We start from the raw sequence: 57,671 nt of genomic DNA, 5'->3' as shown, positions 1-57,671 counted from the left end.
CTTCCTGGCAGGGATACGTGACGATCTTGCGCCGCCCGCACAGGCGGCTGTCGGGCACGGCGAGGATATTGACCAGCTCGCCCGTCTGGAACCGATAGGTATAGCCGTGATACCAGCAGGTGATGGTGTCCTTGGTATAGCAATCGGGCTTGCGCGAGAGCGGCACGCCGCGGTGCAGGCAACGGTCGCGCATGGCGTAGACTTTGCCGTCGATACGCTTGAGGAGCAGCTTCTCGCCCAGGAGCTGGACGACCTGCAACGCACCTTCGTTCAGCTCGCTGGAAAAACGGATCGGGTACCAATGGTTGCGAAAGCCCAGTTTTGCCTCGACATAGCCGCGCCAGTCTCCAACCATTTCAACCACTTCGGGGTTGACGAGCGGCTCTTCACTCACGCGCTAATCTCCTTATCGGGAACAGAAAATCGGGTTTCGACGGCGCCGATGCCGGAAATCTCGGCGCGCACGACGTCGCCGGGCGCGACCGGGACCATCGGCCCCAGCGCGCCCGTCAGGATCACTTCGCCGGCCTCGAGCGGGGTGCCGTTGGCGCAGGCCGCGCGCGCCAGCCAGGCGGCGGCGTTGAGCGGACTGCCCAGACAATCCGCGCCGCGCCCTTGCGAGACGACTTCCTCGCCCTTCCACATGGTCATCGTACACCCCACGAGGTCGAGCCCGTCGAGGCGACGCGCGGGGCCACCCAGCGCGACGAGCCCGGAGGAGGCGTTGTCCGCCACGGTGTCGAGGATCGAGATGCGCCAGTCGGCGATCCGGCTCGAGACGATCTCGAGCGCGGGCAGGACCCAGCCGGTCGCGGCGATCACGTCGGCCACGGTGGCGTCGGGATGCGGGATCGGCTTTTCGAGAATCAGCGCGATCTCGGCCTCGGCCTTGGGCTGCTGGAGCCGGGTGTAGTCGAGTTCAGTGGCATCGCCAAAGACCATGTCGGCCATCAGGTGTCCAAAGTCGGGGCTGTCGACGCCAAGCTGGCGCTGAACGGCCGGTGACGTCAGTCCGATCTTGCGACCGACCACGCGGCGCCCGGCCGCCTGCCACATCCGCACCTGCTCGAGCTGGACCGCATAGGCCGCCGCGATCGAGCCCTCTTCCAGCTCGGCCGCGATCGGAGAGATCAGCGGACCATGATAGGCACCGTTCAGCCGATGCGCGAGAATTTCGGTTGAAGTCATAGCCTCATATTATATGATTGTATGACAAAGACAACCGCATTTCTGGTGAGGCATCCGATGTTCAAGGCACGACTGGAATTTGCCGACGAAGCCGCGTTCGAGCTGCTTGTCGAAGAGGGAGAGACGCTGGCGCAAGCCGCCCTGCGCCAGGACGCACCGCTGCGCAGCGACTGCCTCTCGGGCGAATGCGGGGCCTGTCTTGCGCGTTGTGCTCAAGGCGATTCCCTGACCGGGGCTCGGGCCCCGATCGTCAGCACCGAGGAAGCGGCCGAAGGTCTCGTCGCCACGTGCTGCACGCGCCTGCGCGGGGATGCCACGCTCCAGCTGGAATACCCCCTAGCCCCGCGCCCGAGCGAACCGGCCAAGCTGCGCGCCACGCTCGAACGCCTCGAGCCCCTGTGCACAAGCGTTACCCGCCTTGTCCTGCGCCTCGAGGATGGCTGCGAATTCGCCTTCCAGCCGGGCCAGTACATCCGCCTGCGCCCCCCGGGCCTGCGCGCCGCAAGGGCCTATTCAATCGCCAGCACGCCTGCGGACATGCCCTTCGTCACGCTGCTCATCCGCCATGTCGAAGGCGGCGAAGTCACCCGCTGGATGACCGAGCGGGCGGAGCCTGGAGACCGCCTCGTCGTGCAGGCCCCGCTGGGAGGCTTTGCCGTCGACACCCGAGCCGCGCGGCAAGTCTTCCTCGCGGGCGGCACCGGGCTTGCCCCGATCCTTGCGATGATCGCCGCACAAGAGGGTGACACCTCGCCAAAGTTGCTGTGCTTTGGCTGCGCCGCGCCCGAACACCTGTTCCTGCACGACCACCTTCGCGAACTGGAATCCCGGGTGCCGGGACTGGAGGTGCGCATCGCCCTGATCGAAGGTGCCAATGGCCCGATTCGTCCGGGCCATGCGCTCGCCCTGCTCGCGTCCGAGGATCTCTCCCCCGACACCGCCTTTCACCTTTGCGGACCGCCTGCGATGATCGAGGCAGCACGCACGGCCTTGCGCGGCGCCGGCATCCCTCCTGAAAAAATCCGCGCCGAACGCTTTCTTGCCTCGGCGTGATCTTGCTATTACGTTCATATCGTATGACAAAAGTCACAACCTGATCGCGCAAGACCCTCCGCCCGAACAGCCCGCTCCTCTTCCCAGTCGACAACGAGGTCCTCGCATGAGTCCTGCCGCTCTTAGGCGCCGCTTCCCATCCCGCCGCCGCGCCTTGCGCCTGACCCTGACGGCGCTGGCCTTGAGCGCGCAGGGCACCGGCGCCGCGATCGCGCGCGACACCGTGATCCACGCCGGACACATGTTCGATGCGAAGACCGGCACGATCACCGGCCCCACGACCATCACCGTGCGCGACGCGCGCATCGTCGCGGTCAAGACCGGTTATGCATCGCCCATCCCGGCGGACGCCGAGGTCATCGACCTGGAAGACATGACCGTGCTGCCCGGGATCATCGATGCGCACACGCACATCACCTCGCTTCCCCGCACGGGCAATTCGATCGCCAAGACGATGACCAATTCGCCGCTCGACGTGGCGCTGGCCTCCACCGTCAACGCCCGCAAGGTCCTGCTTTCGGGCGTGACCACGGTGCGCGATCTCGGCGCGCTCTACGGGGTCGATACGGCGCTGCGAAAGGCCATCGAGAACGGCACCGTCGTGGGGCCGCGCATGTGGAATTCGGGCGAGGACATCGGCCCCACAGGAGGCCACAACGACTGGAGCAGCGGACTTGCCGAGGATGTCAGCCGTCCCGAATTCGGAGCCGGCATCGCCAATGGCGCGGACGCGGTGCTGGCGCTTGGCCGAAAGGAGCACAAGCTGGGCGCAAAGGTCATCAAGATCATGCCCTCGGGCGGGGTCGTCAGCCAGAACGATGACCCCAAGGCCAAGCTGATGACCGACGCCGAGATCGGCGCGGCAGTCGAGGCGGCGCACATGATGGGCCTCAAGATCGCCGCGCACGCCCATGGCAAGGCCGCGATCGACGCCGCGGTGCGCCTGGGCGTCGATTCGATCGAGCATGGCACTTATGCCGACGAGGAAAGCTTCCAGCTCATGCGCGCGCACGGGACCTGGTTCGTGCCCACTCTCCTCACCACGTACAAGCTCTATGAAACCGCGACGAAGGACCCCGAGGCGCTCAGCCCCTCGACCCGTGCCAAGGTGCTGGCAATGGGCACGGGCTTCGACAAGCTGACCCGCGCCTACAAGGACGGCGTCAAGATCGCCTTCGGCAGCGACACCGGATCGGGCGAAAACACCAAGGAAGCCGAGATCATGGTCAAGGCCGGGATGGCGCCGCGCGAAGTGCTCCAGGCGGCAACGATCCGAAATTCCGAGCTGATCGGCTCGGACGAGATCGGCCTCATTGCCCCCGGACGCTACGCCGACATCATTGCCGTCGCGGGCGATCCGACGAAGGACATCACGCTTGTCGAGCATGTCGCCTTCGTGATGAAGAACGGCACTGTCTACAAGCAAGGCGGCCAGGAAATCCCCGTCGCGCTTTCCATCCCCTGACACGCCATCGGTCCCCCAACCCGCCCCTGCCCATTTCCTCGTTCCAGCGGAGTTCGATCTTGCCACGCTTCCTTCCCTTCCCGTTCAAGGTGCGATCCCTGGCGCTGCTGCTCCTGTCGCTGCTGGCGCTTGGCGCCGCGCGCCCGGCGCTGGCCCAGACTCCCGCCACGCCCGCCAAGGCGGCGCTCGACGCCTCGCTTTCCGCCACGATGGACTGCGCCGCCCTGGGCAAGGCCGACCTCTCGCGCGCCAAGGACTTTCCCGCCACGATCCTGTCGAGCAAGCTCGTCGAGGCCTCGGGCGACACCCACGCCTATTGCGCAGTAACCGGCTACATCGAGCCCCAGATCCAGTTCGAGGTGCGCCTGCCCACGACCACGTGGAACGGACGCTATTTCCAGATCGGCTGTGGGGGCTTTTGCGGCTTCGTCAACGCGCGCGGCTGCGGGGACATGCTGGCGCGCGATTTCGTCGTCGCGGCCAACAACCTGGGCCACGTCGGCGCGGTCCTGAGCGATCCCCTGTGGGGCGCCGACCCCCAGTTGCGCCGCGACTATGCCGGGCGCGCCACGCACGCCACCGCCGTCGTCGCCAAGCGGCTTATCGCGCTCTTCTACAAGGCCAAGCCCGCTTACAGCTATTTTCGCGGCTGCTCGACCGGCGGGCGCGAAGGGCTTTACCTCGCCCAGCACCAGCCGGACGACTTCGACGGCATCATCGCGGGCGATCCGGCCTTCGCGGGACGCCTTGGTGCGATTGCCAACACCTGGGCCGCGCAGCACCTGTTCGACCGAGACAACGTGCCGGTCTTCGACACGGCGGCACTTGCGCTCCTGCACGCCGCCACGATCAAGGCCTGCGATGGCATCGACGGCCTGAAGGACGGGATCATCATGGACCCGCGCGCCTGCCACTTCGATCCGGCTGTCCTGCTGTGCAAGCCGGGCCAGAGCTCCGGCTGCCTTTCGGCCAAGCAGATTGCCGCAGCCAAGGCGAATTACGATGGCCCGCGCAACAGCAAGGGCGAGCGGCTTGTCCCGGGCGGGATGATGCCCGGCAGCGAAGGCGCCTGGGGCGGAGACGACACCTGGACCCTGCCCGAAGGCTCGCTGCGCTACCTGATGTTCGACCAGCCACGCCGCGACTTCGACTATCATGATTTCAACTGGGACACCGACATGGCCAAAGTCCGTGCGCAAGTGGCCCAGTACGATCCGGTAACCCCGGGAGAAGCGCCCGACCTGGCCGCCTTCCACGCACGCGGCGGCCGTCTCATCCTCTACCATGGCTGGGCCGACCAGGGCGTGACCCCGCTCGGCTCGCTCGACTACTATTCGCAGGTCGCCGCCCGGCTTGGCGGCATGGCCGAACTGCGCGACTGGTTCCGCGTCTTCATGGTGCCCGGCATGTTCCATTGCCGAGGCGGCGATGCGCCCAACACCTTCGACTTCATTCCCGCGATCATGGCCTGGGTCGAACAGGGCCGCGCGCCCGACGGCGTGGTCGCCACGCAGCGCGAGGGTGATGTCGTCAAGCGCACCCGCCCGCTCTATGCCTATCCCGCCTATGCCAAGTACAATGGCAAAGGCTCGCCCGACCTCGCTGCGAACTGGCACCGGGTCATGCCGGCCCGGATGCCCGACGACCGCATCGACTGGATCTGGGGGCCTGGGCACGATTGAGCTGCCATGCTCTGGTTTCCAGGCGATCGGTCACATCGCCCGGAAACCAGAGCGTCAAAGCCGGATGGGCAAATTCGAACGGGCGGGCTGGACGGGCGGGGCATCCTGTCACCTTCCCGCCCCGGATCCATTCGCATATTGTATGACAGCATACATGAAGGCTATAGGCACGAATCCGACACACGTTGTGTCGTACGCCCTAGCCGAAGAGGGACAGAACCTTTGGACGTTAAAGATCTGCGCATCGACGCAAATCCCACTCTCGTACGCGAACATGCACTGGCCAAGCTGCGCGCGGCCATCGCCAGCGGCCTTTATCCACCGGGCAAGCGCCTCGTCGAACGCGAACTGTGCGAGGCCCTGGGGGTCAGCCGCACTTCGGTACGCGAAGCGCTGCGCCAGCTCCAGGCGGAAGGCCTGATCGAGGCCGGCCCGCGCCGAAACATATCGGTTGCCCACGTAAGCGCACAGGACGCGCGCGATATTTATGACCTTCGCGCCCTGATCGAGACCGACGCCGTACGCCGCCTCGTCGAGAACGACGATTGCGAGGTCATCAAATCGCTTCAAGGCATGGCCAAGACCATTCGCAAGATCGTGCGCAAGGGGGACATCCCCGCGCTCGCCGAGCAGGCCGCCGCGCTCTACGAGACCATCCTCGAAGGCTCGGGCAGCCGCATCATCGCCGAAACGGGAAAGCAGCTACTCAAGCGCGTGTCCTATCTGCGCCTCGCCTCGATGTCGGCGCCGCAGCGTCTCGATGACGGCATGGCGGAGTGGGACGCGATCATCGATGCCATCGTCGCGCGCGATGCCAAGGCCGCGATGAGCGCCGTGCGCTCGCATATCGTGAACTCGCGCGACACGATCCTTGCCACCTTCGAGGCACCGACGAAGGCCGAATAGGCAAGAGCCACCCTACCAGACATGAAAAAGGGGGCCGGACATTGGCGATGTCCGGCCCCCTTTTAATTGGCGAATGGCGGACCGATCAGGCGTAGGCGCGATCGGCCACGATGAAGGCAGGCCCCTTGTCGAGAAAGTGGCGAACGACCTTGAACATCGCCTCGGCCTGGTCGACCTGGACGCCGTGGCCGGCATCGTAGACGTAGGTCATCTTGCAGTTGGGCAAGGCCCCTGCGAGGTAGCGCGCCGCTTGCACAGGGGTCACCGCATCGCACGTTCCCTGGATCACCAGCACGGGCATGGTCACCGCGTCCAGCTTGGCCAGGAGCCCCTCGTCGACCAGCGCCGGACCGCCATAGGCGCGAAACGCCGCCGAATTGGTCGCGGCGATCTCGGGCGAGGGCATGAGGCCTTCGGCCTTTTCGGGATGGGCGAAGAGCACCGGCTTTCCGGGCGGCGGCGGCGCGGCGCCCACGGCCACGCCCGAAGGCGCCTCGAGCACGAGATCGCGCACGAGCCCCGGATGATCGGCCGCCAGATGCAGCGCCACCTGCCCCCCGAACGATCCCCCGAAGACATCGAGCGCCTCCCCGCCCAGAACCGCCGCCTTGAATTGCGCGACCCAGCCCGCAAGGGCAGCCGGATCGGCAAGCCCCTCGACAAGGTCCGATCCCCCGAAGCCCGGCAGGATCGGCATGACCACTCGGCGGGTGGCGGCCAGCATTTCCAGCAGAGGCGTCCACAAGGGGCCGCCCGAGGTGTGCAGCACGAGCAGCGGCTCCCCCTCTCCGGCAGCAAGGTAGCCGAACTCTCGCGCACCCAGCGCGACGGTGTGGGTCTGGTAAGCCATTCCGGTTTCCTTCAGGCCCGGTTCGAGTGTGGTCTGGGTCATCTCAAAGCGCCTTCACCTGGGGGAGAACTTCCTCGCGGAACAGATCCATGCCGCGGCGGACCGTCTCCACCGGCAGGTTGCCGATCTGCATGCTCAGGTTGATCGCGCCGCAGCCCAGCTTTTCCTTGAAGCGGGTAATCTGGCTGACCACGCTCTTGGGGCTGCCGCAGAAGATCGAGCCCGCCTCGATCATCTCGTCGATGGTCTTCTTCGAGGCGACCTTGTCGAGGCGGTTGTCGTAGCTCGAACCGGCCTCCTGCTTGTTGAAGAAGCCTGCGCGCGCGACGAGCTTGAGCGCATCGTAGGTCGGCTTCATCAAGGTATCGTGGAAATAGTCGAGTGCCTTGGCGAAGACCTCGCGGGCCTCTGCGTCGGTTTCGCAAATGCAGGTGCTTGCCCCCATCAGGATATGCTCGGGCGTGGGCGCCCAGCCGCTCTCCTCCGCCACGCGATAGTACGTATCGACATTGGCGCGCGCGACGTCGAGGTTGTGGATCAGGCCCATGCCCATGATCGCGCGGCTTTCAGCGGCGATCGCGGCCGATTCGACGTTGCTCGCCGACATCAGGATCGGCGGCGGTGACTGGATCGGCCTTGGCCAGATCGAGATCGAGCGGAACTGGTAGAACTCGCCTTCCCAGCCGAAGGGCTCGGGCTCGGACCAGCAGCGCTGGACCAGTTCGGCGGCCTCCTTCTGGCGCCGGCGCGATTCGCTGGGCGGCGAATTGTAGGCGATGTATTCGTGCGGCACCCCGCGCATGAAGCCCGCGATCAGGCGCCCACCGCTGATGACGTCGATCATCGCGTATTCCTCGGCCACGCGCACCGGGTTGGAGAGCGGCAGCAGGTTGCCGACCATCGCAAGCCCAATGGTCTTCGTCTCGCGCGCGAGGATCGAGCCGATCAGGTTGCAGTTGGCCATCGTGCCGTAGGGACTGAAATGGTGCTCGTTGCAGGCCACCCAGTCGAACCCGCAAGTCTCGGCATGGACCAGCAGGTCGATGTAACCATTGTAGAGTTCACGCCCGACGAGCGGATCGTAATCGCGGTTGGGCGTCGGGTAAACCTTGGGCGGCTCGGGATAGTGTGGCCAGGGCATGAGATTGAAGAAGCCGAATTTCACTGATCTTGCTCCTTGGGACAGAGAGTTCAGAAGGTGTCGGACGAGACCCGACGCAGCATGGAGCGCCCGCGCAGCAGCAGCCCGCAGCCGAGCGCCGCGCCGCAGCCCCCGACAATCGCCATCGACCGCCCCAGGAAGATCGGTCCGCCAAAGACGCGGTCGGTCAGGAACGCGGTGACCAGCGCGATGATCGCCTGGCCCAGGATGTTCTGGACGAAAAAGAAACTGGCGATGTAGAGACCGCGCAGGCGGTTGGGGGCGACGTTCGCGGCGACCACGGCGTGATGGCCCACCGATGCGCAGACAAGAAAGACGAGCACGGCCAGAAGGATAAAGGCCAGTGTCGCGCTGCCCACCAGCGGCATGGCAATCGCCACGGGGACGAGAAGCGCCGAGGCCAGCGCACCCGTCACGAACGGCGCATCGCGCTGCCCCTGCCCTTGCAATCGATCGGTCAAGGCCGCGCCCAGCCATTGCCCGGCCAGTGTCGGCACGAGGAAGATCAGAGCCAAAGGAAAGCTCAACTGCGCCGGACCCAGGCCGTGGCTGCGCTGGAACAACGCCGGGCCCCAGAGCATGAAGCCGGCAAAGGGCAGGTTGATGAAGCTGTAGCCCAGGATGTAGGTTGCCGAGACGCCCTTGTGCTGGCGCACGAAGGCCACGAACGCCCCGAAGCCGGCCTTTTCGGTTCCGGCCTCAGATGCACGCGCGCGACCGCACGCGGCATCGCGCCGCGCAGGCTCGCGCAAGGTCAAAGTCAGGAGCGCCAGGAGAAGGCCCGGAATCCCCAGCACCGCGAAGACGAACCGCCAGGGCGAAAGCGCCCCGAGAAGCGGAAGGTGGAGCGAATCCGCGCGCGAGGCAAACCCGATCAACTGCCCGCCGACAAGATAGGCGATACAGGCCCCGATCGAGACACCCAGCGTGTAGATGGCCACGGCCCGGCCGCGCCGATCGGGCGGGAAATAGTCCGCGATCAGCGAATAGGCCGCGGGTGCCAGGGCCGCCTCGCCGATGCCCACACCCACGCGGCTCAGAAACAGCCAGCCAAAGCTTTGCGCCAGTGCGGTGGAGAGCGTCGAAAGGCTCCAGACCGCAACCCCTACAAAGACAATCAGGCGCCGCGAATAGCGGTCCACCAGCCATCCGATCGGCAATCCCGCGGTTACATAGAACAAGGAGAATGCGACCCCGCCGACAAGCGCAAACTGCATGTCGGATAGATCCATTTCCGCCGTCACGGGCCGAATCAGGATCGCCAGTATGGTGCGGTCGATGAAGGCTACGACATAGGCCAGGAACAGCACGCCGAGCGCCCAGTTGGCAGTGCGCGGCGCCGGCCATTGCCCGGCGTCCTCGCGGCTTTCCCCGGCCACGTAGGGGATCGGTACTGCCTCTAATTGCGTCATACAATCAGACAATATTATATTTTGACACTTGGCAAGCCCCAAGTCGCGATCGAAGCCAAGAAATTTTGCATTGCGGCAGATCAATTTTTGCCCTTGCGAAGGCAAATTTTTTGTATGACAATCACATCGTAAGACGGTCAAATGCCGGATACGTGACGAACACGTTCCGGCAAGAAGAACCCGCGATCGCGCAGATACGCGACGCCCAAGAATCACAGGTAGATTGAAGAAAAATAATCCTGATCTTCAAGGGGAAAAACATGAGCCGCTCCGTTCGTTCGAATGCCCATGCTGCTGCTCGCCGCGCCTTGCTCGCGACGATTTCCGTGACCGCAGTCGGGCTTTGCATCCCGGCCCACGCCGCTGACGCGGCAACGGATACTGCCGAAAGCGCCGCCACTCCCAACTCGGCGGGTGGCACGATCGTGGTCAGCGCGACGCGCCGCAGCGACGCCACGATCAAGGACACGGCTCTCGCCGTAACCGCCTTTTCGGGCGAGCAACTCGAACGCCTGAACGTCACCGACATCAGCGACCTCGCCGCACTCGATCCCTCGGTCAACATCCAGAGCTATGGTGCGGCGCAAAACAAGATCATCCTGCGCGGCATCCAGTCGAACGTGGGGGCAACCTCGGCGCTCTACCTCGATGAATCGGCCGTGCTGGGCGGCCAGGGCGGCAACATCCTGGGCGATGGCAAGCCGGGCCTGCGCCTTCACGACATCGAGCGCGTCGAAGTGCTCAAGGGGCCGCAAGGCACCCTTTTCGGGACCAGCTCGATGAGCGGCACGATCCGCGTCATCACCAATAAGCCCGACCTCGACACCTGGGGTGGCCATGTCGGCGCGGACCTCTCCACGATCGAGGACGGCAACCCGCTGGGCAAAGTCGACGCCACTGTCAACGCGCCCATCGTCCCGGGCGTCCTGGCCGTGCGCGTGACCGGCTGGGCCGAGACCGGCGGCGGCTTCGTCGACCAGCTGGTGAATGACCAGGACTACTACAAGAACGGCAACGACCGTTACGTGCGCGGCGTGCGCGGGCAGGCCAAGCTGCAGCTCAGCGAGGACTTCTCGCTGCTCGCCTCGGTCACTCACCAGCGTATCGACGTCGATGGCTCGCAGGCCTTTCAGGAAACCAACAGCCCCTACCTCAACACCTCGCCGACGATCGAGATCTACAAGGACAAGTACACGCTCGCCTCGCTGACGGCGGACTACAAGCTGGGCTTCGGCGCGATCGTCGCGAGCGCGAACTACACCAAGCAGAACGTCCTGGCGACCAAGGATTCCACCCCCACCAACCACCTCTATGGCCTAAGCGCCGACCTCAGTTTCGTGCCGCGCGTGTGGTTCAAGGATTTCAACACCGAGATCCGCTTCCTGTCGGATTTCCAGGGCCCGCTGCAACTGGTGACCGGAGCCTACTACGAGCACACCAGCAGCCTCTACCAGACCAACGCGATCCAGGCGCCTGATGGCGTGCCCACCTGCTTCAGCTACGCCGAATGTCGCGCGGACACGAGTGTCTATGAATTCGGCACCAATACCGACCGCACGATCGACCAGTACGCGCTCTATGGCCAGGCCGACCTCAAGCCGTTCGACGGCTTTACCGCGACGGCGGGCATCCGCTACTTCCAGGCCGACATCCACGATGTCGTCACCAACCTGCAGACGGTCTATCCCGATTTCGTCTTCGGGATCGTCACCGAGCCTAGCGTCACCGGCGACAGCAAGGGCACCAACAAGTACACCACCTACAACTTCGCCCTGCTGTGGGAAGCCACCCCGGACGTCAGCCTTTATGCCCGCGCGGCCTCGGGCTTTCGCATCGGCGGCGTCAACACGGCAACGTCCTTGGCCCAAGCTGCCGGCGTCGAGTTTCCGGGCACGTACGATCCCGATAGCTTGTGGAGCTACGAAGCGGGCGTAAAGGGCTACCTGTTCGACCAGGCGCTCTATTTCGACCTTACCGCGTACCACGTCGACTGGTCCGACCAGCAGCTCTCCGCAAGCGCAGCGGGTTCGTTCGCCTATACCATCAACGCGGGCAAGACGACGTCGGACGGCGCCGAACTCAATCTCACGCTCAAGCCCACGAGCGGCCTGACGCTGAGCGGCAGTGCCACTTACGTGGTTTCCAAGCTCGCCGAGGACCTTCCCGCAGACGTGCTGTCGGCCGGTACGATCGGCTACAAGGGCGATCGCATTCCGCTTTCGCCCAAGTGGTCGGCCTCGGCCAACGCCGACTACGAGTTTCCCGTCAGCGAAACGCTGGCCGGTTTCGTAGGGGGCAATGTCAGCTACCACGGCAGCAGCTATTCCAGCTTCAACGACGAGAACGACTACAACACCTACCTGCCCTCCTACACCCTGCTCGGCGCCCGCCTGGGCCTGCGCGGCGAGGGTTGGGAGGCCAGCATCTACGGGGAGAACCTGGGCAACGAGGTGGCCATTGTCGGCGTCGTGCCATCGGTCGATGGAACGCGCATGTTCCCGGTCCAGCCGCGCTCGTTCGGCCTGCGTTTTTCCGGCAACTTTTGATTTACTCCCGGCGGCTCGAAGGAAAAAATCTACTGAATGCGGATTGGGCGGGAGGGGTTTTCGAGCCCTCCCCCTTCTTGCAAACCTGTGTCAGTATACGAATGAGCCGACAAGCGACCAACTTGGGCGCGCACCGGACCAGTTGCACACGCCCATTGCAGACGTCTCTTGAGGCACTATTCTACTGACATGGGCAACGGCTACAAAGGTCTCGAACCACGCAACCGAAACGGATGCCTGATCGCTGCGATAGCAGGGCTATTTGCCTTCATCTTCCTCGATCTTGGGCGCATTTTTGGCGATCCGGCTCCGGGAACGGAGGATGCGTGGTGGCGGCAAGTGCCGTTTTTGGTGCCGACCTTGATTGCTGTGACGATAACGTTCTTATGCGTTCGGTTCATCAGCGGCCGCAAAGATTCGGATGACAGCTAGCCACCCATCATCATCGCCGACCGCTCAGGTCGGCGCGGGAGACCGGACCGGCAGGTTTCTCGAGCGTCAATCAGCCCTCGAACGACCAACAAGGGCGCGTGGCCGAATTTCAACACGCGCCCCTTTGCGGACGACGCGCAGAGCGATCGGGCTGCCCGCTTGCGGACATTCATAATGCCACTACGCTTGCCTTATGACCAACCTTTCACATTTGATCCCGGAACTCACCGAATGGAACAATGGGCAAGGCATCGCGCCTTCTGATTGGATATGGATCGAGGGCCGAGCCGACCATGCTCTAGGCCTCTCCTCGTTATTCTGGCCAGAACTCGTGTTGTTCGAAGGCTATGTACTACGCGGACCGCTCGACGCAGCGCGATTGCGAGGGTGGGAAAGCCAAGGCCATACTTGCAAACAGATCGAAACCGCGATGAACGCCTTCCTGTTAGAAGGGATATTCCCGAACGATCCAACCGAAAGCCAGTTAAGGGAAACGCAAGTCGATCAATTAGCAAAGACGATGGTTGCAATGCTCCAAGCGAAACTCGCCTTTGATTTCCCAGAACGTCGGTTCTCGGCTTTCACGCTGGCAGGCGAGGACGTCGGGATTTCGTTTCACCAGATTTGATGGCTGCTTTCCACCCATCACGGCTGCTGCCTGCTCGGATCGACAAGCCTAACCGGACAGACGGCTTCCTGGCGCGCCAGATCGGCCCTTGAGCGACCGACAAGGGCGCATTGCCGAAACGGGGCTTAGCCTGGAGGCACAGGTCCAAGCGCCTCTATAATGCGGCAATCGGCAACGACGCCGCCGTCGCAAGAATCGATAACCGCCTTCAACTCGTTGCGAAGCGCCGCAAGGTCCGCGAGCTTGCGATCCACTTCCAGCAGGTGCTCTTTGGCGATCTTATCGATGCCGGCGCAATCGCAACGGCGATCGCCCGAGATGCTCAGCAACGCCCGGACCTGATCGAGCGAAAACCCAAGGTCGCGGGCACGGCGGATGAAGGACAGCCGCCCAAGTTCTGCCTGCCCATAGTCCCGGTAATTGCTCGTCGTCCGCGCTGGCTTGGGCAGCAGGCCGATCTTTTCATAATAACGGATCGTCTCGATCTTGGTGCCGGTCGCCTTGCCCATGTCGCCGATCGTGAATGCCATGCCCTTGACCCTGTAGTTGCTACAGGCCCTATGTAGCCTGTCATCACCGAAACAGGAGATGCATATGGCCGGCGGATGCTGTGGCGGATCACAGGACAATATCGAAAAGCTGAACGACGCGGCATGGCGGCGCGTGTTGTGGATTGCGCTGGTGATCAACGCTGCCATGTTCGGCGTGGAGATGGTCGCCGGGGTCACTGCCGGGTCTGCATCGCTCAAGGCCGATGCACTCGACTTCCTGGGCGATGCGGCCAACTACGCGATAGGCCTCGGCGTCGCGGGCATGGCTCTGGCGTGGAGAGCACGGGCGGCTATGGCCAAGGGCGTCTCGATCCTACTGTTCGGACTGTGGGTCCTGGGCAACACCATCTGGATGGCGGCGCAGGGAACTGTGCCTGCCGCAGAGACCATGGGTTTCGTGGGCGTGATCGCGCTTGTCGCCAACCTTGCCTGCGCCGCGATGCTGTGGCGCCACCGCGAGGGTGACGCCAACCGACGCTCGGTCTGGATCTGCTCGCGCAACGATGCGATCGGCAATATCGCCGTGGTCGCCGCAGCGCTGGGCGTGTTCGGCACCGGCACGGGTTGGCCGGACATCGTAGTCGCAGCAATCATGGCTGCGCTCGCACTATCCGGCGGATGGCAGATCATGCGCCAGGCGCGCCGTGAACTGAGTAGCGGACCTATTCGCCGCCGAAGCGAATCCGCACCCCTCCGTTAAGGACGAACCCATCTGTCGGCGCCCATGCATCGACCGTCCATGCACCCGTCGGTGCCCGACGCGGCAGGAGCAGCGGGTCATATTTCGTCTGCCGCACATCGAGCAGGTTCTCGGCATTGAGGAACAGGCTGACCTTGCCCAGTATCACTTCGCCCATCGCGCCGAGCTGGACATAAGGCTTGCTGCGCGTCCGATAGGGATTGTCGTCCAGCGACTGTCGTCCGGTATAGTATGCCTCGATCCCGAAGCGGCCGCGCCCTTCCTTCTCCCACATGCCGACAAGGCCCGCGCTGTCTTTGGGCGTCAGCGGTACGATCCGCCGACCGGAGCCATCGGGGTCGGGTTCACTCGCGGCGACATGGACGTAGCTGCCGGTCAGAGAAAGAGCCTGCCAGCGATAGCGCAGCAGCACTTCGGCGCCGCGCGTCCGCGTTACGCCATCAGCATTGATCAGCGTGACATGATCCGCGTCCACCATCTGCAACTGCTGGGCATGGTCGATGTTGGAAGCGAACAGGCTGAGGTTCGCCTCGAACGGCCCGCTGGCGTAGCCAAAGTCGATCGACCCGCTGTCTGCGATCTCCGCTTTGAGCTTTCCGTAAGGCACGAGTCGCGCGAGGCCGTTGGACTCTGTCTCCTCGACAAACGGTGTTGGCGCGTAGAAGCCGCGCCCCAGCGACGCACGAATCGTCCAGGGACCGGGCCGATAGAGCGCGGAAAGACGCGGGCTGACATGCGATCCATAGTCGCTATGGGCGTCCCAGCGCAGGCTTCCCGCCAGCGTCAGCCTGTCGGCCAGTTCCTGCTCGCCCTGCACGAAAAACGCGGGCACGGCGTAACCGTAATCGAAGGCGGAATAGGCTTTGGACCGATAGTCGTCCAACTGGATCGCAGCGCCTGCCAGCCATGTTGTCGCGCTTTCCTTGCCGCCGAGCGAAGCCTCGGCAAATGCCGTGCGGTGGCGGTCATTCTCAACCGTGTCGCCGAAGACATGGCGATGCGACTGGGTGACGCCCGAGGCGCGCAGATGCAACGTGCCGATGCCTTCCAGCGGAGTTTCGGCCGTAAGGCCCAGATCGTAGCGCCGGCTGCGCAGCGTCTGCGCGAACGGCGATCCGTCCGGCGCATTCGCCCCTGGCATCGTCCCACCGTCGCGTTGCTCGGCCATCGCGCCGAAGGTGAGTAAGGCCTTGGTGCCATCGGCAGCATCGACAAACAGCCGGGGCCGGACTGTGAAGCGTTCGTAGCCGGGCATGTCTGCCCAGCCATCATCGTTCAGGTCCTGACGGCTTTGCCGGTCGTAGCCGGCCGTGAGCGAAGCGCTGAACAGGCTGCTCAGCGGCGCGGCGACATACCCCGTCACATCCTGCCCGTTGCGACTGGTGGCATTGAACAGGAGTTCGCCTTGCGGTTCGCTCTTCGGTCGCCGCGAGACCAGATTGATGACACCGCCGAGCGCCGAGGGGCCATAGAGCGCCGAAGCCGCGCCCTTGATGATCTCCACTTGGCCAAGGTCGGTTGGCGGGATTTGCAGCAAACCGATGGAGGGCGTCTGCCCGCCGTAGAGCGGCAATCCGTCAGCTAGGATCTGCGTGTAGCGGCCTTTGAGGCCCTGGATACGGACGTTTGCTGCGCCCAGAGCGGGCGATGTGGTTTGAACCCGGACACCCGGCGTTTCGCTGACAAGCATGGCGATGTTGCCAGGACGCATGAGGAGCTTTTCTTCAATCTCCTCGCGATTGATGACATCGACGCGGATCGGTTCGTCCTGAACCCGACGTCCGGTGCGCGTCGCCTGGACGACGATCTCGGTTTCGGCCTCCTCGGCATGATCAGCCTCGGCCTGAGCATAAGCTGGGCCAGCCATCATGGTCGCGATTATCAGCACGCTGCTTCCAGCGTACACCGTACCGCCACAAAATATCGAAATCACTTCGCCCCCGTTTCCGCCTGACATAGTCGCCGGGCACGGAAGCTCCATAAGGCCTGTAGTAACTACAGGGTCAAGAGCCGCTTTCAGCATCGACAGTCTCCGACCTAAACGGCCGGAATGGGCGCCTGGCGGCCACTCCCCCGCCGGCGAATAGAGGCTCTTCTGCCCCCGACCCTTTGACGACGTTCAGTCGCTAATTTTGCGTTCTCAAGTGCGGACCGGCAGCTATTTTCCGGTTGTCGCCCAAAAGAGGCTGACGTGTCTCCGAGCTTCGCTCCAGCGCTGCTTCGGCAAGGCCAGCACCGGGGCCCGAGCCCGCGTACCCACAGCGCGTCTGCGGCACGTCATCTGCGTGCGATCAAACCTTCCTCGCGATAAAGCCGCTGCGTCTTCTTGCGGTAGATCATCACACCTTCACGCCGCAGCAGGATGTGAAAGCACCGATAGCCGAACCGGCGACGCCGGTTCACGCAAACGCTCCCGTAGAGCACCGTCATCTCGTCCGTCCTTCTCTCAGGCCAGACTCTAATCGCTCGTGGATGAAATCTAAGGGGTCACGTCAGGCGCTACCCAATCCGATAACGCGCCTTTGCTTCCAAGATAGACATTGATCTGCGAGGCCTGCAGCTTTCCATCATAATACTGAAGCACCTGCATGACTTCGCCGGTTGCCGGCATCGGCTTGACGATCGGGGCCTTGTGTTCGCCCATGTGGCGCTTGATCCAGTCGTCCTGCATCTTGGCCGGCTCGGCCATGTCAACGGGAATGAACGCCGAGATCATGCGGCCATGCCAAGGATAGGGGTAAACCATGCCGCGGATCACCGCCGCATCGACCACGATCCCCAGTTCATCGTCGATAACGATGGTGCGAGCCTGCTTGTCCGTTGGTCGGAAGGGCGGGAACATGCAGCCAAGCGGTTCCTCGGCATTTGGCCGGGGGGGCTGGTCGTCCAGTCCGGGGTCGATCACTTTCCACCCCAGCTCGGTGAACTGGCAGTCCTTGGCGACATCGACCTTCAGGGGATCGGACGCGTCGAACGCGGCGTTCGAAAGCGCCACCAATTGCGCATGGGTGGCCTTCTTGCGGCCCGCAGGAGGATGCATCACGAAGCGATAATTTTCGGGCAATTGCTCAGGTGAGAACGAAAAGCCATGATCGGCGCGGGACCGGTTCAGGAAGATCTCAAGCTGCGATATCTTGCGATCGATGACCTTGATCCGCCCCCACAGGATCGATGTGTTCCCCCCCTCGCTGACGTTCAGGGCGAAATAGGCCTGACCGGCGTGGGTGTCGATCGCCAGCAGCGAGGGCTTTTGCGCTTGGGTGATCGTGCGCCAGGCCTGCATCATTCCCAGGGCCGCCGGACGCGAGTTTTCCGTCGCCTCGTACATCGCGGTAAGGGGAAGATGATCGGGATCATGTGCGACCATCGATTGCAGGAGCGTGTCGACGATCCCGCTCATACAGGCCCGATCGCACGTCGAAACCTGTGGCGCGGCTGGCGTCTGCGCGTGCGTGGCCGGGACGGAGGCGACCAGGGCCACGACGCTGCTGGCGATGAGCATTGGTTTGAAAGGCATGGAGGCAATCCTCTGATGATCTTGGGGGCAATTTGGGTCTGGGTGACTCTGCATTCAAAAAGAACGCAACTTAGGTGTCCTGCGATAAGGCGGTCAGCATTCGCCGCGCGGTGGCGGCGCGGCGCCAGGTGTGTAAAGGCTCGACAAGGCGGCCTTCTCCTCGGGTAAATCGATCTTTCCGTCCTTGTTTCGATCGACCCAGTGCGGTGGGTTGCTCGCCTGCAATTCGTCGAGCGTGAGGTAACCTTGATGGTCGGTGTCGAGGTCTTCGAACAAGGTCCCGGTAGATCCGAAGGCCTGGCTCCATTGCGCTTTCGTGATGCGGCCGGTGTGTCCGGTGTCGAGTGCCGCGAACAGCGCAGATTGGTCGAGCCGGGGCAGGTCACGGCAGGCCGCGGCAACGGGAGGCGGGCCTGATGGCGGGGGCTGCGTTTGCGCCATGGCGCAAGAGGGCGTCACTACGGCTGTGACAATGGTCGCGAATCCACGAAAGAGCCTCATTCTGCAATCCTCGTAAACTTGCTTTTTTTCTGGTCGGTCAGAGCGGTGATCCGGGCCGGGTCGGCCCGCTTGGCAGGGTCATGGTTTTGCGCAGGTCGGGGGCGGCAGCCAGCGCGGGGCGCCCCCGGTGTGAAGCTGGACGGGCCCCTGCAATCCGGCCGGGCGTGGCGCAGGCTTGTGGGGACCTGCGCCAATTCCCCCCGGATCGTTTCGCGTGGCGTTGAGCGGCGAATTGGCGACGTCGACCTGCAACATGTTCGAGCCGGGGTGGACGAGGCCGGAAAAGCTGACCGTGTAAGGGGCGTAAGGGGCGATGATCGTGCAGCCGTTGACCGTGACGCGCGCGGCGTCGCCAACCTCACCCAGGTCCAGGACGAGATCGGCAGGCTGCGCCGGTGCGGATAGGGTGAAATGGGCCGAATAGTGGGCGTTCCCGCTGACGGCCTTCCCGCCCGCCCATGCGCTCCAGTCGGCAAGGGGAGCGCCGGTCGCTTCGTGGCGCACGGTGCGGCCATCTTCGTCGATGCCGTCCAGTCGCACGTCCCACGCACGCAGAATCGCCAGCGTCGTCGGGGCGCGCTCTTCGGCCTGCGCCGAACGTCGCGCCCGGCCACTCGAAATCGCCTGGGCAGGAGGTACCAGCGCCAGAAGCCGGGACTGTCCGGCTTCGAGCCTGAGATGGTAGAACTGGCGCTCGCCCTCTACGTGCGTTTCGGCCGGGCGGATCGATCCGCTCCACGCGTCCCACCGTTCCACGCTCTGTCCCCTCGGAACAAGGATGCGCGCCTCGCGCGGTGTGTCGTGCGGGTTGGTGACAAACAGCAGTCGCCCCTTTTCGGGAAGGGCCTTGACGAGAAATGGCAAGGGGTCGCTCCCCGCGAAGTCGACCTGCGGTGCAATGCCTCTCTTCAGGAGCGCTGCCGGCAATTTCTCTGGTCCCGTAAGCCACTGCGCGCCGGCGCGCGCCAGGTCGTCGGGCGAGGCCGCCTTTTCGCTGTCGGAAATCAAAAGAACCGGAAGGCCGCCCCGAAGCGCGCGCTTCAACGCGGCCATGTCGGCTTCGGTCAACTTCGAGGGATAAGGGACGACGAGCACGCGGTAGCGGCCCGTCCCGGGCGTGCGGATTGCCCCATCCGTGATATCGCTGCGGTCCAACGCGGTGGTGTCGATGTGATCCCAGTCATAGCCGGCATGGCGCAGGGTACTGTTGGCTTCGGGTTCCGGCGTATCGGCAGGGCCGCCGCTGGGCCGTGCATCAGGATAGGGTCCGCTCTCCCGAAATACAGCGACAGGGGCGATCGTCGCGGTGTTCTGAAACACCGCCTGAAGCCGCGAGACATAGCGGTTGACCGGTGCAAAATAGGGCAGCAGCGGATTGCGCGTGCCCAGCATCGAACTGAATACGCCGCCCCAGGGATACCAGCCATAGGGGCGCACTTTGGTGTGGTAGGGATAGGGCGCGCCGTGGGCGATCAGGGCGTTCGCACCGTTGACCAGCAGCGCATCGGCGCGCTCCTTCATGAGCCTGGGCGTCGTGCCGTAGCCATCGGTCCCGGGAATGATGAAAGCCTCTGCAGCGGTGATCGGCTTGCCGTAGATATGGGCCGCCGAACTGGCCATTTTCAGGAAGCTGGGCGAGACACCCTCGAAGAGGTCCTCGGTCTCGGGAATATCGGCTTGCCCATAAAGCGTGAGCAGGTCACCCGGAGCTCCATGCGCCTGCAGGCGCGTCTCCAGACCGTGGGCGTGAACGGCCTCCTCGAAGGGTTCGAAGAAGCGTTCGCGGATAAGGTCCTTCACGGTCTGGCGATAGTCCGCACGCACCTTTTCGGCGATGCCGGAATCCTCGTAGTTGACCGTGTTGTCGAAGGGGGACGGCCAGCCCACCTGTTCGATAAAGGGCAGGTAGAGGCGCAGGTCGTAGCCGTGGCGCTTTTGGAACTGGGTTAGGAAATCCTCGCTCCACCAATTGGCGACACGCACTTCGAGACTGTCCACGAAGACCGCGCGCAGCCCATCGGCCGCGCCTGGCAGGGCTTCGGGCAGGATCTGGCTGGCATAGGCGTCGAAGGCGGCACGGTCGAAATGGTCGAGAACGAGCTGCGCGCCACCACCCACCCCGCCCGTTACCCGCTGGAGCGTGGGCAGCTGACGGTAGACGAAGATCTGCCATTCGCCCTTCGGGGCCGTCCAGTCGAGCGTGCCGTCGGCGCGCAGGCGGTCGGTCAGATCGACGGGTTCGCCCGCAAGGACACCGGGAGCGGTCGTCGTGGTGATAGGCTGGCCGAAGCTGCCCTTGCTGTGTTCGATATGCGGCGCGCTGCCCGGCCAGGCGATCACCGCCACGACCTTTTCGCGCGCGGCGATCCGTTCGGCCCAGCCTTCGGGAAGCGAGGGGCCTTCGCGCGCGGGTCCGGCGCCGTAGAAGCCACCGCGTGCCGGAATGTCGAGCGTGATGCTGCTGGCGGGGCCAGTGACGCTCTTGACTGTGCTGCGCAGTTCGAGGGAGGCGTGTTCCGGCGTCACGAAGGCTCCGCCAGAGGGCCATCCCGAACCGAACGTATAGTCAAGAAAGCTGCCGTGGTCGCGCGCCGCCTGCGCCGCAACCGCAATATGGGCGAAGAATCCCGGCGTCGCGAAGTCGTTGATCCGTTTCGTCTCCGCGGCGGTGGGCGGGCTCATGCCCTCGTCGAACGGTTGCACCTCGACACCGCCGAAACCCGCGGCGTCGAACGCAGCGATCTCGGAGCGGATGACCGAATCCTCGACGTCGCCCCCCGGCCACCACCATCGGATCATCGGCCGCGCGGACTTGGGCGGCGATGCGAAAAGCGCTTCGAGATCCTCTTCGGAGAGGTCCCGCGCGCGGAGGTGCACACTGGAGAGAGCCCCGAGGACCGAAGCCGCGAGCAATGCGGCCCGCGCCGCCTTCCGAGCGATCATGGCTGGCTCCTCATCCTTGGGCCTTCAGAGGGACATGGACCTCGAACACGAGTTCGACAGGACCGATGAGACCATAATCCTGCACTTCGCGTGGCCGGCCGGGGGCCACGGCGCCCTTTGCCATGGCGGGAGGTTGTTCGGCCGGCTCGTCGGGTACGAAGTCCAGCTTGGGCGGCGGCGGGGGCGCGGCGGGTTCTGCCGGAGTTTCGCCCGGAGGCCGCGCGGCGAACATGTCGTTCTCGATGCCCTCGGCTTTCAGGCGGTTGTTGAGCGGTGTGGCGACGATCACTTCGATGCGGTTCGTGCCGGGCGTGAGATGCCCGGACAGATCGACCTCGTTGACGAAAGGATTTACCGCAATCGGCGCCCCCCCGTTCACCGCAACGCGGGCCGCGCCGCCAATCTTGCCCAGATGCAGGCGGGCTCCAAGCTTGCCGGAGGCCCTCGCAGGTATCTGCAGGTGGGTCGTGTAGTGACCTATTCCGGACACGGCTTCGAGTTCGGCGCGCGCCCGCCAGGGGCCGGGTGCCGTGGTGCCGACCTCGATCCGTCGCTTTGCCATGTCGGTGGGAGCTGCTCCCTTTTCCCAGCTCTCGATGGAGAGGTTCCAGCCTGTGAGCGCCAGGGGCGGGGGAACGGCATCGACGATGGCCCTTGCCACCCTTCCGTCGGAAAGCCGCACTTCATGCGATCCGGTCTCGCGTGCAACGAGCATGAGCGTGTCGTCAATATACGCAGCTTCGATGGCGGGATCGCTGGCGTGCAACGCGGGCGCACGGATACCGGCCACCAGCTCGTCCGTGAAAAGGAGCGTGATCGCCCCGTCGACGGGAAAGTCGAGATCGATCTCGGTCCGCCCCTCGATCTGGCGATAGTTCGCGCAAGGGCGCGTCTCCCCGGTCCAGGCATCGAGTTGGTAGGCGCGCGCCGTACTGGCGATCGAGATCTTCTGGCGCAGCGGCACCGTGCCGTCGTTGAGGAGGTAGACAAAGAGCGTGCCTCCTTTGCGGCGCGTCAGTCCGACCATGCCATCGGGCTTCGAAAATCCGAGGCTCGGTGTGATCCCGAGAGCCGAAAGTGCGGCGGACAGAGCCGCTTCATCGGGTACGCGGGTCGTCGTCGGGAATTGCAAAAGGGCGGTCATGCCCTTCTGGATCGCGGCGTCGTTGGGGGCGGGCAGGCCGATCGCGCGCTCGGGAGGCGTTCCCACTACGAGGATCGGGAAGCCCCCCTTGGCAAGGCCGAGGAGGCGCTGCACCACGGCTGGTGAAAGGGCCGCTTCGTGGTTGATCACGAGCGCCTTGTAGGCAGGGCCATCGGGAAACAGCGCCCCGTCCCGGACGCTGGCATCGGCGCGTTCGAGCAGCGAGGCGGTCGGGAACTGGTAGGTATAGCCCGCATTGGCCAGACCGGGATCGGCGAAATGGGCGTGCGTGCCCAGCGACTGGTTGAGGATTGCCACGTCGCAGACCGTCGGCGCGGTTTGGAGGAAGCGCTGCAACCGCGCGAGATATCCGCTTGCGTCCGGGGCCATCGTCCACAAGGGACTGCGCGGCCCCCAGTCGTTGCCAATGGCGCGACCGAAGGCGGAAAAGCCGGGCCAGGTCACGCCCGGCGCATCGGCATAGCTGTAGCCGTGGAGCACGGCCTGGTTGACGCCGCCCGCAAAGTCGCGCTGGACCATCATCAGCAGCGTGCGCCAGTCTGCCACATTGGCATTGCCGCCAACGAATGTCGCGGCTTCGTCGGAGAGGATCGGGCGCCCGCCGATCGAGGCTCCGGCGGCCAGGACACGGAAGCCATCGAGATCGCAGCTGTTGTCGCCTTCGGGAATGTCGGCGATCGCGGCCGCCGATCCGGAATCGACGATGCCGCCAATGGCCTGGACGCGAAACTTCATACCGTATTGGTGCGCCCATTCGCCGATCGGCACGACACGGTTGGCAACATACATCTCGCCCAGTGTCGCGTTGAAATCGCGGAGAAGTCGCGCGCGAGAGACTTCCGGGAATTCGTAGACCGCAGGTTGCGGCAGGAACGCCGGGCGGGCCGGATCGAAGGCGGGCTTCACCGCGAGCGGGAGGAAGTCCAGCAGATCATAGCCGCGCCGGGTCGAAAATTCGTGCAGGAGGTCGGGCGACCAGTGCTGGCAGGCCTTGAGTTCGAGCGAATCCTCGAAGAAGGAACCACCGATGCGGCTTGCCAGTGCCTTCATGCGTGGAGGCAGGAGGTGATCGTCCCAGTAGCGCGTGCAGGCGCGTGTTCCGGCGCTGCCGAAGATGTCGATGACGTAGGGGACCGGCGATGCCAGCATGCTCGCTTCGCGGTTGCGGTCGAACATGTTCTGGAGCTGGCCGGTACCGCGCGCCCAGAAGGCGATCAGCTGCCAGGTTCCCCCCGAAGGAGCGGTCCATTCAAGCTGACCATCGCGAACCTTGCCCGTCAGGTCAATCCGGCTGCCCGGATCCAGCCGGACGACGCCGCCCGCCCCCTCGCCCAGCATGCGGTAGGCCTGTAGCGCGATCAGCCGCGGGGTAATCGTGGGCGACGAGATCTTGAGCCCCGGCTGAAGTCCGGCGGGCGGCCCTTGGGGCGCAGGAGGTGGCCCGACGAAGCGCTCCCCGGCAGCCAGCCTCGCGGCCCCATGGACGAGTTCCTGCGATGCAGCCGGACTGTCGGGGGTGACGCCCGGCATGCCGGTCGGCCAGTGCGCGCCGATGGTGATGTCGGCCTTGAGGCCCTGCTTGTCGGCTTCGTCGAAAGCCGCCTCCACGCCCGCGATCCAGCGCTCGGAGCCCCAGCCGAAGATCGCCGGATCGAGCGGGACGGTCACGCTGTCGCGCACGTCGGCAATCTCGAAACCGCCAAAACCCGCGCGGGCCATGTCGGCGACTTCGCGGCGAACTTCGGCGGGGTCGATGGCCCCGCCCGGCCACCACCAGCGCAGGCGTGGCCGCTGCGCGGCGGGCACCGTGATGCCGGGAACGGGACCCAACGCTGCGACCGCGCGCAGCGGGGTGGGGATCATCCCCGCCCCTGCCAGCAGCGAGGCGCTGCCTGCCAGCAGCAAATGGCGTCGTGAGACAGGCAGCCTGTGCGCAGCATTCGAAGCGTCGGATCCCTCGTGCATCAGAACTTCATCTCTCCGCTGACCCCGAACGTACGCGGCGCGGTGATGTAGCGGCGGTACAGAGGGAAGACATAAGTGGTCTGGGCATCGCCTTCGATGTTCTTGATAAAGGCGCTGATCGACCAGCGATCCGATGGCGGCGCGTAGCGGATGTTGGCATCCGAACGCGTATATGACGACTGGCGCGCGCCGGGCATGTACTGCTCGTGCGTGACATAGTAGGAATCCGACCAGCGCACGTTACCGCCCACCGACAAGGTGCCACCCGCAAAGTCGAAGTTGTGCGTGTAGCCCCCGGTGAAGACCCAGGTCGGCGAGTTCGCCATCTGGCGTCCCTTGAGCTCGTAGTCGCCCTGGTTCACGAAGGGATTGTTGGGCAGGACGACCTCGCCGTAGCGAGCGTGGAGATAATTGCCCGAGAAGGTGACGCGGTTGAAGCGGTTGGGCTCGTAGATCGACTGGAGCTCGACGCCGTAGATGTTGGTGTTGCCCGTGTTGACGACGTTGGGGGCGGTAAAAGTTGAGTCCGTCGAGCCGAGCTGAGAGGACGACAGGTAGCTGAGCTGGTAGTGCTTGTAGTCGTAATAGAATGCCGAGGCATTCACCGTCAGCGTGTTGCCGAAGAACTGGTTCTTCACGCCGACTTCGTAGGCGTACAGGTTCTCCGGCTTGAACGGTACGGCCGGTACCGAAGGCGAAAGACCACCCTGTTTGAAGCCGGTCGAAAGATGCGCGTAGAGCAGCGAGCGCGCGGCGATGTCGTATTCGAACCCGGCCTTGAAGGTCATCGAGGCCTTCTTGTTGGTGAAGGCAATGACGCCGGAATCGTAGCCGCCGCCGTCATTCGAGGTGATCTGGAAGGAGGATCCTTGCGTGTCCTCGCTCCAGCGCAGGCCGCCGGTGAGACGCAAGTGGTCGGTGACAGGGTAGGTAACCTGACCGAAGAGGGCCTTGGTCGTGCTCGGCTCGAAGTCCTGCGAAAGGTTGAACGTGTCGACGGTCTGGTCGGCGAAGGTCGGGGCACCGGCGCTATGCAGGTAATAGGCCCCGAGCATCCAGTCGAAGCCCATGCCCGGGTTCGAGGTCAGGCGGGCTTCGATCGACTTGTAAGTCGCGTTGCCGTAGCCCTCGCCATAGGGACCGGTCAGTGTGCCGAAGAACAGCGAACTGAGGAGGTAATTCTTGTTCTTCGAATAGGCCGGCAGCAGCGTCAGGTTGGCAAAGCCGAGATCGGCGTCGATCTGCGCCATGAAGGTCGTGCCTTCGCGGCGGATGCGGCCCGGGGGATGCTGGGCATCATTCGACCAGGGATCGTTCGCATCGGCGGTTTCCCAGCCATTGGGAAAGCGCTGGATCGGGACGCCGCCGGTGAACGGCGGACCATCGGTGATAGTGGGATCGAAGTTGGTGAAGAAGATCGGCGGCGGAAACGTCAGGTTCCCGGCCGAACCGGGAACCGGAACGGTAATCGGGCCATAGGCGTCCTCAAGATAGTATTCGCCCTTGAGCGAAATTCGCAGCCAGGAGGTCGGCTCCATATAGATCTTACCGCGCACGCCGCGCGCGTTGGCGTCCATGCCGCCGGTGTCGACGTAGCTCTTGTGGCGATCGCGAAAGCCCGCCACGCGCACCGCCACGCTGTCTCCGATCGGCAGGTTGACCACGCCTTCGACGCGGTAGGCGTCGTAGTTGCCGTACTGGCCGCGGAAGATGAGCTCGCGCTTGCCCAGTTCGGGGTTCTTGGTGATGACATTGACCGCGCCGCCTGAGGCGTTGCGCCCATAGAGCGTGCCTTGCGGGCCGCGCAGAACTTCGATGCGCTCGATGTCGTAACCCGCACCGGCAACAGCTTCAGTGCGGCCATTGTAGACGCCATCGACCATGAGCGCGACCGAAGGGTCGGCAAAGGAGGGGTCAATGCCCGAACCGACGCCGCGGATGTAGATCTGCGCGCCCTGCGCAATACCCTGGATCTCGACGCCGGGCACGTCCTTGAGGGCGTCCTCGATGGTGTTCTTGGCCTGCGAGCGCAAGTCGTCGCCGGTGATCGCCGAGATCGACATCGGCGTGCTCTGCAAGGTCTGCGCGCGCTTCTGTGCAGTCACGATGATTTCGGTGGCGGAAAACGCGGGCGGAGGCGCGCCTTGCGGTCGCTCGCGCGGAGGACGGGGCACGGTGTCGTCGGGGGCTTGTGCCTCTTCTTCGGCATGGGTCTGCGCATAGGCCGGCATCGACAGGGCCATAAGCCCGGAGGAGATCAGCAAGAGTGTCTTTTTCATTCTTTTTCCCTCTTTCCCAAACGTGACCGCAGCTCATTGTTTTTCCGTGCGGATTTCTTCGGTTGCTCCCTGAACCAGTGGGCCTGGTTCGATTAAGGAGTGACGACGCTCACCATGCGGTTGCCCCCGCATCAATGCGAAAGTCGGCGCCGGTGACGTACCGGCTTTCCCGGCTCGCCAACCACGTCGCGCACCAGGCGATATCTTCGGGCTCGCCCAGGAACTTCAGCATGTTCTTGGACAGTACTTGCGCCTCGAAGTCGGGATCCGCGGCGAGGTGGCGCGCCGTGGCCGCGGTCTTGATGAAGCCCGGTGCGATGGTGTTGGCACGAAGGCCGAAGGGCGCGCCTTCCATCGCCAGTTGGCGGGTCATGGCAAGGACCCCGCCTTTCCCGGCGCAATGGGCCAGAGCGGGCGATCCTTCGAGCGCATGGCGCGCGTTGGCCGAGGCGAAGTTGATGACGCTGGCCGAACCGCTCGCCTTGAGCCAAGGCCAGGCCGCGCGCGTCGGCAGGAAGACGATGTCCAGTTCCCCCGCCAGCGTGGCCTTCCACTGCGCATAGGTCATCTCCTCGATCCAGGCGAAGACCGCGAAAGCCGCCGCGTTGACCAGCACGTCGATCCGGCCATGTCCGGCCCCGATCTTCGCGAAGAGCGCGTTGGTTTCCGCTTCGTCGGTCAAGTCCGCCGAATGGTCCGCGCCTTGGCGATCGACGGTGATGACCGTGGCACCTTGGCTTCGGAACATCCCTGCGATGCCTTCGCCTATGCCGTTGGCCGCGCCGGTAACGACGGCGATGCGTCCTGTCAGTCGATCAGCCATGTGCGGGCACCTCCGCTTCCGAGGTGGCGTCCGCAGTGGCCCGAGGCGAGCGGCCTGCACCGAGCGCGATGACCACCCCGCCAAGCGCGCCGATCGAGAGGACGAGGAATGCTCCGAGAAGGCCGCCGGCCTTGCTGGCCGCGAAGGTCACCACCACGGGCGAGAGAAACTGGCCGAGCGCGAAGGCGGATTGCCAGAAACCGGTGCCGCGCCCGCGGAACTCGAACTTCAGGATCGACATCGACCAGACCAGCAGGGTGGGCAGAAGAAGGCCTGCGCCGACCTGGTTGACGAAGCAGCCGAAAAGGAAGCCGGTCACCGCGCCCGCCTTGGCCATGAGAGCGAAGCCAGCCGAAAGGAGCGCGAATTCCATCAGCAGGAGGCGTCCTACCGCCCACTTCGAACCGATGCGCGAATAGAAGAAGGTGCCGAGTGGAACGCCGATCGAAGCGATCGAGGTCAGGAAGCCGCGTTCGGCAGGGCTCGTCAGGCCCAGTTCGGCAAGCCCGCTCGGAGCCTGGATCTGGACGGTATAGAAGAAGATCGAACCATAGACGGTGATGACCACGATCATGGCCATCTTCGCCCAGGGAAAGCCCTCCCACGAAAGGTTGTGGGGCGCGTGTTCGGTTTCGTCTTCGCTGTGCGCGTCGTTCTGCGGCTCCCAGGTGAACTTCCAGACGAGCGCGAACATGACAAGCGCCGAAGCATAGGCCCAGAACGGCCCGCGCCAGCCACTCTCGCCCATGATGCCTCCGAGGTTGAAGAAGAGCAGCGCCGACATCGAGGCGAAGGCCGTCTGTGCCGCGAGCCATTTGTCGCGGCTTGCGCCCTTGTAGTAGTCCCCGATCATCGTCGTCGAGAGCACGTAGATCAGCGCTTCGGCCACGCCCACGCAGATGCGCGAAATGAGGATATGAGTAAGGTCGTCCAGATAGACCGGCGCCACCCCGACGATCGCGTAGAGGATGAACGAGAAGAGCAGCAGGCGCCGCCGCCCGAAGTAGTCCCCCAGCATCCCCGCGAAAGGGCACAGCAGAGCCACGCAGAGCGACGGGAAGGTGAGGATCATCGGAACAAGGTATTCGTGGTTCGGAACTTCGGCGAACTGCGCCATCAAATTGGGCATAATCGGCGTCAACAGCACGATGGCCATCGTCGTCAGGGTGATCGGCAGCAGCAGCGATACGCCGGTCATGAACCCGGCTTCGTGATGTCGTGTCATGCTCTGGACCTTGTCTTCACGGGATGTGTCTCACGGACGCAGCCCGGCCCTCCCTTGCGCAAGGGCCGGATCAAGGTGTCAGAACGCGGGCAGCGACTGCTCGCAGTTGCAGTTGTTGTAAGTCTCGCTGTAGGTGTAATAGGGCCGTGGCAAATTGGGCCAGATTACCGCCACGCGCTGCGGGCTGTAGGCCGGATAGCTGTAAAGCGGCTTGCGGAAGCCTGCCGGAAAATCACCACGTTCACCGGCTTCACCGCCGAGCGCCTTGAGCGGGCGGCCAAGCGCAAGGTCGCCAAGCTGCGCGTTGAGCTGCTCGAGCATCGATTCCGGAAGGCCCGGAACGAAGTCGTAGGCCATCTGCAGGTGCCAGATCTTCCAGACGCCGTCTTCCTTCACGAAGTCGCCGCCATACTTCTCCCAGAACATCATCGCCTGAAGATGGATCTTGCCGTCCTCATAGACAGGCATGACACCTGCGCCAGGCGAGTACCAGGCACCCTGTGCAGTCTTGCCATCACCGGCGATCTCGATCACCGGGGTGGTCGAAGTGTGCATGACCCACTCGCCGCCCGCGCCGAAGAACTTGGGGTCGGTGGTTATGCTGGGATCGATCGCGGCGAGGTTGGCCTGGGCCTTTTCTGCGTCGGCATGGCTCTTCTTGCCATAGGCGTTGCGCACGGTCTCAAGGCCGTACATCACCCAGGCTGGACTGCCGAAAGTCGCGGTCGCCGCGAACTTGCCGTTCGCCTTGACCCAGTAGTTGTCGAGCTCCTCGAGGTTGCGGCCTGCGGCGTGCATGAACTCGTGGCGGCTCATCAGGTTCTGGATCGCGATGGTGTCGGCCGCGCGCTGGCCATCGGTGATCATCGTACGGCCCTTGGCAACTGCCGCGTTGCTCTGGAGCGGGGCGAAATCCATGCGGGGGGCGTTCTCGGCCGCGCCAGACAGGCTCGCCGTACAGGCAAGTGCGGTAGCCGTGCAGGCCGTCAGGAAATACAGTCCTCTCATCGGGTATCCTTTCTCTCGCAAATCATGTTTTTCGTTGGTTCCTGGGCGCGCCCGGAGCGGGCGCTGCCGCTATTTCCAGAAGGGGTGTTTCTTGCGTCGCGCCATCTCCCACCAGACCTGCAACCCGGTGAGGGCCAGCGTGAAGAGGCTGAGGCCGCACAGGATGCTGATGATGCGTCCTGCCCAACCGGCGAAGTACCCGGCGTGGAGGTCCTGCAGGACGTAGTGGAAGTCGGCCGGTGGTGGCGGGTCGATGATGCGTTCCCCGGTCACCGCGTCGAATTTCGTCTGCGGCGATCCCGGAGGTCCGCCCGATCCGGCGACGAGCGTAATGCGTGGACCGGCAAGCACGATCTGGAGACTCTGCGGTGCCAGCTCGGAGTTCTTGCGGGCCTCGTCGGCGAGGCGCCCGATCATGGCGGACAACTCCGCGTTGGAGGGTAGCGGCTGGACCTGCGGTGGTGGCGGAGCCCCATGTCCCGGCGGTGTCTGGCCAAGGCGCATCATGTCGAGGTGCAGCAACACGCCGGTCGCCGCGATGAACATGAGGAACAGCCCGGCGGGCAAAGCAATCCACCTGTGCCAGCGGCGTAGTAGCACGTTCGTCTCCCAAGGTTTGCTGCGCCTGAGGTCCGGCCCCGGCGTCGTTCTCTTGCGTGTCAGGCCTGCGCGATCACGAGGCCGGCGGGGGCGGAGGTGGTGCGTCCTTCATCTTCGCGGCCATCTGCTTGTCGAATTCCTTGAATTCCTCGACGGTCACACGGCCATCGCCGTTGAGATCGATGCCGGGAGGAGCGGGATTGTCCTGGTAGTCCTTGAGCGTCACGAACCCGCGCCCCTTCTCAAAGGCATTGAACGAGGATTCCGGCAGGCCCTGCGCCTGCCACTCCGCGGCACTCATCTTGCCGTCACCATCGGTGTCGACCGCCGCAGCGACCGCTGTCATGTCCGGGTTGTCGGCCGCATTTCCCTGCATCGGGGGCGGACCTGCGGGGCCGGTCGGCTCCCCGGCGAGCGCACTGGCCGTTTCCTCCGCGACCGCCTGCGACGCGGTGGCCGATGGCTTCCCCTGACAGCCTGCCAATGCGGCCGCCATTACAGTGAGACCGGTTGCAGTGCGCACCGCACCTAGAGCGAATCTGCCTGTAAGCGCCATGTCCTTCTCCCTCTCCCGTCGTCATCAATTGCTCCGGTTGCTCCGAAGCGAATTCGAGTATTCAAAAAGTGGCCGGGCCCGACCGGAAGTTCGCCTGCCACCAGGGAGATGACCCATCGCAGGCGAATACCCGAAATCGGACCTGACCGTGCGCGATGCAGGGGCGATGCTGGGAATTCTGGAACGACTTTACTGAGGCGAAGGCCGCCCCGCATGCTGCTTCAAACTGTCCTATTGAGTCACTGCAACCGGTCCCAGTCAAGAACGATAAAACTTTGTCGCATGCGGCAAACCTCATCCCAATCATCCTATTTGTCGGTGGTCTTGCATGTCCTAGGCTTCGCGTCGAATTGATATTACCGAACGGCGGCCATCGGCATTTTGGGATCGAATTTGCTTGTCCGATGCCGGTGACGAGTCGAGATAGCAACGAAAGAGCGGCGGGTGCGAGATTTGGCGCAATGAAACCAAGAGTCACGGGCCTGGACGTCGCACGCCTTGCGGGCGTCTCGAAATCGGCTGTTTCCCGGGTGTTTACGCGGGGCGTTGTGTCGGAGGATGTGCGCACGCGTGTGCTTGAGGCGGCCAAGCAGCTCAAGTACCGGCCAAGCAACACCGCACGGTCGCTGACCACGAGTCAGTCGAAGATGATTGGCCTTGCCATCACCCAGCTCGACAATCAGTTCTATCCCGACGTCGTCCAGCGCCTGTCGGATCGGTTTGCCACAGAGGGCTACCGCCTGCTTCTTTTCGTGACGCATGGCGACACGGATCTCGATCCGGTGCTCGACGAACTGCTCGGCTACGGTCTCGACGCCGTCATCCTTGCATCCTCCAGTCTCACCGCCGAGATCGCGACCGAGTGCATGAGTGCCAGCGTTCCGGTACTCATGTTTAACAGCGTCGATCCCGGTGGGGTAGTGCCGGGCATTTCGTGCGACGACAAGGCGGGCGCGGAAATCGTCGCGGATCATCTGCTGGGCCTTGGCCATACCCGTTTCGGGATCGTGACCGGCTTGCGGCAAAGTTCCAGTAGCGTTCAGCGCACACGCGCCTTTCGCAACCGCATCCTCGCCGCAGGCTTTGACGCTCCGCTCGAACGTAGTGGGGCCTACACGTTTGATGGGGCTTTCGAGGCCGTGAGCTCGATGCTCGCCGAGAGCGAACCACCGGACGCGCTTTTTTGCATCAACGATCACATGGCCTTTGCTGCCCTCCAGGCAATTCAGGAGAGTGGTCGGACGCCAGGAGTCGATATTTCCGTCGTGGGTTTCGATAACGTCGGAATTTCGAACTGGCCCGCTTTTTCACTGACCACACTGGAGCAGCCCCTCCAGGAGATGGTCGAGGCGACCGTCGGGGCACTGCTCGATGCGATTTCGGGCCGGAAGGTCAAGCTGAACAGCAGTTCGTTCCAGGGGCGTCTCGTCGTGCGAGGTAGTACACGCCAAGTTTGACAATCCGAATTTTCGCGCATTCCATAAAAGCCGAAGCCTGCTTTTGGGCGTACCGACAAACCGACTAAAATGCGACAAAGGCCGCGCGGCAGCAGCTTTCGCCGTCCGACCCATTCGAGCCGCTCAGACGCCGATCTTCGTGCCCTAAGAGCGGAACGACGGCTATCCTAGGTCGCTTAAGCACGGCTACTCCGACTTCGAAAAAGTGATCGGGCGCAGACGTCCCTGATCCAAAGTTAGATCAGACTGACAGGGCCCAGGCCATTGCCACATCGGCGACCTCTTCCCATCCTTCGTCGAGCAGCGTCCAGTGCGAGCGAGTTGGATATTCCAGATACTCCGTTTTCGATGGGGAGCGGCGCTGCTTTCGATAGATCGCTCTGGTCATCGACGCATCGGCGATCAAATCCCTGCCTCCGCCAATTAGCAGTAGCGGAGCGCGTCGCGGGTTCGCCCAATCGATCTTCATCGGATGGATGATGCCGTCCCAATATACTCGACCTGGTGTCGGTACGATGTAGCGATCATAGAGCGCGTCTGTATCGACGGTGGCCGCTGTTTGCGCGAAGCGACGGCGGAAAAACCGCCGAGACATCGACTTGATTTTGGAACGGCTGAATGGATCGAGGAAAATCGGAAGGGCCGACACCAGGGCATGCAGGTGTATGGGAACTCCAGGCGTCGGCGCAGGATCGATGGCAACCCCCGCCGCACCGAGCCCGCGGTCGAGGAGGTGCTGCACGAAGACAGCGCCCAGAGAATGGCCTATGAGGATCGGAGGTTCCGGCAAGGCCCTGATGATCCGGTCGTAATGATTCACGATTTCTCGTTGACTCAGCTTTGCAAGTTCGGATGCAGGCGACTGGCGCAGTTCTTCCGGTCGGCGATCGTCGAACGGCCAGTCTGGCGCGAGAACGGTGAAGCCACGCGCCTCATAGCGGGCCTTTATCCGTTCCCAGCTCTGCGCATTCAGCCAAGCGCCGTGGATGAGTACGACAGTCCCCTTCGACTTTGGCGTGTTCATGGCATGTCTCCTGACGAAGTGCGGTTAGAGCCCGTAGCGGGCCGCCGGCTCGCGCAGCGACAGATCCGGGCGCAAGGCCCCCCGCGCAGCCAGGTAGGCATCGAGGCCGGCATTGTCCGGCAGCGATGGGATCGTTATCCGTTCACCTAGGTCGAGACCGGCGAGTGCAGCATCGACCATGTCCTCGGCATCCATCACCATACCGGGGTCGAGATGAGACATCTGCTCGTCACTCCAGATGGCCGTACGGGTAATCCCTGGCAAAACCGCTTGAACCTGTACGCCACGAGGTGACAATTCTGCCGCTACCGCCTCCGTAAAGGCAAGCACATAGGCCTTGCTGGCCGGATAGGCTGCAGTGAAGCCGTCCGGCATCAGCGCCGTCACGGACGTAATGTTGATGATGGTCCCCGACCGTTTTGCGGAAAGGCGTGGCGCGATCGCCGCCGTCAGCCGGGTCACGGCAAGTACGTTGAGATTGACTAGCGCGGTAAGTTGAGCCGGATCGGCATCGACCAGCGTGGTCTCACCGGCAATTCCGGCATTGTTGACCAACCCGGTGATGGTCTCATCGTCATGCAGGCGAGCCTCTACGGCGGCTAGTCCTTCGGAATTAGCCAGATCGGCAGCGATGATCGCAATTTCGACATTGGACTCCGCGCTCAGGCGAGTGGCGAGCTCGGCCAACTTGTCCCCTCGACGGGCGACAAGTACGAGATCGTGTCCGCGCCGTGCAAGGCGCTCAGCGTAAACGGCACCAATGCCATCAGAAGCGCCGGTGATCAGGAAAGTACCTTTGGTCATGGCCGTAATCCTTCGTATTGATGCGAGATGGCGGCAGTCCACCAAGGCTGGTCAGTTGCGGATGAATGAAAGCAGATCGGCGTTGAACCGGTCCCGGTGGGTCTGGGCGAGGCCATGATCCGCGCCCTCATAGATCTTGAGGACGGCGCCCGGGACGATCTTGATGGTTTCCAGCGCTGATGCACCGATCGGCACGATCTGGTCATCATCGCCATGCAGGACCAGCGTGGGCCGGTCGAACTTGCCTAGGTCTTCGTGGAAATCGCTTTCGGAGAAGGCCCGGATTGAGTCGAGCTGCCCCTTGAGCCCACCCATCATGCCTTCGCGCCAGAATTCCTGACGCAGCCCTTCGTCGATCTTCGCGCCTTCACGGTTGAAACCATAAAATGGTGTCGTCAGGTCCAGGAAGAACTGGCTGCGGTTGGTATAAGTGCCCTCGCGGATTGCATCGAAGGCTGAGATGGGAAGCCCACCCGGGTTCGTCTCAGTCTTTAACATCAGCGGGGGCACTGCTCCGATCAGGGCGATCTTGGCCACCCGTTGCGTGCCGTGACGACCGATGTAGCGGGTCACTTCGCCGCCGCCGGTCGAATGGCCGACGAGGATGACGTCGTGCAGATCCAACGTCTCGATCAACTGCGCGAGATCGTCGGCGTACTGATCCATCGTGTTGCCGTCCCAGACTTGATCCGAACGGCCATGGCTGCGCCGGTCGTGTGCAATAGTCCGAAAGCCGTTCTGGGCGAAGAAGACCATCTGCGCATCCCAGGCATCGGCCGACAGTGGCCAGCCATGAGAAAAGACGATTGGCTGAACCTCCTTGCTGCCCCAGTCCTTGTAGAAGATGCGGCTTCCATCCTTAGTGGTGATCGCAGTCATTTTGCGTCTCCTTTACTTTTTCTCGCGGCTCTTTGCGCGTCATGACTTCGAAGTTAGATTGACCGCATGCCTCCAGGGATTGGCAGTTGCGACATTAGGGGGGCTGAAACCGACATTGTGGGTGCTGACGGAGGCAAGGCGTATGATGGCGCATGACGTGGCAGCCGAAATCGGCGTCGTTCTCTACGAGCGGTGCCAGGCCGCGATGATACACGGAATGACAGACCTTTTGAGCGTGGCGTCCACGTTTTCCGCCGATCGCGGAGGGCCGGTTGTCCGGGTCAGCCACTGGTCCCGAGCGGTCGACGGAACGTTTTCACGTACCTTCGACACGCACTCCGCCCGGCCCGGGCAACCGTCGGTGCTGGTCGTTCCCGGTCGCCTCGCGGGACCACCAGGGGCGGCCGAAGCAGCGCCCTATGCACGCTGGCTGCTCGACCGGCACGCCCAAGGAGCGACATTGGCCTCGAACTGCGGTGGTGCCTTCCTTCTCGCCGCGACCGGTCTGCTTGCAGGGCGCCGTGCAACGACCCACTGGTTGTTCGCCGACCAGTTGCAGGAGCGCTTTCCAGAGATTCTCGTCGACGCCGACAAGATCGTGATCGAGGACGGGGACATCATCACGGCCGCTGGCCTCATGGCCTGGACGGACCTCGGCCTTCGCCTTGTTGACCGCGTGCTCGGCCCCACGATCATGATGGAAACGGGGAAGTTCTGGCTGATTGATCCGGCCGGTCGCGAGCAGCGACATTTCAGCAGCTTCGCTCCTCGCCTGACACACGGTGATGAGCCAATCCTCAAGGTGCAGCACTGGTTGCAGACACGCGCCGTGCGCCATCTCAGCCTTGGCGACATGGCCACCGAAGCGCAATTGGAAGAGCGCACTTTCCAACGTCGATTCAAGGCGGCCACCGGCCTAAAGCCGATTGAATACGTCCAGCATCTGAGGGTAGGCAAGGCACGTGAGCTGCTCGAGTTCACACGCAGGACGGTCGATCAGATCGCCTGGTCCGTCGGCTACGAGGACCCTGCCGCATTCCGGCGCGTTTTCAATCGCATCCAGGGACTTACGCCAGGTGAGTATCGTACTCGCTTCTTTAGCGGGGCCGAGCTCAGAATCCCGGCCTAGTAAATTTCCGTTCCCAGGCGAGGTCCGTCCGCTAAGCCATTTTGGAAGCGCAAGACGGGCGCGTAGCCGGCAAAACTATGAAAGCAGGAGGGAGGCCGCCTCTCGGCGAACCTCCCAAATTCCTTTGACGATGAGGGGAGGCCATAGCCTGCATTCTCAAAGCCCCGGGGCGGTGATAGCTCGAGGGCAGCCGGATGTCACGGTCGAGCGTATCATGCCAGGGCCGCAAAGGCTTGGCGGTCGAGAGTCTGGTAGACTGTCGGCCGAGAAATTGAAATCAGCTCCGCAAGGTTGCTGATCGAATACCCTCTGGTGTCGAACATGCGGCGCAACTCCTTTGCTGTCACTCGGACAGCTTCGGCTTCTTGCCGCGCCTGGCTGCCACTCCCCCAGCCAGCACGACTAGGGCCTTCTGCCCCCGACCCGTTGCTACCACTCGACGCCGTTTTTTCGTTGCCTGAGAATGGAATGGCAGGTTTCTCATGCTCTGTTGAAAAATTGGCCGCCTAATCCCTCCAATCCTACAGCTTCAGATCGCGCAGGAAGCGCCGGGCCTGATCATCGACGGGAGCGGCAAGGGTTTGCGCGAACAGCGCTCGTGTCTCGTCCATGTGCGCCTGCACTAAGTGGGCCAGATGATCCTCCACACTGCGCCAGCGTTCGAACAGCACAAAGGACTGAGGTTCGTCCCTTACCCCATACAGGTCGTAGGCAAGGCATCCCTCGTCGCCGCGCGATGCGGCCATGGCCTTCGCGAACCCCTCGATGAAAGTGGCGCGATGGTCACTTTGCACAGTGAGGGTGATGGCCATGTTGCGTGAGCGCTGGGGTTCGCTGGCGTGGCCGCACAAGGGCGCCGCGATGCTCTCGATGTCCTCCAGCCAGAACTGCTCGGGATCGCCGTCGACATCCGTGGCGGCGCGGGCATTGACTGCGGCAAGGTGCGCAGACTGCGAATGCCGATCGAGCGCGGACTGCTCGGTCCAGCGCTCAAACACAGTCAGCGATCCGCCACTGCCTTCGGGCAAGAAGATATCGAACTGCTTGCATCCCGGCTCACCCCGGCTTTGTCGGCAGTTGTTGCGCATAACAGGCAGGAACGTGCGTAAGCGATCTCCTCGGACTGGCAGCACAGTCATGGCGGTTACAGCCTGTGTCATCGATCTAATCTCCTGTTCTGCTTTGGCTGCGCTCTAGCGAGCCTCGCGGGCGTCCAGGCTCTTGCGCAGACTGGCAACCTGGTTCGCCGTGACGGGCGCGGCTGCATTGCCATTGGTGTTACGGACATGGGTCAGGGCCGCTGCGACCTCCTCGTCACTCAAGCGCCAGCCGAACGAGGGCATGCCCGCGCCTGTCGGGTTGGCATCGGTTCGTGCAGCCTTCGCGCCCATCAGCACGGCGTGGATGAGGCTGGTCGGGTCCTCGGCACGCACCGCCGCGTTATCGGCCAGATGCGTGGCCATGCCGGCGATGCCCTGCCCCTTGGGTGTATGGCAGGCACTGCACTGGGTGTGATAGGTCAGCGCACCTTGCTGCATGACCGGATCGCTTGCGGCCAGGGCTTTGGGTGCGGCGTTGTCCGAATGGGCCGGCAACGACTTGAGATAGCCCGCGATGGCGCCAAGATCGGCTGCGGGCATCTTCTGCGTCGAATGTTCCACCGCTTCGGCCATGGGGCCTGCCGCGACGGCGTGGTCGTTGGACCCGGTCTGAAGGTAGCTGATGAGGTCCTGCTCGCTCCAACTGGCCAACCCGGTCTGCGCCGAGCCGGTGAGATCGGGCGCATGCCAGCCGGACAGAGTGCCGCCCGCCAGGTAATGGTGGCTCCTGTCTGCGCCCAGGAAATTCTTGCTGGTGTGGCAGGTGCCGCAGTGTGCGAGCGCGTCGGTCAGGTAGCGACCGCGGTTCCAGGCCGCGTCATGGCTGGCGTCGGTTTGAAATGGCGCGTTGTCGAAGAACAGCAGGTTCCAGCCCGAGACGAGGATGCGCAGGTTGAACGGGAAGGGAAGATCGGTGCGCTCAGGCACTGCAGACACCGGTTTCAGCGAACGTATGTAGGCCCACAGGTCGTGCATGTCCTCGTCCGAGATCTGCACGTAGGCCGTGTAGGGCATGGCCGGATAGAGGAAGTGGTCGGGCGACTGGCCGTGCCGGACCGCCTTGAAGAAGTCGTGCTCGGTCCAGTTGCCGATGCCGTTTGCACGATCTGGCGTGATGTTGGACGACATGATCGTGCCGAAAGGTGTCTCGAGCGGATAGCCTCCCGCAAACGCCGCGCCGCCGCCGGGCCTAGTGTGGCAGGCGCTGCAGTCCGCCGCAATGGCGACAGCGCGCCCGCGCGCAACAGAGGCCGGATCGGGCGCCGGCAAAGCCTGCATCGCGGTGGTACCATCGGCGACATCGTCAGCAGAAGCATCGTTGGCGCGCCAGGTCAGCACTCCGGCCAGCACGACCGCCGCGCCGATGACGGGCAACGCGACACGCGCGATCCGCCGCGCCTTGCTCTTGCCCGCGCTCATGCCGCCACCAGACCTTCGCGCTTGTCCAGGTAGCGCTCGATGATCGCGCGCGCCGAATGCAGCGCCAGCGCGCCGACCGTCGCGGTCGGGTTGTACCCGGCGTTGTTGGGAAAGCTCGACGCGCCCAACACGAAGACATTGTGGCAGTCCCAGCTTTGGCTGTAGCGGTTGAGCGCACTGGTCTCGCGGTCGGCACCGATCACCACGCCGCCCGTCGTATGCGTCGAGCGCTGGTCGTAAGGAGTGTTGTGCCCCTCGGCCGAGTTGAAGGCCTGGATCGTTTTCGCCCCGGCCTTGCGACCGATCTCGACGGCCTTGTCCATCGTGAACTTCGCCATGCGCCGGTCATTCTCGTTATAGTCGAAGGTAACGCGCAGCAGCGGCTGTCCGTGCCGGTCCTTGTAGGTTGGATCAAGGTCGGCGAAGACCTTGCGGTGCGCGAAACTGGTGCCCTGGTTGAAGATCGCCGTGCCGTTCTGGTAGCTGTGTTTCAGCGCCCGCTTCCATTCAGATCCCCATGCGGGTGTGCCCTCGGGCACCTGATCCGACAGGCCGATCGGGCGGCCATTGGTTGAGTTCACCAGGATGCCCGCCCCCCCGATGAAGCCCAGGCCGGAGTGATCGAAGTTGTCGCCATTCCACTCGTCGATCTGCAGGCCAAGCGCCCCGCCGCCGATGAACGGATTGAAGCGCTCATTCTCGAAGAACAGGTTCGCGCCAGAGATCGTCTGGTAGGCGTAGTTGCGCCCGATCGTGCCCTTGCCGGTCGCGGGATCGTAGACCTTGCCGATCCCCGACAGCAGCATCAGGCGAATGTTGTCGATCTGGTAGGCGCTGATTACCACGATGTCGGCGGGCTGCTCCCAAAGCTGCCCGTTGGCATCGACAAAGGTGACGCCGGTTGCGGTCTTGCCATCATCGGCAAGATTCACTCGCGCCACCTCCGCCTCGCTCAAGATCTCGAATTTGGAGCGGCGAGTGAGCGCGGGCAGGATACAGGCCTGCGGGCTCGATTTCGACCAGTTGCCGCAACCGAACATCTCGCAATAGCCGCAATAGGTGCAAGGCCCCATGCGCACGCCCAGCGGATTGGTCCACTCGGTCGATATGTTGCCAGCGGGAATCGTGAAGGGGGTGTAGCCCATCGCCTCTGTCGTCTGGCGGAACAGGCCCATCCAGCGCGTATCCTTCAACGGCGGGGTAGGATAGTCAGACTGGCGCGGCCCTTCGAACGGATTGCCGCCGGGCACGGTCTGCCCCTTGAGGTTGCCTGCCTTGCCCGATGTGCCCGCAATCTTCTCGAAGCGATCGTAGAAGGGTTCGAGCTCGTCGTAGCCAATGCCCCAGTCCTGCAACAGAAGCCCGGGGTCCAGCCCGTCCATGCCGTAGCGGCGCTTGACCCGGCTGGCGACTTCGAAGTCCCAGGGGGTGAAGCGCCAGGTCATGCCGGCCCAGTGCGTGCCCGCTCCTCCCACGTTCCAGCCGAACTGGAAGCAGTTCCATTCGCGCACCGGCAGGGCTGTCTGCTCGGGCGTGTTGCGAAAGGTGACGGTCTCGACCGCCTGGGGCTGCATCATGCCGCGCCGGGTTGCCCAGCGCAGTTCGTCCATGTCCACAGCCGGGGGAAAATCGGTCGCGGTATCGCGCCACTTGCCGCGCTCGATGGCCACGACGTTGAGGCCAGCGCGGGTCAGTTCCTCAGCCATGAGCGAGCCGGACCAGCCCAGTCCGACGATCACCGCATCGACCTTGCCGCGGGTCCGGGGCGTTTGCGTGAGAGCCGAGGCCATCAGGCGGCTCCCCCCGCTTGTCCGGGCACACGGGTCCGGCCCATAAGGCTGACCGGCGCAAGGCCAAGATCGGCGCCGGGACGGTCGATTTCTTGGCGATAATCGTAGCGCGCACCAGGAAAGCCGACGAGCGCCCAGCCGGCCATGTCCTTGTTACCGCCGTAGAGCGGATCGGCGAAGTACCCCTCGCGCACGTTCTGCAGCATCAGGGCGAACACGCTCTTGAGCGTGTCGCCATGGTGCCCCGCTTCCATGGCGCGCAGGAAATCGTCCTGCTCGTCGGCGGAAAGATCGCCAAACGCCTTGGCCGTGGCCTTCGAGACGGCCAAGGCCATAGCCTTCAGCCCGGTACGATAGCGCTCTCGCGGCGTAAGCGGAGACTGGTCACCCTGCTCGGGTGTTCCTGGGCGAAACGGCCCGGCCCTGTAGCGTGTGGCGGCATGCCCCCAGTCACCTGCCAACTGGCGCTGGAGAAAGTCGACGCAGCCCGCCTCGACCGCGCCGATCGACAAGTCATCCTGCGGGATCAGGCGATCGAAGACCGCGCCGACGAGCCCCGCCTCGGCATGTGACAGATAGGGCGCACCGGTAAGGTCAGGCGTCGTATCGGGAAGCGCATCGCTGCTGAGCTGCGTCGTGCTCGCGCTTTCGCCATTGATGAGTGCCGCGCTTGCCGCAGTTGCTGCCAGGCCAAGAGTGCCTCCGGCCAGCATCTCGCGGCGGCCGAATTTCGTGAAATTTTGCATGTCGCGTCGCTTAACGCATGCCCGGAAGATCGGCTTCCCGCCTCCTGTTCCAGATACTGTTGCCTTGAAGGAAAGGATCGGAATGCAGGTTTCGTCTATTGATACACCATGCGTATGCTCAATGATGTCACCCGCCGCGCCGCTTTCACCGGCCTGGCCCTCGCCGGCAGTATCGTGCCTGTTGCACGCAGCTTCGCACGCTCGCGCAAGATCAGCCCCCATGATGAAGGCGCATCGCCGGCGGGCTCGCTGACCGTCGCCGCGCGCTCACCCTGGCAAGTGAATGCCGCCGCCGTGACGCCGGGTGGCGTGCTGTTCCTTGGTCTGCCGCGCTTCTCGCGCGAGGCACAGACACCTTCGCTTGTCCGGGTCGAGGATGATGGCTCTCTCACGCCCTTTCCCGGCGGAACATGGGGCGCCTGGAAGCCGGGCGAGGATGGGCGCGACGCGTTCGTCATGGTCAACACCATCCACATCTTTCACGATGGCACCTTGTGGGCAGTCGACCAGGGCACCCCAGACGAAAGCGAGCCCGCGCCGGGTGCTCAGAAACTGGTCCGGCTCGATCCACGCACGGGCAGCCTGCTTGCCGTGCTGCGCTTTGGCCCCGAGATCCTGCCCGCTGGCGCCCGGCTCAATGACCTGCGCATCCATGACAACATGATCTATTTGACCGATTCCGGTCTTGGCGCGATCATCGTGCACGATCTGACGAGCAATCGCACGCTGCGCCGACTGTCGCATTCGCCATCCACGCGCATGCAGACAACGATGCGCGGTTCAGGCGGACGCGAGCTGAAGGACGCGGGGGGCCAGCGTCCGCAGGTCCATTCCGACATGATCGAACTGAGCGCGGATGGACAATGGCTCACCTGGTCAACGCCCTCCGGCCCGGTCCGGCGCATTGCCACGGCCGCCCTGGCCGACGAGAAACTCGATGAGGCCGCTCTCGAGGGCCTGGTGCAGACGCTGCACGACATTCCCACGATCGGTGGCACCGCCATGGATACGCAGGGCAACCTCTACCTTTCGGACAGCGAAAACCGCTCCATCGAGATCTTCACCCCCGGTGGCGAACGGGTCCTGCTGGCCCGCGACGAGCGTCTCTCCTCGCCCGATGCCCTGTTCATCGCGCCCGACCGCACGCTTTACGTACCCGCCGCGCAGATCGAGAATCTCGCGCAGCAGCATGAAGGGGACGACACCCGCCAGCCGCCCTATCTGGTGCTTTCCATGCCGCTTCCCGAAGCGGTGGGGCCGCATCCGCTCGGCGATGCGGTCACCGGCCGCTCTCCCGAAACAGGCCTGTCCAACTTCTATGGCATCGAACACGTCGCGATGACGGTGCCCGACCACGATGCCGCCGTGCGCTTTCTGCAGGAAGCCTTCGGGGCCACCTTGCTCTATACCCACATCAAGAAAAGCGATCCGCCGGCAACGGCAGAACATGTCTCGAAGATCAATGCGCTTGCGCCCGGCACCGAGATGATCGCGGCCAGCCAGATCCGCTTCGCCAACGGCCCCAACATCGAGATTTTCGAACTGCGCGGTTACGGCCGCGAACAGGCCGCCGGCATCAACGACATGGGGCTGGTGCACTTCTCGGTCATCGTCGATGACATCAAGGCAGCCGCCGCCCGCTTCGAGAAGGCCGGCGGCGCGATGCACTCGGCCGATGGCCCGTTCGACCTTGGCTTCAACGAGGTGGGTGAAGGCAACACCAACTGGTTTGGGCAGACCCCGTGGGGCACCTGGATCGAGTTCATGACGTTCCGCTCACCCATTCGGTATGACCCCGGCGCGCGGGCTGAGCGCTGGTTTCCGGCACGCGGCTGATACGCTCAAACGAAAAGCCCTCGGGTCGCACCGGCGCTTGCGTGGCGCCATCCGGGGCGGGACGGACCGGTTCATCGAACCAGTCCGCCCCACTTGCGCTCATGCGTCGCGAAACAGGCCGAGGTCGCTTGCCCGCGCGGCCTCGGCGCGCAGTTCCTGCTCCATGAAATCAACGAAGGTCCGCACGCGCGCAGGCTGGTGCCGGCGAATGGGAAAGACCACACGCACACTCCTGGTGCGCCCCCACCACTGCGGCAGAACCCGTATAAGCCGCCCCGCACGGATATCCTTGACGACCTCCCAACTCGATTTCAGGGCAATGCCACAGCCCTGCAAAGCGGCAAGATGTGGTATTTCACCGTCGCTCGCGCCCATCGCGCTCCTCACCTTCACCTCAAGCCGTTCCTCATCCTTCTGCAAGGACCAGGTTCGCGGTGGCGGATCGCCGACGGTCAGGCAGCGGTGCTGGATCAACTCATCGGGGTGCGCAGGCACACCGTGCGCTTCGCAATAGGCTGGCGATGCGCAAAGCAGTTCATCATCCGGCGCGATCGTGCGCGTGATGTAGGCGCTGTTGTCGAGCGGGGCCTGCCGGAAGGCGACATCGACCTGCTGCTCGACCAGATCGATCAGAGGGTTTGTCGACAGGATCTGGATCGAGATACCCGGATAACGATCCGCAAATTTTGCCAGCCTTGGCGCGATCTGCCGCTGCGCAAAACCCACAGCGGCCGTGATCCTGACCGAGCCCTGGTCGTTTGCGTCCTCTCCCACGTCCTGCGCGGCGGCGACCGCTTCCAGCACGTCGCGGCAGCGTTCGAGGAACAGCAGGCCCTCGTCGCTGAAATGGAGGCTGCGGGTGGTGCGCTGGACGAGGCGCAGGCCGAGCGTGGCCTCAAGCCGGCTGAGCCGCTTGGACACCACCGTCAGCGACAGGTCCAATTCGCGCGCCGCGCCAGACAAGGTGCCGGTGCGCGCAATCGCATCGACAATGCGAAAGTCCTCTATCCGGTCGATTGCAGGCAAGCGGAGCACTCCTTGAACGCGGCACCATGGCGGTCATCACGACGGCATCGGCCGCGGGACCAGCGCCGCCATGACAGCCTTGCCCATTAGGAAACATTCTTTGGCCAAGGCAAGCCGTTACATCTCCTGCAAGGCCCTGCTCCAACGAGCAAGGTTCGACACAGAAACTGCAGGAATTCTTTTCAAATGGGCCAGAATTGGCAACCAAAGGGCCTTATCGCCGTCGACAAGCAAGGAGATGCAGTCCTCCGGCTTGATCCCGTCACGCTCGAAATGCGCGGCAGGATTTCTGACTTGCCCGACCTGCCTCATGAACTGGCGATCACACCTGACCGGACCTGCGCCTATGTCCCTGCCTATGGCGATGGGATTCACGGCGACAACCCTCATCCCAATCACCTTGTCTGCGTGATCGACCTGGCCACCTTCGCGCGCGCGCCCGACATCGACCTTGCCCCGCTCGAAGCCCCGCACACCCTGCGCTTCGCCGCCGATGGCAAGCTCTACATCGCCTGCGAGAACAGTGCGCGCATCGCGGTTTATGACCCCAAATCACAGCGGATCACCTCGACCTTCGCCACCCGATCAAGCAACAGCCACCGCCTCTGCGTCCTCTCGCGACTTGGTCTGGTCTGCACCGAAAATGAAGAAGACGCCTCGGTCTCTTTCATCGATATCGCGGGCGGCGAACTTGCGGATCGCCTGCCCCTGGGCCATGCTCTTGCCGGCATCGATGCATGTCCGGACGAGACAGTCCTCGTGGTCAGCAATGCCGAGGCTGCGTCGCTGACGCTGATCGACCCGAGAACGCGGCAGATCGGCGCGCAGATCAGGCTGACCGGACATGCAAGGCCTGCACAGGTCGTCAGGTACAGCCCGGACGGCCGCTGGCTGCTGGTGATCGGCGATCACGAACCGGTCGTGACCCTCATCTCAACGGCGACGCACAGCCAGACCACGATTGGCGTCGGGACCAAACCGATGGACGGCGCGTTCCATCCCGATGGCAGGACGCTCCTGGTCGCCAACGAAAAGGATGGAACGCTGAGCGAGATCGATCTCGAGGCTCTGACCGTGCGCAGGACCGTACTCTGCGGCGAGGGTTGCGAGACGCTCGCCTACTTCTGAACGCCAAGCCACTTCCCCCTTCACCATTGCCTGCATGCTACTTCGGAGTGCTCCATGACCCAAGCTTCCCTTCGCCAACCGGGACACGTCCTGATCGTGGGTGCCAGCGGCGCCGTTGGCGGCGGCGTGCACAAGGCCTTTGCCGAGGCGGACTGGCGTGTCACCACGTTGGGACGCTCAGCACAGCGTCCCGGTCCGTCGCCGCACATCAGCGCCGACCTCCTCCAGCCCGAAAGCCTTGCGGCCCAGTCCGATCGCCTGCGCGAGATCTCGCACCTGTTCTACGCCGCACTCAAGCCTGATCCCGATCCGGCGGTCGAGGCCGATACCAACGCCGCCATGCTTGAGAACATCGTCAGCGCGGTGCGTGCGTCCGGCGCTTCGCTGGAGCGGCTGACCTTCATCCAGGGCGGAAAGGTCTATGGCGCGCATCTGGGTGTCTACAAGACCCCTGCGCGTGAGGACGACAGCCGCCATTTCCCGCCCAACCTCTATTTCCGGCACGAGGATTACGCCCGTTCGCTCGAAGCAGAGGGCATTGCCTGGACCTGCCTGCGCCCGGACATCATCATCGGCTCCTCGCTCGGCTCCGCCATGAACCTGGGCAACCTGATCGGCATCTATGGCGCGCTGTGCAAGGAAACCGGCACGGCCATGCAGTTCCCCGGTACCGAGGTCTCCTATCGCGGCGCGCTCGTCAACTGCACGAGCGCGCACGTGCTGGGCGCAGCGGCGCTCTGGTCGGCACAGACCGGCGCAGACGGCGCGTTCAACGTCACGAATGGCGATATTTTCCGCTGGTCGCACATCTGGCCGCGTCTTGCCCAGTGGTTCGGCGTCGATGTCGGTGAACCGCAGCCGATCTCGCTCGCGGAACGGATTGGGGCCATGGCGCCTGTCTGGAAGCGCCTGGCAGAGCGCGAAGGACTTGCCGAAAGTGACGTGGATAGGATCGCGAAAGGAGCTTTCGGAGACTTCATCTTCCATGTGGAAAACGACGCGGTTTTCGATGTGACCAAAGCCCGCCAGGCTGGCTTTTCAAAGATGGACCGCCGCACGGACGACGAGTTTGTCGCGCACCTGGAGGCCATGCGTCAGGCCAATCTCATCCCCTGACGCTTTTCCTCACCTCCCCAACCTATCCGCGAGCCGACTATGATCCCGATCTTGACGAAGCGATCCGCCCTTTCCCTTCTTGTGGCCGGCACGTTCTTCATGGAAAACCTCGATGCCACCGTGGTCACCCCCGCGATCCCGGCGATGGCGCGAAGCTTCTCGGTCCAGCCGGTCGATCTCAATATCGGCGTATCGGCCTACATGCTCACACTTGGCGTGTTCATTCCGATTAGCGGTTGGGCGGCAGAACGCTTTGGCACCCGGCGCATCTTTACCCTGGCCATCGCCACTTTCACTCTCGCCTCGCTCGCCTGCGGCCTGGCAGGATCCCTGCCCATCTTCGTCATCACTCGGATCATCCAGGGCATCGGCGGCGCCATGATGGTCCCCGTCGGGCGGCTTGCGGTCCTGCGTGAGACACCGAAGACCGAGCTGGTCCGCGCGATTGCCGTACTGACTTGGCCTGCACTGGTCGCACCTGTACTCGGCCCGCCGGTCGGCGGCTTCATCGCGCAGCACGGAACCTGGCCCTGGATCTTCTGGCTCAACGTGCCTTTAGGCACGCTTGCTTTCCTGATTGCGCTTAAACTGGTGCCGGACAAGGCCGACGAATCCTCCCGCGGCTTTGACTGGCCCGGATTTCTCCTGACCGGAGGCGGCCTGTTCGCCCTGATGTATGCCGCAGAAACCATTTCGCACGGCCACAGGGGCGTGGCGATGGCACTGGCCGCCCTGCTTGTGGGAGCAAGCCTGACGAGCCTTGGCGTGCGTCACCTGCTGCGCACACCCAATCCGATGTTCGACCTCTCGGCGCTCTTCACCCCCACCTTTGCGGTCACGATCTGGGGCGGAAGCGTGTTCCGCCTTGGTATCGCCGCCATCCCGTTCCTGATCCCGCTGATGCTGCAGATCGCGTTGGGCTACAGCGCCTTTGCCGCCGGCGCGATGCTGATGGCGGTCTTTGCCGGGAACCTGACGATGAAGCCGATGACCACGGCGATCATGCGCCGCTTCGGCGGCAGGCGGATCCTCATCGTCAATGGCCTCATCAATGCGGCGATGATCGGGGCCTGCGCGCTCATCACCCGGACGACGCCGATGGCGCTCATTGAGGCCATCCTGTTCGCGGGTGGCATGGCACGATCGCTGCAGTTCACGGTGCTCAACACCATCGCCTTTGCCGACATCGGGGATGAGCACATGGCGGACGCCAACACGCTGTTCTCCACCGCAGTCCAACTCAGCATGGGCCTGGGCATCGCCCTTGGCGCCCTCGCCTGGCGCATAGGCTCGGCCATACCCACCGATCATGCCGACACGCTGGGGCCATTCCACATCGCCTTCGAAATCGTGGCCTTCGTGTCTGTCCTAGGTCTGATCGACGCCTTCAAGCTGAATGCGAAAGCCGGTGACAACATCATGCGCGCCTGACGTTTATCGATCTTAAACAAAACTCGGAGACGGACCAGCGCATTGTGCGCACGATGTAAAGTGTCAATTTCTCACCCTTAATAACCTTGACGATACCCTAGCGAAGCAGGCGTTTTTCGCTTCTGGATCGTACAATAAAGGAGCGTATTCAAGTCAAATACTACCTACTGTGTAGCGAAGGAGCCGCGCCTTCCAATTCAATTTCGCGCTTAGGCGACGCGATCCCACACTATTGCCGGAAACTTGTAACGTCAGCTATCCCAATAATGCTGCTCTGAAGCCGACAGTCGTGAAAGTCCCAGAGCTGGCCGTCAGGCCGACGTAGCGCGGCCTCGGAGCGAAGGTCGGCTTACCAAGGGCGGCTGCTCCAAACGCGACTGTCGGCTAGGTCCCATTTGTTCCTCCCGGAGATGTATCGACGCAGCCTTTACCAATTATACCTGCAGGGCCTCGTAAATCGTGTCTCCCGATAACCTCAGTAAATTTCCGGCCCTGATCGCCCTCGCCCGAAGCTCCAGCTTATGCCACTCTCACGCATGATCCCACCGCCTTCCTTCCCAATGTGCTTGGAGAGCACCTCACGCCAGGGAACGAGCGTGAAATCACGCCCCTTCTCGACGAGCGCGAAGTGGGACGAAACGCCCTCTACACGGCGGGCGATCGTCCCCTCGACATAGTGGCCGGGCCGGCTCTCGGCGAAGGGCTTGCCCAGTTCCTTCGACAGATCTGCCGCAACCGCGAGCAATTCGCGCCTTTGCAGCGCAGCCAACGCCCCTGGCTTGAGCCGAAAACCCTGCCCGCGGCTTTCGCCGAGATCCTGGTCAATCAGCCACTGCCTGCGCGCGGCCAATGCATCGCGAAGTTCACGCCCGAAGCCTGCATCGCGCGCATGCAAATGCGAGGGGTTCTCCAATTCACGATCGAGCCAGGTCGGAGCCTGTGCCAAAGCGAGATTGTCAAACTTCCCTCTCGCCAGGACTTCGAACTCGAAAGGCTGTTTGGCAAGCTTGCGCTCTTCGAATTTCCTTGCTTGCCCGAGGTGCTCACCGGCAATGCGCCAGGTCCCGTCGCGATCGCGATCAACATCCACCCCGCCCCGACGCAAGGCCTCGAGACGACGGACATGTGCCTCGATGAAGCCGTCGCGCGCCGACGAATCGTAAAGCCGGTGCAAGGTCTGCGAATAACGCCCATCATAGCGCTCGGCTATCGCGGCCACTGTACGATCAACGTCCAGAGCCCCGCCTGTTCGCGCCGTTATCCTCACGATCGCCCGGTCCGGCAGCGCCTCGATCCCGCTGCCCTGGCCCAGGTCGACGAAATGGCCCCGGCCATCGGTTCCGTCGACGAGCAGGAAATGCCGGTCGCGATGTTCGTCGGCAAGTCCGCGGGTCAGGACGCGGCCCACCAGCGGCCCACGTTGTTGGTCGTGAATCTGGACCTCGCGCTGGACCTTCGCACGGCTCATCTCGCGCTGCATGAGCGCTACGATGTCGCCGCGCTGCCCCATCTCGCGCAAGGTCTGCGCCAGATCGTCAGCAAGACGCCAGCGCCCAGCCCCCAGATCCTGCGCCAGGTCCATCCGCTCGAGCGTACGCAGGCGGCCCGTCTCGAGACCATGGCGAAAAGCGTCAGAGCCGCGCGTTACGATCTCGCGGTTGGCATCCATTCGCCCGAGCAGCCCCCTGTCAATCGAGGTTAGGCGTTCCTGATCGATCTCGCGGCGAAGGCGCACCTCGATTTCATGCTCACTTCGCGGCCCCAGATCGCGCGTCACGATGTCCGAAGCGCGTTCGCGAATGCCATGCGAAATGTAGTCGCGCGCGATGACGAGATCCCGCCCGCGATCATCGATCCCGCGAAGGACGATATGGCTGTGGGGATGACCGGTGTTCGCATGATCGACGGCCACCCAGTCGAGCCTCGTATCGAGATCGCGTTCGATCTGGTGCATGAGGTTGCGCACGAAGGGCTTGAGGTCCTGATACTGATCGCCATCCTCGGGCGAGACGATGAAGCGGAACTGGTGGCGATCCTCTCCTGCGCGCGCCAGAAATTCGCGTCCGTCGGCCCGGTCACTTTCGCGCGAATAGAGCTCACCCGGTGCGCCCTCGCGGGTCACGCCGTCGCGCTGGACATAGGCAAGGTGCGCGCGCGCCGCACCGAGCCCCTTGCCGCGCAGGCGAACGAGGCTCGTCTTCACGACGACCCGGCGGGCATGCGCCCCGGCGCCCTTCGTGCGCCCGGCCAGAACTCGCCCGGCGCCCGAGCCACGTCCGATCCACTTGCCTCCCTTCCCGCCGCCTCCACGCGCACGCTTGCGTCCATGGAGGCCGGCCGCCTGCGCGACACGGTTCGCGTAGCCCTTTGGCCGGCGCCCACCGCTCGCGCGCTGGCGCCCGAGACGCGGTTCGAAATCATCCTCGCCGTCCACACATCACCCCCTTTCTCCCTGTCTCGCCACCGTCTCGCGAGCAAACGCCCTGCCTCGCCCAAAAACGATGTGCAGACAGATGCTTACAGGTGGCGCGAGACACCCTTTTCTCTTGCCCTCCGCGCCCTTCCTGCCGCTTCCAGATTCCCTCGCCTGTTTCGCTCTTTCCACCTCCCCCCCCCTGCCATCCGGCTCGATCGAGGAGGCACCACCACCCTGAGCGGCGCCTCCTTGATGCTCTCCCCTCATCCAGGAGACGGGACCGCCATGGAGGCAAGCAGGGCATGTGCCTCCATCTCGCCACCAACATCGCGCCGCGCCATGAGCCCGACGGCCCGGCCATCGCCATCGACGATGAGCCGCGCCACGAACCAAGCTCTGCCAAGCTTTCCCATGATCGCGATGCGGTCGAGATCTCGGCCTTCCTCCTCGCCCTCCCAGCCGCCGAGCCAGCGTTCGTCGCGGCGCGCCTCCCAGAGAAAGTCGCACTCCTCGGCATCGAGAAACCGCTGCGCGAGCCCGAGCCCGGCGCCATGGCCGAACTCGGCTTCGAGCCCTCGCACCAGCGTCTCCCAGGCATCGGCATTCTTCGAAACGGCAGGCGTAAAATCCAGCATGACACACTCCTCACAAGACCGTTCCCCAAAATCGGGAACGACCCCGTGCGGGCGGGCGACGAGCGGTCTGTCAGGGCCGCCCGCAGCGCAGCGCGGGCGCCGCGAAGCGGACGCGGGGGGAGCCGATTTGCGCAGCAAATCGGGGGGTACCCGCGGGCCTTGAGAGAGCGGTCGGCGTCCGACACACTTGGTCTGTCCAGATGCGTTATCCCCCCTCTCGTCATGGCGCAGACTCCCGATTCAGCGCCCTTTCTTCCTCGCCGCTCCAAACCGCGGACAGCTTACCCGCGCGCGTCGAATCCTTGCGAATGGCAAACAATGGATCGCGCCCGCCGCTCTCCCCGCGCGATGCCTCCGCGTTCGGCGCCCCCTCGGCTTGCGACGAAGCAGGATCCCCGTCCGGACCCCTGCCACCCAATGTCACGAAAAGAGGAGAAGCCGCTTCCCCTTCGCGGCCTGCCGGGCCGTCGGTCTCAACGCCCATTGCCGCAAGATAGGCACGCGTTTCGGCGGGCAAGGCGCGCCCCTCGAGATAGGCCTGATAGCGCGCCGGCCCTGCGTTGTAGGCGGCAAAGAGCCCGGGATAGCCGAAACGTTCGTACAGCGTCTTCAGGTACCAGGAACCGGCGAGAATGTTGTCGCGCGGATCGTCGGGATCGGCCCCGAGCCCCAGTTCGGCGCGCAAAGCTTGCCAGGTCGCTGGCATGATCTGCATCAGCCCCATCGCGCCCTTGGGGCTACGGATCGGGCGCCCATCACGCGCGCGATGCCCGCCGCTTTCGGCCTGCATGACCTTGCGGATCCAGCTTTCGAGCAGTTCGAAACGCGTCGCAGCCTCGGTGATTTCACGCTGCCAGGTTGCGGCGCTTTCGACCGCCGCCCCACGAGGCCGGGCCTCCACGGGCACGAGCGCGAGCAGGAGCGCGAGGCTGCTGGGCAGGACTTTCAGCGCGCCCACAGCAGCCTCGCGCGCCCGAGGATATCGCCCCGCCTCGTCACCCCGAAATAGCGCCCGTCGAAGGACGCAGCCGTTTCGGGCATGAGCAGGAAATACTCGCCCTTTTCCAGGTGCCGGCACCCCTCCCACCAGGGCATGGGCCGGCCATGCCCGTCGCGCCGTTCGCGCAGCGTGAGCACGATGCGGCCGCGCCAGATCGCGGTACCGCGCGCGCAGATCCTCGCCCCGGGCCCGGCCGCAATGCGCTTCACCAGCGGCACGTTGGCGGGCAGATAGCGTCGGCGTGCGGCCCATGCGCGCCATGCATCGGGAAGCCGCGCGATGACCATGTCGCCGGTGCGTACCGGGCTGTCCGGTGCGACAAGGTAGAGCCCGACCGGCACGCTGGCGCTCGCGTTCCAGACCAGGCGTGCGCGCGGCGGAACGAGCGCGGTGAGCAGGACCAGCCCGCAAAGCGAGGCCGCGAAAAAGCCCACGCGCCGATGGACCTTGCGCCGCCGCGTGCCTTCCATCCGGGCCCGACGCAAGGTATCGCCGACGGCCCGAAGCGGCGCATCGCCGCGCGAGGTGCGAAGCCCCCTCATGACCGGTACGCCTTGCCCGCGTTGGCCTCGCTCCAGGCATCGAGATCATCGATGTGGTACTGGACGAAGCGGCTGTGACGGCGGAACACGGGCCCCTCGCCGCGCCGCCGCAGGCGCTTGAGAAGGCGCGAGGACATCTTGAGATAGGCGGCGGCCTGATCGGTGTTGAGGAAGGGCGATCCGCGCTTGGCGCGCTGCGCGCGCTCGAAGGCATCTGCGTCGCGGGGGTCTTTCATGGGCATCTCCATCGCGTTCGCGAGGAGGCCCCGTGCCGCCCCGCTGCGACACCGGGTCTGGGCCATGCGCCCCCGATCGGTCAGGGTCGGATTGGGCTATAGGCGAATTCGACCCTCCCCCGGGCTTTGCGCCTTTTCACTGCCCTGTGTGCCGCGCGCACGGACCTGCCGTACCGGACGAGTCCGGTGCGGACAGATAACCAGAGACGTGGCAGGTAAGGCCCGGTCAGGCGCTCGCGAGACGCGCCTGGCACAGCGCCTCGACTTCGCGCTGGAGCTGCTCGACGCGCTCGAATATCCATTCGAGTTCCTCGGGGCGGATCGAGTAGTGCGGAGAGTAGCGCGCCTTGACGTAGGCCTGCTGGAGGAGCTCGAAACAGCGGCGGGCAAAACGGGAGTCGCGCGGCCAGATGGGGATCAGGTCGCGCGCCACGTCCTCGGCCCGGCCGCGCAGGAAATTGAGGTTGTGCGACTTGGGGCTGTAGAGCGTGAGGACGAGCAGCGCCGTGTGGTAGAGGTGCTCGGTCGCCTGGTGCAACTGGAAGGCCGCGTTCTTCAAAAAGCCTTCCTTGCGGGCCAGCTGCGCCATGCGGAAAAAGGTGTTCGCACTGTCGAACCACTGCCCGAAATGGACCTTCGCCTCCTCCAGCGCCTCGGCCGGATCGAGCGGGCTGGGCTTGACGAATTCCTGGCTATCGAGGCTGTAGAGCGCCACCCCGTCGCGCAGGATGTCGAGGAAGAAGGGGCGCCCGCGCGAGAGCTGGAAATTGACGTCCTGGAGCGAGTGGACGACGAGGCTGACGGGCGCGGAAAGCCGCTTGGCGATGGCGTATTCACGCATGAGGTGGTCGTCGGCTTGCCCCAGTACTCGACCTGGTCGGCGAGGCGCTCGTCGTTGACGACGACGAGGATGTCGTAGTCGGAAAAGTACTCGCCGAGCGGATCCCAGACCCAGTCGCCGCGCGCGTAGGAGCCGTAGAGAATGACCTTGAGGATCCGGCCCTGGCGCTTCCAGTTCTGCGTCGCGAGCGCGAGCACGTCCTCGAATTCGGAAAAGATGATCTCGACCACGCGCGCGAGGTCGCGGCGCTTGCGGTCGGGGAGATGGTCGAGGTCGGTCTTCATGGCAGGCTCCTGATTCTAGAGGGTTTGCGCCCGAGGGCAACCATGCGTTGCGCCCCGTCTGCGATGGGCGTTCGCAAGATGCCCCGCCACCCTGGCGCACGCCGCCCGGCAGCAGAGCCGGACGGCGCGCACGGCTCTCAGTCGGCCGGGTTCCAGATGATCGCGAAGCTGTCCTCATCGTCCTGACCCGCCGCGCGCCCGAGGTTGGCGTAGAGGCGGCGCGGCCCGAATTCCGGGGCGGCGAGGCTGAGCGAGACGTAGTCGTTGCCCGAGCTTTCCGAGCGGCGCAGCCAGCCGGCCCCGACCTCAATGCCGTTCGAGGTGACGCGGTAATCGGGGTGGCTCTCGCTGGTCTTGCGGGTGTTCGGCGCGATCTCGACCTCGGCGCGGATCGAGAGGGTGCGAAGCTGGCCCTTGAACGAGCGGCCTTCGCGGGTGACGTATCCGATGGCGGGCATTGTCCTTCTCCTTGCTGGATGCGGCCCGGAACCGATTTTCCGGGCGACGGGCAGACCGCGCGGACCGGGCAAGGGGCGCGGTGAACCGCCAGGCCGCAGCGCATGCGAAGGACCGGAAACGCCTCCGCCTGTTTGGGCGCCTTGGCGCCATGCGCGAGGAGCCCGCCTGCGGGCGGGGAAACAGGTGGGGCGCGATGGTTTCACCGGGTCCCGACCGGTCCAGGTCCCGCCCCGAACGCCGGAACGGATCCGGGCCAGATTGGTCCTGTTCAAGGTGTACAAGCCCGCCTCACGCCGGATCGAAGCCAGGGCGCGTCGTGCCCCGTTCACGCCAGGCTTTCGCGGCCCGATTTCGCCGGAAGGAAAACGCTACAGCCTGCGCGGCAGACGCCTGCGCCGACCCGTCGCGGTCGTCAAAATGCGGGAATGCGCGAGGTGGGAAGCGGCCTGTGAAACGAACATGGAGACGGGTCCTCCCAGGCCCGATTCAGCCTCTTACCGGGTCCGGCCCACGCCCCGATTCGCTCTATGAACGCGCAGCCTCGGGACAGATCGCGGCGAGGCGCCCGCCCTCGTCCCAACGCGGCTTGTAGATCGCCGCGCCCTGCGCCAGTTGCCAGCAGGACAGGTCGCCCCTGGGCCCGGCCACGAGGCCCAGCGTGCGCCCATAACGGTCGGTTCCGAGCCGTTCGATCCGCAAGGGCCCTTCCATCGCCTCGCGCAATTGGCGCGTTGCCGCCACCGGATCGCCGGGCGCGCAGGCGCGCCCCTTGCGGCAATGCCCGGGAAGCTCGGGCGCATCGATACCGACGAGACGAATCCGCTCCGCGCCGCAGGCCAGCGTATCGCCATCGATCGCGCGGCAGGATCCGAGCGGCGTGCCCGTGCGGTCCGACGACGCGCGCGCGGTGACCTCGCCTTGCGGCGGCAAATAAAGCGAGAGATAACCGCCCGTCCCGCCGACGAGTGCCGCCAGAAGAAGCAGGCCCGCGCCCCGTGCAATGCGCCGCGCGCGTTGGCGGCGCCGATGCCGCGCCAGATCGCCAAGGGCGCGCGAAGCGCGGCGTCGGCCCGCCCGCGTCATCGCCGCGCCATGACCGGACCGATCGCGCCGCACAGGCTGCAAGCCTCGCGCGCGCGCACGAAGCCCTCGTGCCCCGCCAGCGCGTGCATGGCGATCTCGACGTCGCCCTCGCCACGTTCGATCAGGGCGGCAAGACAGGCCGGGCACACCGGCTCGGGGCGCAGGCGCGTGACGAGCCGGGCGACGACCTCGCGGGTCTGATCCATGATAATCCTTTCTCGTAAGACAGGCCATGCCGGGCGGTACTTGCACGTGCAAGCCCGCGCGGACGCTTATCCGATGCCGCCGCACCGGCCAGTGGCTGGGGGGGCCTGTCGAAACGCACGCGGCCGCCATCACCCTTGCACCGTACCCCGGCGCGCCGTTCGAGGAGCGGCCCATCCGGCCGCTCCCCTTTCCTACCAGACGGCTCGCGTCAGCGACGGTCTGCCGAGGGCCTGCTCAGGGCGAAGGCGCGACCGCGCCACTCTCGCCCGGACGCCACCCACTGGTCTGCGCACGCGCATGGGCTTCGCAAGGCCCGACACCCCCGCGCGCGGTGTAGGCCGAGGGCGGAAAGGTCATCCAGCGCGGCACCCAGCCCTTGCGCACCGGGCGCGAACCGGTCCCGTTCAGGTGCCCGTACAAGTGATCGCCAAGGATCGTGCGCAAGGCCCTGCACGGCTCCCTGGCGTTGGCGCGGGCGGTCGCTTCGCCTGCGACCTCGCCGACCAGCGCGGTGAGCACCTCGCGGTCGCGCAGCGTGTCGAGAAACGCCGCGTCGCCCTGCCACCACGCCGCCATGTCGAGGCCCAAATGGCCGCCCAGCGCCTCGACGAACGGGCTTCCCGCCGCGAGGCTTTCGCCCATGGCAAGCGCCACGAGGTCGAGCACCGCCACATCGGGCAGGTCGAGAAGACGCACGAACAGCGCGACGAGGTCGAGGCCCTGCGCGCCGGTCAGCGGACGCCGCGCGTCGGGCCTATCATTCTCTTCGCCTTCGGCCTCAGCGTGCAGCCCCTCCCCGTCCGGACCGGCGCAATAGGGCCCCTCAGCGCCGGACGTGGCAGGCGCCAGAAGCGCGCGCAGCGCCTGTCGGCGCGCGGCGAAGACCGCCTCGCCCCGGCTCGCCGCGAGACTCTTGGCAATGGCCGGATTGCGGCAGGCCTGGGGCTCGGGTGAGACACGCCACAGGCTCGATCCGGCAAGGACATGGGCGACCATGGCGCGCAGCGCGACCTGCGGGGCGTCGAGCAAGGCGGCGCGAAGGGCCGCGTGGCGATGCAGGTCGAGATAGGAGCGCGTCGTCGCGGTGATCTCGGGACGCGCGGGACGCTCGAAGTCTGTGCCTTGCTCGCCGTCTGCTTTCCGGCGGGCCGCCTCACGGCGCGGCAGATAGCCCTCGTGGATCACGACCTCGCCATTGCCGCGCACGTCGATGCAGACGCGCCCGCCCTTGCGCTTGGGCGTCTTTTCGTGCTCCCACGACTGGAAATGCGCCTCGGGCCCAAGCACGCGCGCGTCGGCCCAGCCCGCCTCTATCGCGGCACAGCGGCGCGCTTCGATCGCGGCGTTCTGCAAGGTCCAGAAGGCCTCACCATCGGCGAAATAGGCGTCCTCGCCGAAGAGGTCGGTGACGAGCGCCAGCCCGCTTTGCGCGGCGTCGAAGAGGGCATGGCGCGCCGGGATCGAGGGGCCGCCGAGCACCCAGCCCTTGACCTGCCAGCCAAGCGGAGCGTTGGCATCGGGATCCTCGAAAAGGGCGATCCAGGCCTTCTGGCGCGCCTTGGTGGCAAGCGTGAGGTGCCGCATCGTCACCGCATCGATCTTCTCGGCCCGGTAGAGCTCGCGAATGCGCGGCAGGAGGTTGCCGAGCGCGAGCGCGCGGCGCACCGCCAGTTCGGGCAAGGCGAAGGTCGCTGCGATGTCCGCGATTTTGCGCCCTTCGCGCACGAGGCGGGTGAAGCATTCCCAGCGGGCCAGTTCGTCCGGATCGAGCCGCGCCACGTTCTCGATGAGCGAGGCTTCGACGGCGGCGGCATCGTCGACCTCGTCGAGCACCGCGCAGGGCAGTACGGGCGGCTCGCCCTGACCTGGAAGCTGGGGGCCTGTGTCCTTGCCCGCTTTCTTCGCGCCTTCGCGGGCGACCAGCGT

49 protein-coding genes and 2 pseudogenes (2 of these 51 cut by a window edge) are annotated in these 57,671 nt (G+C 64.4%); 14 read left to right on the top strand and 37 right to left on the bottom strand.

Annotation, left to right across the window (positions count from 1 at the left end; all coding sequences use genetic code 11):
* Together HT136_RS20095 and HT136_RS20090 are read right to left on the bottom strand one after the other, a co-directional pair.
* Nucleotides 1-394: the 5' end (the start) of a Rieske 2Fe-2S domain-containing protein gene (locus tag HT136_RS20095; protein ID WP_214201629.1), read on the bottom strand. It extends 767 nt beyond the left edge of the window; the window shows 394 of its 1,161 coding nt (coding positions 1-394); it begins with the start codon at nt 392-394; its stop codon lies beyond the left edge, outside the window.
* Nucleotides 391-1,188 (bottom strand): 2-keto-4-pentenoate hydratase, encoded by a 798-nt coding sequence (locus HT136_RS20090; RefSeq protein ID WP_214201628.1) that lies wholly within the window; start codon nt 1,186-1,188, stop codon nt 391-393. The genes HT136_RS20095 and HT136_RS20090 overlap by 4 nt, the downstream gene beginning before the upstream one ends.
* Before the next feature lie 57 nt (nt 1,189-1,245).
* Here HT136_RS20090 and HT136_RS20085 point away from each other — a divergent pair, with 57 nt between their 5' ends.
* The 4 genes from HT136_RS20085 to HT136_RS20070 all read left to right on the top strand — a co-directional run bounded on the left by HT136_RS20085 (nt 1,246) and on the right by HT136_RS20070 (nt 6,294).
* Nucleotides 1,246-2,241 carry an FAD-binding oxidoreductase gene (locus tag HT136_RS20085; protein ID WP_214201627.1) on the top strand — a complete coding sequence of 332 codons (996 nt, stop codon included), beginning with the start codon at nt 1,246-1,248 and terminating at the stop codon, nt 2,239-2,241.
* Nucleotides 2,242-2,347: 106 nt separating this feature from the next.
* Nucleotides 2,348-3,706 (top strand): metal-dependent hydrolase family protein, encoded by a 1,359-nt coding sequence (locus tag HT136_RS20080; RefSeq protein ID WP_214201626.1) that lies wholly within the window; start codon nt 2,348-2,350, stop codon nt 3,704-3,706.
* A gap of 59 nt (nt 3,707-3,765) precedes the next feature.
* The gene (locus HT136_RS20075) at nt 3,766-5,388 is read left to right on the top strand and encodes a tannase/feruloyl esterase family alpha/beta hydrolase (protein WP_246543971.1); all 1,623 of its coding nucleotides are present in this window, start codon (nt 3,766-3,768) and stop codon (nt 5,386-5,388) included.
* Between the two features lie 222 nt (nt 5,389-5,610).
* A complete protein-coding gene (locus HT136_RS20070) occupies nt 5,611-6,294 on the top strand; it encodes a GntR family transcriptional regulator (RefSeq protein ID WP_246543962.1) in 684 nt (227 codons plus the stop codon).
* Between the two features lie 85 nt (nt 6,295-6,379).
* On the opposite strand, the gene HT136_RS20065 is transcribed toward HT136_RS20070, so the two are convergent.
* Genes HT136_RS20065 through HT136_RS20055 form a run of 3 tightly spaced genes read right to left on the bottom strand, consistent with a single transcriptional unit; the run spans nt 6,380 to nt 9,718 of the window.
* On the bottom strand, nt 6,380-7,186 hold the full coding sequence (locus HT136_RS20065; protein WP_214201625.1) for an alpha/beta fold hydrolase: 807 nt from the start codon (nt 7,184-7,186) through the stop codon (nt 6,380-6,382).
* A gap of 1 nt (nt 7,187) precedes the next feature.
* A complete protein-coding gene (locus tag HT136_RS20060; protein ID WP_214201624.1) occupies nt 7,188-8,309 on the bottom strand; it encodes an LLM class flavin-dependent oxidoreductase in 1,122 nt (373 codons plus the stop codon).
* A 26-nt stretch (nt 8,310-8,335) separates the two neighbouring features.
* Complete coding sequence (locus HT136_RS20055) at nt 8,336-9,718, bottom strand: MFS transporter (protein ID WP_214201623.1); 1,383 nt, start codon at nt 9,716-9,718, stop codon at nt 8,336-8,338.
* Between the two features lie 260 nt (nt 9,719-9,978).
* Between HT136_RS20055 and HT136_RS20050 the strand changes: the two genes are divergently transcribed.
* From HT136_RS20050 to HT136_RS20040, 3 genes are all read left to right on the top strand, one after another.
* Complete coding sequence (locus HT136_RS20050) at nt 9,979-12,264, top strand: TonB-dependent receptor (RefSeq protein WP_214201622.1); 2,286 nt, start codon at nt 9,979-9,981, stop codon at nt 12,262-12,264.
* Between the two features lie 189 nt (nt 12,265-12,453).
* Nucleotides 12,454-12,696 (top strand): hypothetical protein, encoded by a 243-nt coding sequence (locus HT136_RS20045; RefSeq protein WP_214201621.1) that lies wholly within the window; start codon nt 12,454-12,456, stop codon nt 12,694-12,696.
* Nucleotides 12,697-12,889: 193 nt separating this feature from the next.
* Nucleotides 12,890-13,324: a hypothetical protein gene (locus tag HT136_RS20040; protein ID WP_214201620.1), complete on the top strand. Its 435-nt coding sequence runs from the start codon at nt 12,890-12,892 to the stop codon at nt 13,322-13,324.
* Between the two features lie 125 nt (nt 13,325-13,449).
* Here HT136_RS20040 and HT136_RS20035 read toward each other — a convergent pair whose 3' ends face one another.
* Nucleotides 13,450-13,854, bottom strand: coding sequence for a MerR family transcriptional regulator (locus HT136_RS20035; protein WP_214201619.1), 405 nt, complete (start codon nt 13,852-13,854; stop codon nt 13,450-13,452).
* Nucleotides 13,855-13,918: 64 nt separating this feature from the next.
* Here HT136_RS20035 and HT136_RS20030 point away from each other — a divergent pair, with 64 nt between their 5' ends.
* On the top strand, nt 13,919-14,575 hold the full coding sequence (locus HT136_RS20030) for a cation efflux transmembrane domain-containing protein (protein WP_214201618.1): 657 nt from the start codon (nt 13,919-13,921) through the stop codon (nt 14,573-14,575).
* Here HT136_RS20030 and HT136_RS20025 read toward each other — a convergent pair.
* The 12 genes and pseudogenes from HT136_RS20025 to HT136_RS19970 all read right to left on the bottom strand — a co-directional run bounded on the left by HT136_RS20025 (nt 14,538) and on the right by HT136_RS19970 (nt 31,157).
* On the bottom strand, nt 14,538-16,463 hold the full coding sequence (locus HT136_RS20025; protein ID WP_343222255.1) for a TonB-dependent receptor plug domain-containing protein: 1,926 nt from the start codon (nt 16,461-16,463) through the stop codon (nt 14,538-14,540). The genes HT136_RS20030 and HT136_RS20025 overlap by 38 nt on opposite strands.
* A gap of 318 nt (nt 16,464-16,781) precedes the next feature.
* Nucleotides 16,782-16,975: pseudogene (locus tag HT136_RS20020) on the bottom strand (IS3 family transposase); the annotation flags it as partial.
* A gap of 79 nt (nt 16,976-17,054) precedes the next feature.
* Nucleotides 17,055-18,146: a hypothetical protein gene (locus HT136_RS20015; protein WP_214201617.1), complete on the bottom strand. Its 1,092-nt coding sequence runs from the start codon at nt 18,144-18,146 to the stop codon at nt 17,055-17,057.
* Between the two features lie 39 nt (nt 18,147-18,185).
* Nucleotides 18,186-18,533: an EF-hand domain-containing protein gene (locus HT136_RS20010; RefSeq protein WP_214201616.1), complete on the bottom strand. Its 348-nt coding sequence runs from the start codon at nt 18,531-18,533 to the stop codon at nt 18,186-18,188.
* Nucleotides 18,534-18,671: 138 nt separating this feature from the next.
* Nucleotides 18,672-21,536 (bottom strand): glycosyl hydrolase, encoded by a 2,865-nt coding sequence (locus tag HT136_RS20005; RefSeq protein ID WP_214201615.1) that lies wholly within the window; start codon nt 21,534-21,536, stop codon nt 18,672-18,674.
* Nucleotides 21,537-21,546: 10 nt separating this feature from the next.
* Nucleotides 21,547-24,666 carry a glycosyl hydrolase gene (locus tag HT136_RS20000; RefSeq protein ID WP_214201614.1) on the bottom strand — a complete coding sequence of 1,040 codons (3,120 nt, stop codon included), beginning with the start codon at nt 24,664-24,666 and terminating at the stop codon, nt 21,547-21,549.
* Nucleotides 24,666-26,945, bottom strand: a complete 2,280-nt coding sequence (locus HT136_RS19995) for a TonB-dependent receptor (protein WP_214201613.1) — start codon at nt 26,943-26,945, stop codon at nt 24,666-24,668. Before HT136_RS19995 ends, HT136_RS20000 begins: the two co-directional genes overlap by 1 nt.
* Before the next feature lie 109 nt (nt 26,946-27,054).
* A complete protein-coding gene (locus tag HT136_RS19990) occupies nt 27,055-27,768 on the bottom strand; it encodes an SDR family NAD(P)-dependent oxidoreductase (protein ID WP_214201612.1) in 714 nt (237 codons plus the stop codon).
* Nucleotides 27,761-28,993 (bottom strand): MFS transporter, encoded by a 1,233-nt coding sequence (locus tag HT136_RS19985; protein WP_214201611.1) that lies wholly within the window; start codon nt 28,991-28,993, stop codon nt 27,761-27,763. The genes HT136_RS19990 and HT136_RS19985 overlap by 8 nt, the downstream gene beginning before the upstream one ends.
* A gap of 78 nt (nt 28,994-29,071) precedes the next feature.
* Entirely contained in the window at nt 29,072-30,001 is a 930-nt protein-coding gene (locus HT136_RS19980; protein WP_214201610.1) for a nuclear transport factor 2 family protein, read from the bottom strand.
* A gap of 69 nt (nt 30,002-30,070) precedes the next feature.
* A complete protein-coding gene (locus HT136_RS19975) occupies nt 30,071-30,664 on the bottom strand; it encodes a PepSY-associated TM helix domain-containing protein (RefSeq protein WP_214201650.1) in 594 nt (197 codons plus the stop codon).
* A 10-nt stretch (nt 30,665-30,674) separates the two neighbouring features.
* Nucleotides 30,675-31,157: an EF-hand domain-containing protein gene (locus HT136_RS19970; RefSeq protein WP_214201649.1), complete on the bottom strand. Its 483-nt coding sequence runs from the start codon at nt 31,155-31,157 to the stop codon at nt 30,675-30,677.
* 461 nt (nt 31,158-31,618) lie between these two features.
* On the opposite strand from HT136_RS19970, the gene HT136_RS19965 reads away from it, so the two are divergent.
* Nucleotides 31,619-32,614: a LacI family DNA-binding transcriptional regulator gene (locus HT136_RS19965; protein ID WP_214201609.1), complete on the top strand. Its 996-nt coding sequence runs from the start codon at nt 31,619-31,621 to the stop codon at nt 32,612-32,614.
* Between the two features lie 241 nt (nt 32,615-32,855).
* On the opposite strand, the gene HT136_RS19960 is transcribed toward HT136_RS19965, so the two are convergent.
* From HT136_RS19960 to HT136_RS19950, 3 genes are read right to left on the bottom strand one after another with little or no spacing between them, the layout of a single operon-like run.
* Complete coding sequence (locus HT136_RS19960) at nt 32,856-33,638, bottom strand: alpha/beta hydrolase (protein WP_214201608.1); 783 nt, start codon at nt 33,636-33,638, stop codon at nt 32,856-32,858.
* Nucleotides 33,639-33,662: 24 nt separating this feature from the next.
* A complete protein-coding gene (locus tag HT136_RS19955) occupies nt 33,663-34,442 on the bottom strand; it encodes an SDR family NAD(P)-dependent oxidoreductase (protein ID WP_214201607.1) in 780 nt (259 codons plus the stop codon).
* A 51-nt stretch (nt 34,443-34,493) separates the two neighbouring features.
* Entirely contained in the window at nt 34,494-35,321 is an 828-nt protein-coding gene (locus HT136_RS19950; RefSeq protein WP_214201606.1) for an alpha/beta fold hydrolase, read from the bottom strand.
* Nucleotides 35,322-35,463: 142 nt separating this feature from the next.
* Between HT136_RS19950 and HT136_RS19945 the strand changes: the two genes are divergently transcribed.
* The gene (locus tag HT136_RS19945; RefSeq protein WP_214201605.1) at nt 35,464-36,450 is read left to right on the top strand and encodes a GlxA family transcriptional regulator; all 987 of its coding nucleotides are present in this window, start codon (nt 35,464-35,466) and stop codon (nt 36,448-36,450) included.
* A 521-nt stretch (nt 36,451-36,971) separates the two neighbouring features.
* Here HT136_RS19945 and HT136_RS19935 read toward each other — a convergent pair.
* From HT136_RS19935 to HT136_RS19920, 4 genes are read right to left on the bottom strand one after another with little or no spacing between them, the layout of a single operon-like run.
* Nucleotides 36,972-37,610, bottom strand: a complete 639-nt coding sequence (locus HT136_RS19935) for a putative quinol monooxygenase (RefSeq protein ID WP_214201604.1) — start codon at nt 37,608-37,610, stop codon at nt 36,972-36,974.
* Nucleotides 37,611-37,643: 33 nt separating this feature from the next.
* Nucleotides 37,644-38,969, bottom strand: coding sequence for a c-type cytochrome (locus tag HT136_RS19930; RefSeq protein WP_214201603.1), 1,326 nt, complete (start codon nt 38,967-38,969; stop codon nt 37,644-37,646).
* The gene (locus HT136_RS19925) at nt 38,966-40,759 is read right to left on the bottom strand and encodes a GMC family oxidoreductase (RefSeq protein ID WP_214201602.1); all 1,794 of its coding nucleotides are present in this window, start codon (nt 40,757-40,759) and stop codon (nt 38,966-38,968) included. The genes HT136_RS19930 and HT136_RS19925 overlap by 4 nt, the downstream gene beginning before the upstream one ends.
* Nucleotides 40,759-41,505: a gluconate 2-dehydrogenase subunit 3 family protein gene (locus HT136_RS19920; RefSeq protein WP_214201601.1), complete on the bottom strand. Its 747-nt coding sequence runs from the start codon at nt 41,503-41,505 to the stop codon at nt 40,759-40,761. Before HT136_RS19920 ends, HT136_RS19925 begins: the two co-directional genes overlap by 1 nt.
* A gap of 108 nt (nt 41,506-41,613) precedes the next feature.
* On the opposite strand from HT136_RS19920, the gene HT136_RS19915 reads away from it, so the two are divergent.
* Nucleotides 41,614-43,341, top strand: a complete 1,728-nt coding sequence (locus HT136_RS19915) for an L-dopachrome tautomerase-related protein (RefSeq protein WP_214201600.1) — start codon at nt 41,614-41,616, stop codon at nt 43,339-43,341.
* 99 nt (nt 43,342-43,440) lie between these two features.
* Here HT136_RS19915 and HT136_RS19910 read toward each other — a convergent pair whose 3' ends face one another.
* The gene (locus tag HT136_RS19910) at nt 43,441-44,367 is read right to left on the bottom strand and encodes a LysR family transcriptional regulator (protein ID WP_214201599.1); all 927 of its coding nucleotides are present in this window, start codon (nt 44,365-44,367) and stop codon (nt 43,441-43,443) included.
* A gap of 294 nt (nt 44,368-44,661) precedes the next feature.
* On the opposite strand from HT136_RS19910, the gene HT136_RS19905 reads away from it, so the two are divergent.
* The 3 genes from HT136_RS19905 to HT136_RS19895 are packed head-to-tail and all read left to right on the top strand — an operon-like array spanning nt 44,662 to nt 48,042.
* On the top strand, nt 44,662-45,495 hold the full coding sequence (locus HT136_RS19905) for a YncE family protein (RefSeq protein ID WP_214201598.1): 834 nt from the start codon (nt 44,662-44,664) through the stop codon (nt 45,493-45,495).
* A gap of 54 nt (nt 45,496-45,549) precedes the next feature.
* Nucleotides 45,550-46,611: an NAD-dependent epimerase/dehydratase family protein gene (locus tag HT136_RS19900; RefSeq protein ID WP_214201597.1), complete on the top strand. Its 1,062-nt coding sequence runs from the start codon at nt 45,550-45,552 to the stop codon at nt 46,609-46,611.
* 39 nt (nt 46,612-46,650) lie between these two features.
* Nucleotides 46,651-48,042, top strand: coding sequence for an MFS transporter (locus tag HT136_RS19895; protein ID WP_214201596.1), 1,392 nt, complete (start codon nt 46,651-46,653; stop codon nt 48,040-48,042).
* 475 nt (nt 48,043-48,517) lie between these two features.
* On the opposite strand, the gene rlxS is transcribed toward HT136_RS19895, so the two are convergent.
* The 11 genes and pseudogenes from rlxS to HT136_RS19850 all read right to left on the bottom strand — a co-directional run.
* The gene (gene rlxS, locus HT136_RS19890; protein ID WP_214201595.1) at nt 48,518-50,476 is read right to left on the bottom strand and encodes a relaxase/mobilization nuclease RlxS; all 1,959 of its coding nucleotides are present in this window, start codon (nt 50,474-50,476) and stop codon (nt 48,518-48,520) included.
* A 245-nt stretch (nt 50,477-50,721) separates the two neighbouring features.
* Nucleotides 50,722-51,093, bottom strand: a complete 372-nt coding sequence (locus HT136_RS19885; protein ID WP_214201594.1) for a hypothetical protein — start codon at nt 51,091-51,093, stop codon at nt 50,722-50,724.
* A 220-nt stretch (nt 51,094-51,313) separates the two neighbouring features.
* Nucleotides 51,314-52,051, bottom strand: a complete 738-nt coding sequence (locus HT136_RS19880) for a lytic transglycosylase domain-containing protein (protein WP_425516907.1) — start codon at nt 52,049-52,051, stop codon at nt 51,314-51,316.
* On the bottom strand, nt 52,039-52,635 hold the full coding sequence (locus tag HT136_RS26370) for a S26 family signal peptidase (protein WP_246543960.1): 597 nt from the start codon (nt 52,633-52,635) through the stop codon (nt 52,039-52,041). The genes HT136_RS19880 and HT136_RS26370 overlap by 13 nt, the downstream gene beginning before the upstream one ends.
* On the bottom strand, nt 52,632-52,871 hold the full coding sequence (locus HT136_RS19875) for a helix-turn-helix domain-containing protein (RefSeq protein WP_214201592.1): 240 nt from the start codon (nt 52,869-52,871) through the stop codon (nt 52,632-52,634). Before HT136_RS19875 ends, HT136_RS26370 begins: the two co-directional genes overlap by 4 nt.
* A 226-nt stretch (nt 52,872-53,097) precedes the next feature.
* Nucleotides 53,098-53,712: a HEPN domain-containing protein gene (locus tag HT136_RS19870; RefSeq protein WP_343222254.1), complete on the bottom strand. Its 615-nt coding sequence runs from the start codon at nt 53,710-53,712 to the stop codon at nt 53,098-53,100.
* Nucleotides 53,713-53,789: 77 nt separating this feature from the next.
* Nucleotides 53,790-53,996 (bottom strand): annotated as a pseudogene (locus HT136_RS26655) (nucleotidyltransferase); the annotation flags it as partial.
* Between the two features lie 137 nt (nt 53,997-54,133).
* Nucleotides 54,134-54,454 carry a DUF736 domain-containing protein gene (locus HT136_RS19865; RefSeq protein ID WP_214201591.1) on the bottom strand — a complete coding sequence of 107 codons (321 nt, stop codon included), beginning with the start codon at nt 54,452-54,454 and terminating at the stop codon, nt 54,134-54,136.
* Nucleotides 54,455-54,980: 526 nt separating this feature from the next.
* The gene (locus tag HT136_RS26650; protein WP_343222253.1) at nt 54,981-55,538 is read right to left on the bottom strand and encodes a thermonuclease family protein; all 558 of its coding nucleotides are present in this window, start codon (nt 55,536-55,538) and stop codon (nt 54,981-54,983) included.
* The gene (locus tag HT136_RS19855; protein ID WP_214201590.1) at nt 55,535-55,744 is read right to left on the bottom strand and encodes a hypothetical protein; all 210 of its coding nucleotides are present in this window, start codon (nt 55,742-55,744) and stop codon (nt 55,535-55,537) included. The genes HT136_RS26650 and HT136_RS19855 overlap by 4 nt, the downstream gene beginning before the upstream one ends.
* A gap of 235 nt (nt 55,745-55,979) precedes the next feature.
* On the bottom strand, nt 55,980-57,671 hold the 3' portion of the coding sequence (locus tag HT136_RS19850; RefSeq protein WP_214201589.1) for a ParB/RepB/Spo0J family partition protein. 222 nt of this gene lie beyond the right edge of the window; the window shows 1,692 of its 1,914 coding nt (coding positions 223-1,914); its start codon lies off the right edge, out of view; the stop codon is at nt 55,980-55,982.

The sequence above is a fragment of the Novosphingobium profundi genome (assembly GCF_018491765.1).
Classification (GTDB): Bacteria; Pseudomonadota; Alphaproteobacteria; order Sphingomonadales; family Sphingomonadaceae; genus Novosphingobium; species Novosphingobium profundi.
Note: the sequence above shows the minus strand (reverse complement) of the source record. Positions and strands in the feature narration are given on the sequence as shown.

Coding starts and splice junctions, on each gene's coding strand:
- HT136_RS20090 (WP_214201628.1), bottom strand. CDS start 1,188: ATGACTTCAACCGAAATTCTCGCGCATCGGCTGAACGGTGCCTATCAT.
- HT136_RS20085 (WP_214201627.1), top strand. CDS start 1,246: ATGTTCAAGGCACGACTGGAATTTGCCGACGAAGCCGCGTTCGAGCTG.
- HT136_RS20080 (WP_214201626.1), top strand. CDS start 2,348: ATGAGTCCTGCCGCTCTTAGGCGCCGCTTCCCATCCCGCCGCCGCGCC.
- HT136_RS20065 (WP_214201625.1), bottom strand. CDS start 7,186: ATGACCCAGACCACACTCGAACCGGGCCTGAAGGAAACCGGAATGGCT.
- HT136_RS20055 (WP_214201623.1), bottom strand. CDS start 9,718: ATGACGCAATTAGAGGCAGTACCGATCCCCTACGTGGCCGGGGAAAGC.
- HT136_RS20050 (WP_214201622.1), top strand. CDS start 9,979: ATGAGCCGCTCCGTTCGTTCGAATGCCCATGCTGCTGCTCGCCGCGCC.
- HT136_RS20045 (WP_214201621.1), top strand. CDS start 12,454: ATGGGCAACGGCTACAAAGGTCTCGAACCACGCAACCGAAACGGATGC.
- HT136_RS20040 (WP_214201620.1), top strand. CDS start 12,890: ATGACCAACCTTTCACATTTGATCCCGGAACTCACCGAATGGAACAAT.
- HT136_RS20035 (WP_214201619.1), bottom strand. CDS start 13,854: ATGGCATTCACGATCGGCGACATGGGCAAGGCGACCGGCACCAAGATC.
- HT136_RS20030 (WP_214201618.1), top strand. CDS start 13,919: ATGGCCGGCGGATGCTGTGGCGGATCACAGGACAATATCGAAAAGCTG.
- HT136_RS20015 (WP_214201617.1), bottom strand. CDS start 18,146: ATGCAGAGTCACCCAGACCCAAATTGCCCCCAAGATCATCAGAGGATT.
- HT136_RS20010 (WP_214201616.1), bottom strand. CDS start 18,533: ATGGCGCAAACGCAGCCCCCGCCATCAGGCCCGCCTCCCGTTGCCGCG.
- HT136_RS20005 (WP_214201615.1), bottom strand. CDS start 21,536: ATGATCGCTCGGAAGGCGGCGCGGGCCGCATTGCTCGCGGCTTCGGTC.
- HT136_RS20000 (WP_214201614.1), bottom strand. CDS start 24,666: ATGCACGAGGGATCCGACGCTTCGAATGCTGCGCACAGGCTGCCTGTC.
- HT136_RS19995 (WP_214201613.1), bottom strand. CDS start 26,945: ATGAAAAAGACACTCTTGCTGATCTCCTCCGGGCTTATGGCCCTGTCG.
- HT136_RS19990 (WP_214201612.1), bottom strand. CDS start 27,768: ATGGCTGATCGACTGACAGGACGCATCGCCGTCGTTACCGGCGCGGCC.
- HT136_RS19985 (WP_214201611.1), bottom strand. CDS start 28,993: ATGACACGACATCACGAAGCCGGGTTCATGACCGGCGTATCGCTGCTG.
- HT136_RS19980 (WP_214201610.1), bottom strand. CDS start 30,001: ATGAGAGGACTGTATTTCCTGACGGCCTGCACGGCTACCGCACTTGCC.
- HT136_RS19970 (WP_214201649.1), bottom strand. CDS start 31,157: ATGGCGCTTACAGGCAGATTCGCTCTAGGTGCGGTGCGCACTGCAACC.
- HT136_RS19965 (WP_214201609.1), top strand. CDS start 31,619: ATGAAACCAAGAGTCACGGGCCTGGACGTCGCACGCCTTGCGGGCGTC.
- HT136_RS19960 (WP_214201608.1), bottom strand. CDS start 33,638: ATGAACACGCCAAAGTCGAAGGGGACTGTCGTACTCATCCACGGCGCT.
- HT136_RS19955 (WP_214201607.1), bottom strand. CDS start 34,442: ATGACCAAAGGTACTTTCCTGATCACCGGCGCTTCTGATGGCATTGGT.
- HT136_RS19950 (WP_214201606.1), bottom strand. CDS start 35,321: ATGACTGCGATCACCACTAAGGATGGAAGCCGCATCTTCTACAAGGAC.
- HT136_RS19945 (WP_214201605.1), top strand. CDS start 35,464: ATGATGGCGCATGACGTGGCAGCCGAAATCGGCGTCGTTCTCTACGAG.
- HT136_RS19935 (WP_214201604.1), bottom strand. CDS start 37,610: ATGACACAGGCTGTAACCGCCATGACTGTGCTGCCAGTCCGAGGAGAT.
- HT136_RS19930 (WP_214201603.1), bottom strand. CDS start 38,969: ATGAGCGCGGGCAAGAGCAAGGCGCGGCGGATCGCGCGTGTCGCGTTG.
- HT136_RS19925 (WP_214201602.1), bottom strand. CDS start 40,759: ATGGCCTCGGCTCTCACGCAAACGCCCCGGACCCGCGGCAAGGTCGAT.
- HT136_RS19920 (WP_214201601.1), bottom strand. CDS start 41,505: ATGCAAAATTTCACGAAATTCGGCCGCCGCGAGATGCTGGCCGGAGGC.
- HT136_RS19915 (WP_214201600.1), top strand. CDS start 41,614: ATGCGTATGCTCAATGATGTCACCCGCCGCGCCGCTTTCACCGGCCTG.
- HT136_RS19900 (WP_214201597.1), top strand. CDS start 45,550: ATGACCCAAGCTTCCCTTCGCCAACCGGGACACGTCCTGATCGTGGGT.
- HT136_RS19895 (WP_214201596.1), top strand. CDS start 46,651: ATGATCCCGATCTTGACGAAGCGATCCGCCCTTTCCCTTCTTGTGGCC.
- HT136_RS19885 (WP_214201594.1), bottom strand. CDS start 51,093: ATGCTGGATTTTACGCCTGCCGTTTCGAAGAATGCCGATGCCTGGGAG.
- HT136_RS26370 (WP_246543960.1), bottom strand. CDS start 52,635: ATGAGGGGGCTTCGCACCTCGCGCGGCGATGCGCCGCTTCGGGCCGTC.
- HT136_RS19875 (WP_214201592.1), bottom strand. CDS start 52,871: ATGAAAGACCCCCGCGACGCAGATGCCTTCGAGCGCGCGCAGCGCGCC.
- HT136_RS19870 (WP_343222254.1), bottom strand. CDS start 53,712: ATGCGTGAATACGCCATCGCCAAGCGGCTTTCCGCGCCCGTCAGCCTC.
- HT136_RS19865 (WP_214201591.1), bottom strand. CDS start 54,454: ATGCCCGCCATCGGATACGTCACCCGCGAAGGCCGCTCGTTCAAGGGC.
- HT136_RS26650 (WP_343222253.1), bottom strand. CDS start 55,538: ATGACGCGGGCGGGCCGACGCCGCGCTTCGCGCGCCCTTGGCGATCTG.
- HT136_RS19855 (WP_214201590.1), bottom strand. CDS start 55,744: ATGGATCAGACCCGCGAGGTCGTCGCCCGGCTCGTCACGCGCCTGCGC.